We start from the raw sequence: 56,674 nt of genomic DNA on the forward strand, positions 1-56,674 counted from the left end.
ATCGCCAGGGTGAAAGAGACGGCATAGAAGAAGACCGTCACAAACAGGACGCCAAAAGCAATGTTCATTGCCCGGAGCGCCTTATGACGCGCCACCTCTACCGATTTTTCACGTGAACGGTACGAGATCACCATCGGGCTCAGGGTCTGAATAAAGAGAATGGAGGTTAAGGTAAAGGGCAGCGTAATGATGGCGTTTTTAATCAGCAGCCCCAGCGGCGGCAGCATGCCCACGTTGGCTAAATGCCAGAGGCCAATCATTGACAACCCCAGCGCCGCAACGACAAACAGCTTGGTAAGCACCATCAGGCTGGACACTTTAAACAGCAGCTTTTCACCGCGTGAAGAAATCGCGACCAGAATGCAAATCAGGAATAAACCGTACAACGGATTTTCCGAGAGCAAACCGTCGGTCACGCCGAAGGTGTGCAAATACGAGGCGCTGTCGTTGGTAATGGCCGTGGAATAGACAAACATCCAGATCACCAGCATCACGAAATAGAGCGCACCTAATAAAATCCCCCAGTTCTTACCCAAATACCCGCTAATTACGCTCGGGTAGTCTTTGCATTCCGGGGATTCTGCCAGCGTGTTAATAAACAACCGTTGGAATAAATACATGGCGGGATAACCAATAATGGACGAGAGCAAAAAGACCCACAGCCCCATTAATCCGACTTGTACCGGGAGAAAAACAATCCCCGCGCCGATAGCCATCCCAATACTCATGATGACCCAACCCGTGTCGGTGCTGTCGAATTTGATCGCCTCTCGCCACTCGCTTTCACTCATTCCCGCCCGCCTTGCCGCGGGGGAATCATTCACAATGACACTGCTGTTTGTTGCCGTATCCATGGGGCACTCGCTTATTTTGTAGGGTAAACAGTTGTTTTTATAAGGTTCCGATCGCCAGCGATGGCGATTCAGATGGCAGCAGGTGCTTGTTATTGGTGTGAAAAAATCTTAACCGGAGCGAGGGAGAAAAAAGTCACAACTTTTTTGAGGATTTTCGAATGATAGAGGAAAATTTGCTTTTTTAATGGGTGGATAGACGGTATTTTTCTAAAAGTGACGCCGATCAAGAAATAAAAACCCGCGCGGTGCGCGGGCAGGAAATCAGTTAGCCAGCGCGTTAGCCATATCCGTTCTAATCTGTTTGCGCTGTTCCGGCGTCAATACCTGACTGACGTCGAAGTAATATTTCACGCGGTAATAGCGGGTCTGCTCTTCAATTTTGCTGAATGCACTAAGCTGGCTTTTCACCGTGCTTTCGTCCCATTTGCCCGCCTGGAACATGTCGATCAGCGCACCGTCCTTCACGCCCGTCATCGGGATCTTGCTGACATTTTGTTCCAGCTGCTTATGCAGATCTTCAATCTTTTTCACCTGCTCATTGCTGAGCTTCAGGTGCTGTACCAGAGGATCCTGGGACGGTGACGGGGCAGCCTCAACGTTCGCGGCCTGCGCCGTAAAACTGCACACCACCAGTGAAGCAGCAGCCAAAGCAATGCGGGTCATTTTCATCATCTTACAGTCCTTACATGCTGTTATAGGAAAAAGCAGGAGCATTGTTTTTCAAGAGCGGATGAATATGTGTGAGTAATTATATAAACAATTTTGTATGTTTAGCGGGCAAAAAAATGCCCCCTGCAGTGAGGGGGCATGAGAGTAGGTTTTCGTCAAATCGCCTGCGTAAACGTCCTCGAAATCACGTCCTGCTGCTGCTCGCGCGTCAGCGCATTAAACCGCACCGCATAGCCCGACACGCGGATGGTCAGGTTCGGGTAATTCTCCGGATGCGCAATGGCATCGAGGAGCATCTCCCGGTTCATCACGTTAACGTTCAGGTGCTGCCCACCCTCAATAGACGCTTCGTGATGGAAGTACCCGTCCAGCAGCCCTACCAGGTTGGTTTTGCGCACCAGCTCGTCTTTGCCCAGCGCCTGCGGCACGATGGAGAAGGTGTAAGAGATCCCGTCTTTGGCATAGGTGAACGGCAGCTTGGCGACCGACGTTAGCGAGGCCACCGCCCCTTTTCTGTCGCGGCCGTGCATGGGGTTCGCGCCAGGGGCAAACGGCGTGCCGCCGCGTCGTCCGTCCGGCGTGTTCCCGGTCTTCTGCCCGTAAACCACGTTGGAGGTGATGGTCAGGATCGACTGAGTCGGTACCGCGTTGCGGTAGGTTGGCAGCGCCTGAATTTTCTTCATAAAGCGTTCCACCAGGTCGCAGGCGATGCAGTCCACGCGGTCATCGTTGTTGCCGTACTGCGGATAATCCCCTTCTATCACGAAATCGACCGCCAGACCGGTATGGTCGCGCACCGGCTTCACCGTGGCGTATTTAATGGCGGACAGGGAATCTGCCGCTACCGACAACCCGGCAATGCCGCAGGCCATAGTGCGGTAAACGTCCCGGTCGTGAAGCGCCATCAGCGAGGCTTCGTAGCTGTACTTATCATGCATGTAGTGTATGAGATTCAGCGCGCTGATGTACTGCACCGCCAGCCAGTCCATGAAGTGATCGAGGCTCGCCATTACGGTGTCGTAATCCAGTACCTCATCCAGCAGCGGATCGGTTTTCGGGCCGACCTGAATCTTCAGCTTCTCGTCCACCCCGCCGTTGATCGCGTACAGCAGCGTTTTGGCGAGGTTGGCGCGCGCGCCAAAGAACTGCATCTGCTTGCCGATCACCATCGGGCTGACGCAGCAGGCAATGGCGTAGTCGTCGCTGTTGAAGTCCGCACGCATCAGATCGTCGTTCTCATACTGCAGCGACGAGGTAACGATCGACACCTGCGCGGCGTATTTCTTGAACGCGATCGGCAGTTGTTCAGACCAGAGGATCGTCAGGTTCGGCTCCGGCGCGGGGCCCATGGTGTGCAGCGTGTGCAGATAGCGGAAGCTGTTTTTGGTCACCAGCGTGCGGCCGTCCAGCCCCATGCCGCCGATCACTTCCGTGGCCCAGATCGGATCGCCGGAGAAGAGCGTGTCGAATTCCGGCGTGCGCAGGAAGCGCACCATGCGGATCTTCATGATGAAGTGGTCGATCAGCTCCTGCGCCTGCACCTCGTTCAGCCGCCCCGCCTGCATGTCGCGTTCGATGTAGATATCGAGGAACGAGGCCGTGCGCCCCAGCGACATCGCTCCGCCGTTCTGGGATTTTACCGCTGCCAGGTAGGCGAAATAGAGCCACTGCACCGCTTCCTGGGCGTTCATCGCCGGGCGTGAGATATCAAAGCCATAGTTGGCCGCCATCTGCTGGATCTGCAGCAGCGCGCGCTTGTGCTCCGCCAGCTCTTCGCGCAGGCGGATCGTCGCCTCCAGATCTTCGCCGCGCTCCAGCCGGCCCTGCAGATCGGCGAACTGAAGCTCACGCTCGCGCACCAGATAGCGGATGCCGTAGAGCGCCACGCGGCGGTAATCGCCGATGATGCGCCCGCGCCCGTAGCCGTCCGGCAAACCGGTCAGCACGCCGGATTTGCGGCAGCGCATCATCTCCGGCGAATAGACGTCAAACACGCCCTGGTTGTGGGTTTTGCGCAGGTCGGTAAACAGGTATTCAAACTGCGGATCCATCTCCCGGCCATAGGCTTCGAACGAGCTGCGGATCATGTTGATCCCGCCGTACGGATGCAGGGCGCGCTTGAGCGGCTTGTCGGTTTGCAGGCCGACGATCGTCTCCAGATCCTGGTCGATGTAGCCCGGCCCGTGGGCCGTAATGGTGGTGGCAATGTTGGTGTCAAAATCCACCGGGGCGTGGGTGGCATTCTCCTGACGAATGCCGACCATCACCTTCTGCCACAGCGCCGTCGTTGCTGGCGTCGCCTGCGCGAGGAAAGCTTCATCGCCTTCATAAGGGGTGTAGTTATGCTGAATAAAATCGCGGACGTTGACGGCGTTTTTCCATTCTTCACCGCGAAACCCGGCCCATGCGTCGCTGTAGGGCGCGACGCCCGTTTCGATTGTTACTTTCATCAGATTCTCGCTTTATCAGGCGTAAGCCGCAGCCGGGGTAACCTTCCCAAGACGGAGGGCGTCCAGCGCGATCATTTTTTCTTCGTTGGTAGGGATCACCGCGCAGATCACGCGGGAGGTATCAGTGGAGATGACGCGCTCACCCGCGCTACCCGGCAGGGCATTTTTGGCGTCGTCGAGGCGGATGCCGAACACTTTCAGATGTTCCGCCACCAGCGCGCGGACAAGCGTTGAGTTTTCGCCGATGCCGCCGGTAAAGACCACCCCATCGAGGCGGTGCAGCGACGCCGCGTGCCCGGCGATATGTCGCGCTATACGGTGAACGAAGGTCTGGATCGCCAGCTGCGCCCGCTCATTGCCAGCGTGCCAGGCTTTCTCCAGCGCCCGTAAATCGGAGGAGATGCCGGAGATCCCCAGCAACCCGGACTCTTTGTTGACCATGCGCTCCAGATCTTCAAACGACTGGCCGGTCTGCTGGGCAATCCACGCCATCGCGCCAAAATCCACGTCGCCGCAGCGCGTGCCCATCACCAGCCCTTCCAGCGGCGTCATGCCCATGGACGTATCCACGCTCTCGCCGTTACGCACCGCGCAGATGGACGCCCCGTTGCCGAGGTGGGCAATCACCAGGCCGCTGTCATCGGGGGACAGCCCGAGAAGCGAATGTGCCTGCGCGGCCACGTAGCGGTGAGAGGTGCCGTGGAAACCGTAGCGGCGCACGCCCAGCGCTTCAAAATAGCGGTACGGCAAACCGTACAGGTACGCCTGCGGCGGCAGCGTCTGGTGGAAGCTGGTATCAAATACCGCGACCTGCTGCACGCCCGGAAACAGGCGCTCTGCGGCTTCCACGCCGCTCAGGTTGGCGTAGTTATGCAGCGGCGCCAGCGGGGAGACCTGGCGGATCTGCTCAATCACCTCTTCCGTAATCAGGGTCGACTCGCTGAAGAGGTCACCGCCGTGCGCAATGCGGTGGCCAATTAAGGCCACGCTGCTCATCAGGTCACGCTTCTCCAGCTCCAGGGCGATGGCAGCCAGAGCCCCTTCGTAGTCCTGGTGAGCCAGTCTGGCTGGCTCACCCCCGTTCACGGAAATAAAGGCTTTATCCGTGTTGATGCCGTCTGCAATGCCCGTCATCAGGGCGTCGCAGCTGCTGGCATCGAGCACCGAAAACTTAACAGAGGACGAACCGCAGTTAATTACCAGTACAACCGGAAACTCAATCATCATGTGACTCCGCTCTTCCTGAGCAATGGTTTAGAACAGTTTGTAAACGATATTCAGAATGGTCAGCAGGCCCACAACCGTGACGAAGATGTTCTCGGGTTTGCCCTTATATTTCGCCATGGCCGGCGCTTTACGGATGGCGTACATCGGCAGCAGGCACAGCAGAGAGGCGATGATTGGCGCGCCCATGGCTTCGATAAGGTCGAGAATGTTCGGGTTGGCGTACGCGACAACCCAGGTGGAGCCCATGATGAACACCATGCTGATGGTGTTCAGTTTGCCGACAGAGACCTTCTTCTTATCGCCTTTGTAGCCGAACTTGAGGATCAGGCCATTCAGCCCTTCCAGCGTGCCCAGGTAATGACCGAAGAAAGATTTGAAGATAGCGACCAGGGCAATAATGGAAGCGCCATATTCCAGTACCGTCGCGAACGTCGATTTAGTGCCGGACATGGAGGCAAAGTGGTTCGCCAGGTAAGAGAGCACCGGAATGTTCTGCGCTTTGGCGTCCGCCATGTTCTGCGGAGAGAGCGTAAACAGGCAGCTAAAGGCGAAGAACATCACCACGGCGACCATCAGCATGCTGGCGCGACCGATGATTTTGGAACATTTCTGCTCGGTGAATTCTTTACCGAACTCCGGCTCGTACTCTTCGCGCTTGGAGACCACAAACGAGGAGACGATAGGCGAGAAGTTGAAGGAGAAGACCATGATGGAGATCCCCAGCCACACCGTGACCAGAATGCCGTCATGGCCGGTGAAGGCGATATCGCTCAGGTTGACCTGGTCGATCACCGCGGAGTTCCAGTAAGGGATCAGCGACAAGGAAATCAGCACCAGACTGGCAATAAACGGGAACACCAGGAAACTCATCACCTTCACCATCAGGTCTTTACCAAACCAGATAACAAAAGCCATCAGCAGCAGCAGGAACAGCGCCACCACGCCGCGGTTTAGCGCAGGCAGCTGGAGCTGGTTTTCCCAGAAGGTCATGAAGGTGTTAGTAATAGTGACGCCGTAAATCCACAGCAGCGGGCAAATGGCAAAGAAGTAGAGGAACGTGATCACCACCCCACCGGTTTTACCGAAATGCTCTTCTACCGTTTCGGTGATGTTGCCGGAGACGTTGCTGCCGGACAGGCAGAGGCGCGCCAGCGCGCGGTGGCAGTAAAACGCAATCGGGAACGCGAGAACCAGCATCAGCAGGATAGGGATTAAGCCTCCAAAGCCTGCGCGAATGGGGAAGAACAGCACGCCTGCGCCAATGGCGGTACCAAACAGGCCAAGCGTCCAGGTGGTATCAGACTTACGCCAGGAGGACGTTTTTGTCTGGCCAACGATAATGCTTTCTGTGTTGCTCATAGGTCACCTTTATGCGTCAACGAAGCCGGTAATTTGGGAAACACGGGAGAGATCGATATTGCCGCCGGAAATAATGCAAACGGTTTTGCGGCCCTGAATATAGTGGTCAAACTTGCCGCTTAATAACGCGGCACAGGCCAGCGCGCCGGCGCCTTCCGTCACCACTTTATTTCGCTGAATAAGGGCAATCATGCTGTTGCGAATATCGTCTTCGCTCACCAGCACAATGTCATCGACCAGTTCACGAACGATTTCGAAGGTTAATTTACCCGGACGAGAGACGTCGCAGCCGTCGGCTAACGTGCCGGTAACGCGATGGTTGGTTATTTCTCCTGCCTGCCAGGAGGCCGCCATTCCGTGCACGTTTTCAGACTGTACGCCGATAATATTAATGGTCGGGTTGATGGATTTAATCGCCGTTGCAATCCCGGCAATTAATCCGCCGCCGCCGATAGGGACAATGACGTTATCCACGTCGTATAAATCTTCGAGAATTTCGAGGCCGATGGTGCCCTGCCCGGCGATCACTTTGGCGTCATCGTAAGGCGGAATAAAAATGCGCCCTTCCATCTCGACGATTTCGCTCACTTTAGCGATGGTGTCGTTGAAGTTCTCACCGTGGAGCACCACTTCCGCCGAGTAGTCGCGGGTCGCGGCCACTTTAGATTTTGGTGCGCCCATCGGCATCACCACTTTACCGTCGATGCCGAGCATGGCGCAGGAGAGCGACACTCCCTGCGCGTGGTTTCCCGCAGAGCAGGCGACCACGCCTTTGCGCTTTTCAGCATCGGTCAGCGAGCTTAATTTATTAAACGCGCCGCGAATTTTGAACGAACCGGTACGCTGCATGTTCTCAAACTTAAGGAATATTTCGCCCTTACACCGTTCGCTGAGATAATTCGAGCGCGGCATACCGGTTTTATATATCTTGCCTGCCAGTCGTTTTCTGGCGTCCTGAATATCTTCAATGGTTACCGGGAGATCGTAGGTAATATGCATAATATCCTCGTTATAATAATTCATTCTTTTCAGGCAAAGTCAGGGTATCAGAGCGTTAATATGTTAAGCTCTGGGTATTTTTAAAATTAAAACTTATTATTCATCGTCGTCTTTCGATATTCATCGACGAATATTGTTTAGCCAGCTCAACTAATACTGACGCCGATTTTTTAATCCTGTAATTTTTAGACCACACGGCAGCATAACGCGCCACGGGTAATTCGTCTTCCACGGGCAGCACAATAAATTGATCCGAACCGAATGGGGCAATCATGTCGCGGGGAATCACCGTCAGATAATCGGCATTCAGGACAAGGTTATAAATGGTGACGACGGAATCGGTCTGGACGATGTTTTCGATGCTGATGTGGTTGTCTTGCAGAGTGGTCAGAAGTTCTTTGTAGTAGCCCATATCGGTTTGCGGCATCACCCACTGCTCGTGCGTGAGCGATGCCAGTGTCGTCGGGCCGGTGCACGTTCGCGTTTTGCTCGCGACCAGCACAAACTCAGACTCAAACAGCGGTTCGACGTGCAGATCCTGCAGCAGCATTTCATCGCTCAGCGTGCCGATAGCGAAATCCAGACGACCATCGCGAATGGCCGGGAGGAAAGAGGAGAGCTGAGCTTCATACATTGAGACGCGCGCTTTCGGGAACACTTCCTTGAATTTTTTGATCATCTCAGACAGGAAGGTAAAACCAATCAGCGACGGATAGCCAAAGGAGACATCCATAACGGTGCTAAAACTGAGACTATTGATTTCGCTCACCATGTTTTTCATTTCACGCGTGATCGACTCGGAGTACGAGAGCAGAACCTGGCCTGCAGCCGTCAGTTTTACGCCCGTATTTTTACGTACCATCACTTCCACACCGAAGTAAGATTCGATATCGCTGATGATTTTGCTGACGGCGGGTTGCGTCAGGCCCAGTTGTCTTGCAGCAGAACCTATGGAGCCACTTTTAATGACTTCCTGAAATACCACGAGGTGCTGTGTTTTCGGTAGAATAATAGTGTTCATAATATTCTGCGCTTATTTCCCTATGACGGGGTGAATTCTACTCAATAATGTTTCAGGGGGTATGTGCTGTTACTCACAATTTGCTTTGAGCAACCCTTAACTCACGTTTTAAAAACCCATTAAAAACCTTATAAATCAATGCATTGAAGGCAATTAAATACGCTACAACGCTGATATTGATCAACAAAAATAGCGCTAATAAATTTATTTTATGGCGATAACCCGGATTTATTTCACCGTTCTTAAAAAAACAATAAAGACGATATTTCAGGCAATTAAAGGCTAATAAATAACCGTCATTTGTTTGAAACATACTTTCATTTAAGCCATTTTTTACGACGTAAATTTTCAAATTTCAGGAAAAGAGTGGAATACGTCACATATTCACGGAGGAAATGTATTTGATTTCAATAAGCGCACATCAAACGAGAAAAGATTTACGAACATTAGGCTAACAATCATAACAAATTATCAATACTACAGATCGCCGGTTTTTTAGATTTAAATTTTGTGATGGCGATCGTCTGCAGATGCCGAGGCGGAACCGGCGAGTGAAAAACAGTGAAATGTGCTTAATGTCGCAAATATGAGAATTGATGTCGTTTGTGTGGTGCCGGGTGGCGCTGCGCTTACCCGGCCTACAACAACCAGAAAGCAAAAACCCCGCCGAAGCGGGGTTCCCTAAGAAGTTGAAGCTGACCGATAAGCCGGGTTCTGTCGTGGACAGTCATTCATCTAGGCCAGCAATCGCTCACTGGCTCAAGCAGCCTACCCGGGTTCAGTACGGGCCGTACCATGTGAACCCCTATTTGGCCTTGCTCCGGGTGGAGTTTACCGTGCCACGGACTGTTACCAGCCGCGCGGTGCGCTCTTACCGCACCCTTTCACCCTTACCTGATCCCGCTTGCGCGGGCCATCGGCGGTTTGCTCTCTGTTGCACTGGTCGTGGGTTTCCCCCCCAGGCGTTACCTGGCACCCTGCCCTATGGAGCCCGGACTTTCCTCCCCTCCGCCCGTCTCCCCCGAAAGGGACGACGACGAAGCGGCGACTGTCTGGTCAGCTTCGGCGCGCAGTATAGAGGGTTTGCGCGCCGCTGTCACCCTCGGCTGTGGGTAAGCCGTGATTAACGCGCCACTTCTACCTTCGCCAGTTTTTCGTAGTAGCATGCAATTGCGCTGTGATCGGCCGTGCCCAGGCCATCGGCACGCAGCGCCTGCATCATCTCCATGACCGCCGCGGTCAGCGGCAGCTGTGCGCCCACGCCGTGGGAAGTGTCCAGCGCGTTCGCCAGATCTTTAATATGCAGGTCGATGCGGAAACCGGGTTTGAAATTGCGATCCATGACCATTGGCGCTTTGGCATCCAGCACGGTGCTGCCCGCCAGACCGCCGCGAATGGCCTGGTAGACCAGGTCCGGATTGACGCCCGCTTTGGTCGCCAGCGTCAGCGCTTCAGACATGGCGGCAATGTTGAGTGCCACAATCACCTGGTTTGCCAGCTTGGTCACGTTACCCGCCCCGATCTCCCCGGTGTGTACCACAGAGCCCGCCATGGCTTTCATCAGGTCGTAAAATTTATCGAAAATAGCTTTATCGCCGCCGACCATGACCGACAGCGTGCCGTCGATGGCTTTCGGCTCGCCGCCGCTGACCGGTGCATCCAGCATATCGACGCCCTTCGCCTTCAACGCCTCGCTGATTTCACGGCTCGCGAGCGGTGCGATAGAGCTCATATCGATCAGCACCAGGCCCGGTTTCGCGCCGTCGATAATGCCGTTTTCACCCAGCGCGACTTCTTTGACGTGCGGGGAGTTTGGCAGCATGGTGATGATGACATCGCACTGCTCGGCAATGGCTTTCGCGGTGGTGGCTGCTTCTGCGCCAGCCGCTATCACCTCAGCCACGGCCTGTGGATTATGATCGGAGACCACCAGCGAGTAACCTGCTTTGATGAGGTTCTTACTCATTGGTTTACCCATGATCCCCAGGCCAATAAAACCCACTTTCAGCGTCATAATCTGTTTCCTCAATGATGGTTATTTTTTTAAAAGCGTCCGCTAATTTCTGCGTAGCCGAGCGGAAAACGCCGAGGTCGCTGCCGACGGCAACAAACGTGGCTCCCCACTCCAGGTAGCGGCGGGCGTCAGCCTCAACCGGCGCCAGAATGCCGCACGGCTTGCCGTGTGCTTTGGCGCGGGCAAAGATGTGCTGGATCGCGCGCTGCACGTCAGGGTGGCTGGCGTTACCCAGATGGCCAAAGGCCGCAGCCAGATCGCTTGGGCCGACGAAGATCCCGTCCACGCCGCTTGTGGCAGCAATCGCGTCGACATTATCGACGCCCTGCTGGCTCTCGATCTGAACCAGAATGGTGATGTTGCTGTTGGACTGCGCGAAATAGTCCGGGACGGTGCCAAACATATTGGCGCGGTGCGAAACGGAAACGCCGCGGATCCCTTCGGGAGGATAGCGCGTTGACGCCACGGCCAGCGCCGCTTGCTCTTCCGTCTCCACAAACGGGATCAGGAAGTTGTAGAAGCCGATATCCAGCAGACGCTTAATAATCACCGGTTCGTTGGTGGGGACACGCACCACCGGGGCGCTGTTGCTGCCTTTCAGCGCCATCAGCTGCGGAATAAACGTGCTGATATCGTTTGGCGCATGTTCGCCGTCCAGCACCAGCCAGTCGAAACCGGCCAGGCCCAGCACTTCGGTGCTGATAGGGTTTGCCAGCGCGGACCAGCAGCCAATCTGAATCTGGTGCGCTGCGAGAGCCGCTTTAAATTTATTCGGGAAGATAGCGTTATTCATTGTATTTACCTTTTTAATTCCGCAGCCTTTTTCAGCATCATTTTATTTATTCAGACACCGCGCCATCATGATATTTATTATTCGGACATATTCTGGCGTAATAAAATCGTCATTCAGTATAAGATGCAATCCACGACCGCACATTGTTTTAATGCTCAGGTATTACGCTATTTTTTGATAAAAATTTTTGCATATGCACAAAGCACTGGGCGCTAATGCACAGAATCAAGGATTACGGGCTCGCGAGCGATCGGGATCACATTTTGATATTGAATCTGCTGACATGCTTTATTTCTGAAAGCCGCGTATTTATTTCTACCATCAGAAAAATGGCTGAACCTATTATCAGAATTTTGCTGGAGAATACTGACCAATGGCCGACATTGAAATTCGACAGGCACCGCCGACGGCGTTTTATATAAAAGTGCACGACGCCGATAACGTGGCGATTATCGTCAACGACAATGGCTTAAAAGCAGGAACCCGCTTCCCGGACGGGCTGGAACTGACTGAGCATGTTCCGCAGGGACATAAAGTCGCCCTGGTGGATATCCCTGCTGAAAGCGAAATTGTGCGTTACGGTGAAGTCATCGGCTATGCCGTTCGTTCGATACCGCAGGGAAGCTGGGTGGAGGAGTCGCTGGTGGCGCTGCCAGAAGCGCCGCCGCTGAACACGCTTCCGCTGGCAACCCGCGTGCCGGAACCGCTCCCCCCGCTGGAAGGCTATACCTTTGAAGGCTATCGCAATGCGGACGGCAGCGTCGGCACTAAAAATCTGCTCGGTATTACCACCAGCGTGCACTGCGTGGCGGGCGTCGTGGATTACGTGGTGAAAATCATCGAACGCGATCTGCTGCCAAAATACCCGAACGTCGACGGCGTGGTGGGCCTGAACCACCTCTACGGTTGCGGCGTGGCGATTAACGCGCCCGCTGCGGTGGTGCCTATCCGCACCATCCACAATATCGCCCTGAACCCCAACTTTGGCGGCGAGGTGATGGTCATTGGCCTCGGCTGTGAAAAATTGCAGCCAGAACGCCTGCTGCAGGGTACCGAGGATGTCAAAGCCATCCCGGCAGACGAGGCCAGCATCGTGCGCCTGCAGGACGAACGCCACGTCGGTTTCCGCTCAATGGTCGACGATATTTTGCAGGTAGCAGAACGCCATCTGGACAAGCTCAACCGCCGCCGGCGCGAAACGTGCCCGGCGTCGGAGCTGGTTGTGGGCACCCAGTGCGGCGGCAGCGATGCCTTCTCCGGCGTGACGGCCAACCCGGCGGTGGGCTATGCGTCCGATCTGCTTGTTCGCTGCGGCGCCACGGTGATGTTCTCCGAGGTGACTGAAGTGCGTGACGCCATCCATCTGCTGACGCCGCGCGCCGTTAATAAAGAGGTCGGCAGGCGACTGCTTGAGGAGATGGCCTGGTACGATAACTATCTCGATATGGGCAAAACCGACCGCAGCGCCAACCCGTCTCCGGGCAACAAGAAAGGCGGCCTGGCAAACGTGGTGGAAAAAGCCCTCGGCTCTATTGCCAAATCCGGGCAGAGCGCCATTGCAGAAGTGCTCTCTCCGGGCCAGCGCCCGACGAAACGCGGCCTGATCTACGCGGCAACGCCGGCCAGCGATTTTGTGTGCGGCACGCAGCAGGTAGCATCCGGCATTACGGTACAGGTCTTTACCACCGGGCGCGGCACGCCGTACGGCCTGATGGCGGTGCCGGTGATCAAGATGGCGACTCGCACCGAGCTGGCAAACCGCTGGTATGACTTAATGGACATCAACGCGGGAACCATCGCCACCGGGGAGGAGAGTATTGAAGAAGTGGGCTGGAAGCTGTTCTACTTCATTCTGGATGTCGCCAGCGGGCGAAAGAAAACCTTCTCGGACCAATGGGGATTGCATAATCAGCTGGCGGTGTTTAACCCGGCACCGGTGACGTGATTTTCCGTCCCACATCTATCCCGCATTTAGGTAACCCGTCGGACACGCCGCAAACCTTCCTGGTTGAGGCGATACCTGCTAGCTAAAAGACACATAACGATCCGTAGGCCGGATAAGGCGTAGCCGCCACCCGGCAAAAACCGGCAGGGGATGCCTTACTCCCCCTGCTGCTCCAGCGCATACTTATACAACGCATTTTTCTTCACGCCGTGAATTTCTGCCGCCAGCGCAGCGGCTTTCTTCAGCGGCAGTTCCGACTGCAGCAGCGCCAGCGTGCGCAGCGCGTCGGCAGGAAGGGCGTCTTCTTCCGCCTTGTGCCCTTCGACGATCAGCACCATTTCACCCTTGCGGCGGTTTTCGTCTTCCTTCACCCACGCCAGCAGCTCACCCACCGGCGCGCCGTGGATGGTTTCCCAGGTTTTGGTCAGCTCGCGCGCCAGCACCACGTAGCGGCCTTCCCCCCAGACGGTCACCATATCTTCCAGGCTCTCCAGCAGGCGGTGCGTGGATTCGTAGAAAATCAGGGTGCGCGGTTCCGCTTCCAGCTCTTTTAAGACGTCGCGGCGGCCTTTGGATTTAGCAGGCAGAAAGCCTTCATAGCAGAAACGGTCAGACGGCAGACCTGCGGCGCTTAACGCCGCAATCGCGGCACACGGGCCCGGCAGGGGCACAACGCGAATACCGGCTTCGCGACAGGTACGCACCAGGTGATAGCCCGGATCGTTGATCAGCGGCGTACCGGCATCGGAGACCAGGGCAATGTTCTGCCCCTCTTTCAGCTTCGCCACCAGCGTTTCGGCTTTTTGTTGCTCATTGTGATCGTGCAGCGCAAACAAACGGGCGTTAATCGCGAAATGTTGCAGCAGCAGGCCGGTGTGGCGGGTGTCTTCAGCAGCAATTAAATCAACAGCTTGCAGTACGGTGAGCGCACGTTGGGTAATATCAGACAAATTCCCGATAGGAGTAGGTACAATATAAAGCTGGCCTTGAGAATTATCTGCCGTTTCGTGTTGTTTCATTGTTTCGTCCGTATTGCCGATTTAATATTGAGCATTGCGTAAAAAAAATCACTGGATACAGTATGGTACCGTTAACGTTTCTTCGAAAAAAAGCCACGCGCAGCGTGCCGCTTCTGCTGGCAGCCCTGATCTTTGCAGGCTGTGGCACTCAGGCACCTGACCAGAGCACCGCCCATCTCCAGGGTTCTGCTCAGGCTGATTCTGGCTTTTATCTGCAACAAATGTCGCAGAGTTCAAATGATACCAAGACCAACTGGCAATTACTCGCCATTCGTGCACTGCTGAAAGAGGGTAAAACCCAGCGGGCAGCCGAACTGTTTAACCAGTTGCCAAAAGATCTTAACGACGCACAGCGTCGCGAGCAGAGCCTGCTCTCTGCCGAGCTGAAAGTCGCGCTGAAAGATTACGCCGCCGCGAAGAAGATCCTCGGTGATATCGACGTAAGCGCGCTGGATAAAAACCAGCAGGCGCGCTTCTGGCAGGCGGGTATTACCGCTGAGCAGGGACGCCCTTCCCTGACGCTGCTCCGCGCGCTCGTCGCGCAAGAGCCGCTGCTTGGCGGTGCTGATAAGCAGAAAAATATTGATGCCACCTGGCAAGCGCTGGCGTCGATGACGCAGGAACAGGCGCAGGCGCTGGTCATCAACGCCGATGAAAACGTCCTGCAGGGCTGGCTGGATCTGCAGCAGATGTGGTTTAACAACCGCAGCGATCCAAAAATGTTGAAAGCCGGCATTACGGACTGGCAGACGCGCTACCCGCAAAACCCGGGCGCGAAAATGCTGCCAACCCAGCTGGTGAACGTGCAGAACTTTAAGCCAGCTTCCACCAGCAAAATCGCCCTGCTTCTGCCGCTCAACGGCCAGGCGGCGGTGTTTGGACGTACCATTCAGCAGGGTTTTGAAGCGGCGAAAAACGGCACGACGTCGGTAGCCGGCAGCGCCGTTCCCGCACAGGCAGCCCAGGCGGCTAATGTGAATAATGATGTTGTCAGCCCATCCGCCGCAGAGACCAGCGACCTGACCACGGCGCAAGCGCCAGCGCAGGGCACGATGCAAAACCCTGTGACGGCCCCGACGACGCCTCCAGCTGAAGCTGCACCGGCTACAGCAGCACCTGCGGCCCAGGCTCCGGCCGAGACGCAAACGGCGCCAGCTCCTGCCACAACAGCAGAACAGCCTCAACAGCAGCCTGCACAACCCGCGGCTCAACCTGCCACGCAGCCGCAGGCCGTGGCAACCACCAGCGCCAACCCGGGCGCTGAATTGAAAATCTACGACACCAGCTCGCAGCCGCTTGACCAGGTGCTGGCGCAGGTACAGCAGGACGGGGCGAGCATCGTTGTCGGTCCGCTGCTGAAGAACAACGTGGAAGAGCTGATGAAGAGCAATACCACGCTGAACGTGCTGGCGCTCAACCAGCCAGAGCAGGTTCAGAACCGGGCCAATATCTGCTACTTCGCACTCTCTCCAGAAGATGAAGCCCGCGATGCGGCGCGTCATATTCATGAGCAGGGTAAGCAGGCTCCGCTGCTGCTCATCCCACGCAGCACGCTGGGCGATCGCGTGGCCAATGCCTTTGCCGATGAGTGGCAGAAGCTGGGCGGCGGCGTGGTGCTGCAGCAGAAATTCGGTTCCGTCTCTGAACTGCGCGCAGGCGTAAACGGCGGGGCGGGTATCGCCCTTAACGGTAGCCCGGTCACCGCGAGCCTGCCACAGCAGCAGGGCGTGACGATTGGCGGCCTGACGATCCCTGCGCCGCCAACCGACGCGCAGATTAGCGGTGGCGGTAAAGTGGATGCGGCCTATATCGTTGCCACACCGCAGGAGATCGCCTTTATCAAACCGATGATTGCAATGCGTAACGGCAGCCAGAGCGGCGCAACGCTCTACGCCAGCTCCCGCAGCGCACAGGGCACCGCAGGCCCGGATTTCCGTCTGGAAATGGACGGTCTGCAGTACAGCGAAATCCCGATGCTGGCCGGCAGCAATCCATCCCTGATGCAGCAGGCGCTGAGCGCGGTGCGTAACGATTACTCTCTGGCGCGTCTGTATGCGATGGGGGTTGATGCGTGGGCGCTGGCGAACCACTTTACCCAGATGCGTCAGGTGCCGGGCTTCGAGCTTAACGGCAACACCGGCGATCTGACCGCGACCCAGGATTGTGTGATTAACAGGAAGTTATCATGGCTCAAATACCAGCAGGGGCAGATCGTCCCGGCCAGTTAAGCCGCAAACAAACCGGCGATGCGTGGGAGTTAAAGGCGCGTCGCTGGCTTGAAGGCAAAGGACTGCGTTTTATCGCCGCCAACGTCCGCGGGCGTGGTGGCGAAATCGACCTGATCATGAAAGACGGTCAGGTCATTGTGTTTGTTGAAGTGCGCTTTCGACAGTCCTCCCGTTTTGGCGGTGCTGCCGCCAGCGTGACGCTCGCCAAACAACATAAATTATTACAGACTGCCCACTTGTGGCTTGCCCGCCATAATGGGAGTTTTGATACTGTGGATTGCCGGTTCGATGTGATAGCCTTCACCGGAAATGAGATCGAATGGCTTAAAAACGCTTTTGGCGAAGACGCATAATTAAGATTTAAAAGGGATAACGTGCTCGAAAGAATTAAAGTGTGCTTCACAGAAAGCATCCAGACTCAGATTGCCGCGGCGGAAGCCCTTCCGGATGCTATCTCGCGTGCCGCAATGACGCTGGTGCAATCCCTGCTAAACGGCAACAAAATCCTCTGTTGTGGCAACGGCACGTCAGCCGCCAACGCACAGCATTTTGCTGCCAGCATGATCAATCGTTTTGAAACAGAACGCCCCAGTTTACCTGCCATTGCACTTAATACCGATAATGTGGTCTTAACGGCGATTGCTAACGATCGTCTGCATGACGAAATTTACGCAAAGCAGGTGCGAGCCCTGGGTCATGCCGGAGATGTGCTGCTGGCCATCTCCACGCGCGGCAATAGCCGGGATATTGTCAAAGCTGTTGAAGCCGCCGTCACCCGCGATATGACCATCGTGGCCTTAACCGGCTATGACGGGGGTGAGCTGGCGGGTCTGCTTGGGCCGCAGGATGTGGAAATCCGCATTCCGTCTCACCGGAGCGCGCGTATTCAGGAAATGCATATGCTCACGGTGAACTGCTTATGTGACTTGATCGATAACACGCTTTTCCCTCACCAGGATGATTAAGGAGTTCTTATGAAGGCTTTATCGACCCTCGCAGTCCTTATGTCTGCATTACTGCTTCAGGGATGTATCGCTGCGGCCGTTGTGGGTACTGCCGCAGTAGGCACCAAAGCGGCAACCGATCCGCGCACTGTGGGAACACAGGTGGATGACGGTACGCTGGAGCTGCGCGTCAACAGTGCGTTGTCGAAAGACGAACAGATCAAGAAAGAGGCGCGTATCAACGTGACGGCTTACCAGGGCAAAGTGCTGCTGGCAGGCCAGGCGCCGAACATGGAGCTCGCCTCGCGTGCGAAACAGATTGCGATGGGCGTTGAAGGGACCACAGAGGTGTTTAACGAAGTGCGTCAGGGCAAGCCAATTGGTTTGGGTGATGCCTCTTCCGATACCTGGATTACCACCAAAGTGCGTTCCCAGCTGCTGGGTTCGGACCAGGTGAAATCTTCCAACGTGAAGGTGACAACGGAAAACGGTGAAGTGTTCCTGCTGGGTCTGGTGACCGAACGTGAAGGGAAAGCGGCGGCCGATATCGCCAGCCGGGTGAGCGGCGTGAAGCACGTCACCACCGCGTTTACTTACATTAAATAAAAAAATCCCCTCAAGTGAGGGGATTTTTTTGTAGGCCCGGTAAGCGTAGCGCCACCGGGCGTTTTTCACAGAAGCGCAATACTTCCCACCATCACCCCGCTCAACGCCACCAGCCCCGCGGTGAGCCACAGCGCTTTCGCCGGGAATGACTTACGCAGCATAATCAGCGACGGCAGGCTGATGGCTGGTAACGTGATGAGCAATGCCAGTGCCGGTGCGGTGCCCATGCCGGCCAGCATCATGGTCTGAACAATAGGAATTTCTGCGGCGGTAGGGATCACAAACAGGCAGCCTGCAACGGCCATTGCAATGACCCACAACAGCGTGTTGTCGATAGCGCCATCCGCATGCGGGAAGAGCCAGACGCGCGCCGCCCCGAGAACCACCACCGCCAGGATATAGACCGGAATGGTGCTCCAGAAAAGCTGCCATAGCGCCCTGCCCCAGCGCGCAAAGAACCCGCCCTGCGGCTCGCTGACGTCCAGCTCAACAGACGCGGACTCTGGCGCCTTATCCTTCACCAGATTCTGCACCAGCGTCGCCACCACCAGCACGGTCAGCAGTCCGGCCACCAGACGTATGAACGCGAAATGCCAGCCCAGGACAAAACCCATAAACACCAGCGTCGCCGGGTTGAGCAGCGGGTTGCCCATCCAGAACGCCAGCGCGCCGCCCATCGACACGCGCTGGCGGCGCATCCCTGCCGCCACGGGCGCAGCGCAGCAGGAGCACATCATGCCCGGCAGGGAGAAGAGCGTTCCCAGCAGCGTCCCCTGAAAGCGCGGCTGTCCGAGGGTTTTCATCAGCCAGTTGCGCGGGATCAGCACCTGAATCAGTGAGCCCAGGATCACGCCTAAGACGGCGGCCTTCCAGACGGCAAGGAAGTAGACCATGGCATAGTCCCACGCCGCCTGAAGCGGGCTGGCATCCGCCTGAGCGAGAATAGATTTACCGATGCTGTGCGTTTCGGCGGCGGTGAAGGCTTTGCCGTAGTACGGCTGCCATTTCACGTACCAAAGGCCAACGATGACCACGAGAAAGAAGAGTGCGGGCTTCCACCATTGAACAGGTGTTGCCGCCTGAGATGAAGACTGACCAGTCATAGCATTCCCCGGAGAGTATGAGTAATTAGCCGGGGGAGTTTACGCCTCGCCCTGCGCGATTTCACGCAGTTTTGCCGAAGGGATAATGTTTACGCCCGCTTTCGACGGAGCCAGTCCCTCTTTTAACATCGCACGCGCGACGTCCCGCGCCTCGATAGATTTCCAGTTGCCGGGCAGGATCCGAAACAGCGGGGCAAATATCGACTCGTTAAAGCGGCGCTCGTCCCGGTGGCCGATCAGCATTGAGGGGCGCACAATCGTCAGCTGCTCCCATTTCTGCGCAATCAGCGCATCCTCCATCTTGCCCTTCACCTTGTTGTAGAAGAAAGGCGATCCGGCACTGGCGCCCAGCGCGCTGACCACCAGAAAATGTCTGGCTCCCAGCTTTTTCGCCGTAAGCGCGGTGTCCACCACCAGCGTATAGTCGGCGTGGATAAATGCCTCTTTGCTCCCCGCCTCCCGCCGCGTGGTGCCCAGACAGCAAAAGGCGATATCAATCGGGTCCTGGACCTGCGCCAGCGCATCCGTCAGCTGGGGATCGTGCGGATTAAAGACCCCGGAGATGTCCACCAGCGGTCGACGCGTCGGGGCGGCGATGTAGTTCACGCGGCGATCCTGAATCAGCAGCCGCAGCAGATGATCGCCCACTAGCCCGGTAGCCCCGGTAATCAGTACCTGACTCATCGTATCCCCTTTACAGAATTGTCCGTTTGCGAACTCAGCGTCGTCGACCACACTTAGAAGTCTGTTACAGGTAAGTATTTACCACAAGCGGAGAAAAATCAGTCTGAAGCCAAAACAACGGAGGAAGCATGGGCAAGAAAATCGCAGTCTTGATTACCGACGAGTTTGAAGATTCAGAATTCACCTCTCCTGCAGAGGCGTTCCGCAAGGCGGGACATGAGGTCATCACCATCGAGAAAGAGGCGGGCAAAACGGTGAAAGGCCATAAGGGCGAGGCCAGCGTGACCATCGACGAGACTATCGATAACGTGAGCCCCTCAGATTTTGACGCCCTGCTTTTACCCGGCGGCCATTCACCGGATTCCCTGCGCGGAGACGAGCGCTTCGTGACCTTCACCCGGGACTTTGTCTCTACCGGCAAACCGGTCTTTGCCATCTGTCACGGGCCGCAGCTGCTCATCAGCGCGGAGGTTGTACGCGGGCGTAAGCTCACGGCGGTGAAACCGATCGTTATCGATCTGAAAAATGCGGGGGCCGAGTTTTACGATCAGGAGGTGGTCAACGACAAAGACCAGCTGATCACCAGCCGGACCCCGGACGATCTCCCGGCGTTTAACCGCGAAGCGCTACGCCTGCTCGGCGCGTAACCAGTGCAGCTTCTTGCCAAAGCCCAGGGTGTTGTCGGTAAATTTCAGCTCATCGAGGCGGATTTCCCACACCGGGGCTTTTAGCGCAGCGGCGACCGGAAAGCGGCGCGTGTAGTGCTTGCGACGCGCGTCGCTCTCTTCTCCGTCCAGGCGACGGATTTCCCCCTTAAACTGTACCCCACGGATCAGCGCGACTGTCTTCGGCTGGCCATTTACCGTGCCCGCGACTTTTGCCTGCTGACCGGTCATCTGCGCATGACGCGTTTTGTCTTCGCTCATGACGTAAAATGCGACGCGCTCCGGATCGTAGTAGTAAAACGCGTTTGCGCACCACATCTCACCCTCGCTGTAGACGCACCAGGTGACGACGTGCTGCTTCGCCAGCCAGCGGTTAATGGCGGCCAGTATTTCCATTTTCGTTCTCTCTCATGCTATGGTGCGTTCACCTTAACATACTGAATCTGTTTACCGTGTGCTGGTTTCTCTATCTTGTCCGAACCGCTGATAACGCACTCTACACCGGGATCACCACCGATGTGGCGCGGCGTTTTTTACAACATCAAACGGGGAAAGGGGCAAAAGCGCTGCGGGGGAAAGGAGAATTACAGCTCGCCTTTTCGGCGCCCGTCGGTGACCGATCGTTGGCGCTCAGGCTGGAATACCGCATCAAACAGCTGACGAAGCGCCAGAAAGAGCGCCTCGTGACCGGAGACGGCTCCTTTGAGGCGCTACGCGAGAGCCTGATTAAAAGCGATTGAAATGGTCGTGGTATTCGACCAGACCATTGACGCCGTTGAGCGCGTCGTCCGCCAGACGGTGCACCTGGAAAGCGGATTCCGTACCCGGCCAGCGGCAGCGCAGATCGTAATGCGCGGCCTGCTCGAAGCCCAAACGGCCATAGAATGCCGGATCGCCCAGCGTTACAACGGCCGCATAACCGAACTCATTGAGCGAATCCAGCCCTTCATAGACCAGCTGGCGCGCCAGCCCCTGCCCGCGATAGTTTTCATCCACCGCCAGCGGTGCCATACCGACCCACTGCAGCTCTTCACCCTGAACGATGACCGGACTGAAGGCAACATAGCCCACCACCTGACCTTCATCATCGGTGGCAACCAGCCCCAGCGTGATCAGGCCGTCTTCACGGAGATCGTGGACCAGTTGGGCTTCCGCATCGCTCTCAAAAGAGCGGCGTAATAACGCATCGATACCCGGTGCATCAATCCCAATTTCGACTCGAATCAGCATGGCTCACCTACTGAAGTGTGTTTACTGTCCGGCGGGGTTTTCAGCCCGGCCTCAACGAAATCTGCCATTTGCATTAACATCACGCGCAGCGCTTTCGGCATCTGCTCCAGCTCAATGGCATCCATTAAATTCTTAACGTACAGGCCCAGCTCCGTGTCGCCTTCAATCACCAGACGGCGCTGGAAGAAGAGCGTATCCGGGTCCTGCTTGCGCGCGGCGATCATCAGCAGATCGCTGGCGTTGGCGCTAAAGCTCACGTCCGCCTCGGCGGTTTCGCGGACGATCAGCTGGTCATTCTCAACGGAGGTAAACCAGCGCAGCCCGATGTCACGTACCTCAATGCTCAACCAGCGGCCTTCCAGGAATTCCAGCTCGCCATCCTGCAGCGCCTGGCGGAACTGCCAGCTCAGGACCTTCTCCAGCACCTGACGTTTAAGCGCGAACGGCGCCAGTTTTACCGGCACGCTCAGCATTGATGGGCCAAATTGTACGAGACGTGAACGCAGTTTATCCAGCACGAGCTTTACTCCCTGATATCTATAGTCCTGCTATTTTGCCATATCCGACGCATAACATAGCGGCGTAAATCAACAAACCGTCGTCCGGACAACCTCATTATTGGTGCCATCAATACGCCATTAGCTGCCTTAAATCAAAAATTGTCGCGTATGGGTTAATTAAAATCCCAGCTCGTTAACATTTTTGCGATCGACAACATCAGGATAAATTATGGAGCTGCTCTGCCCTGCCGGAAACCTTCCGGCGCTTAAGGCGGCCATCGAAAATGGGGCCGATGCGGTCTATATCGGGCTGAAAGATGACACCAATGCCCGCCATTTTGCTGGCCTCAACTTTACGGAGAAAAAGCTTCAGGAAGCCGTTAACTTCGTTCACCAGCACCGCCGCAAGCTGCATATCGCCATCAATACCTTTGCTCATCCTGACGGCTACGCCCGCTGGCAGCGCGCGGTGGATATGGCGGCACAGCTGGGCGCCGATGCGCTGATTCTGGCCGACCTCGCCATGCTTGAGTATGCGGCAGAACGCTATCCCCATATTGAGCGCCACGTCTCTGTTCAGGCATCTGCCACCAACGAAGAGGCCGTGCGTTTTTATCACCGAAACTTTGACGTGGCCCGCGTGGTGCTGCCGCGCGTACTCTCTATTCATCAGGTTAAGCAACTCGCACGCGTCACGCCAGTGCCACTGGAAGTTTTTGCCTTTGGTAGCCTGTGCATTATGGCCGAAGGCCGTTGCTATCTTTCCTCGTATTTAACCGGCGAGTCGCCAAATACCGTCGGGGCCTGCTCCCCTGCCCGCTTTGTCCGCTGGCAGCAAACGCCGCAGGGGCTGGAATCTCGCCTGAATGAGGTGCTGATTGACCGCTATCAGGACGGTGAAAACGCCGGTTATCCCACCCTGTGTAAAGGCCGCTATCTGGTGGACGGCGAGCGTTACCACGCGCTGGAAGAGCCCACCAGCCTTAACACGCTGGAGCTGCTGCCGGAACTGCTGGCGGCCAATATCGCCTCGGTGAAAATTGAAGGTCGCCAGCGCAGCCCGGCGTACGTGAGCCAGGTGGCGAAAGTGTGGCGTCAGGCTATCGACCGCTGCATGGCGGACCCGCAGAACTACGCGCCGCAGCTGGCCTGGATGGAGACGCTCGGATCGATGTCCGAAGGCACGCAAACCACGCTGGGCGCGTATCACCGTAAATGGCAGTGAGAAAATCATGAAATATTCATTAGGGCCGGTGCTTTACTACTGGCCAAAAGAGACGCTGGAAGATTTTTACCAACAGGCCGCCACCAGCAGCGCCGATGTGATTTACCTCGGCGAAGCGGTGTGCAGCAAACGTCGGGCGACGAAAGTGGGCGACTGGCTGGAGATGGCGAAAAGCCTGGCGGGAAGCGGTAAACAGGTGGTGCTTTCCACGCTCGCGCTGGTGCAGGCCTCTTCTGAACTGGGCGAGCTGAAACGCTACGTTGAGAACGGCGATTTCCTGCTGGAAGCGAGCGATCTCGGCGTGGTGAACATGTGTGCCGAGCGCAAGCTGCCGTTTGTCGCGGGTCATGCCCTGAACTGCTACAACGCGGTGACCCTGCGCCTGCTGCTCAAACAGGGGATGACGCGCTGGTGCATGCCGGTGGAACTCTCCCGCGACTGGCTGGCAAACCTGCTCACGCAGTGTGAAGAGCTGGGCATTCGCAACAAGTTTGAAGTGGAGGTGCTGAGCTACGGGCATCTGCCGCTGGCCTATTCCGCCCGCTGCTTTACCGCACGCTCGGAAGACCGTCCGAAAGACGAGTGCGAAACCTGCTGCATTAAGTATCCGAACGGGCGCAGCATGCTGTCCCAGGAGAATCAGCAGGTGTTTGTTCTCAACGGTATTCAGACCATGAGCGGCTATGTCTATAATCTGGGCAACGAGCTGGCGTCGATGGACGGGCTGGTCGATATGGTGCGCCTGTCCCCGCTGGATACCGGCGTGTTCGCGATGCTGGATGCCTTCCGCGCTAACGAAAATGGCGCTGCTCCGCTGCCGCTGACGGCAAACAGCGACTGTAACGGCTACTGGAAGCGTCTGGCCGGGCTGGAACTGCAGGCCTAAAAAAGGCTCACTTTGTTAACAACGGTTATCATTTTTTAATGCAGTATTAAAGATTCACCGTCGACAAAGTGAGCTGTTATGACTGACAAAACCCTTCCGTTTTCGGTGCTGGATCTGGCGCCGATCCCACAAGGCTCCTCGGCAAGAGAAGCCTTTTCGCACTCTCTGGATCTGGCTCAGCTGGCCGAAAAGCGTGGCTATCACCGCTACTGGCTGGCCGAACACCACAACATGGTGGGCATTGCCAGCGCCGCCACCTCGGTACTGATTGGTTATCTGGCGGCAAATACCACCACGCTGCACCTGGGCTCCGGCGGCGTGATGCTGCCGAACCACGCCCCGCTGGTGATCGCCGAGCAGTTCGGCACGCTGAATACCCTCTATCCGGGCCGTATTGATTTAGGGCTTGGCCGTGCGCCGGGCAGCGATCAGCCGACCATGCGCGCCCTGCGCCGCCATATGAGCGGCGATATCGACAACTTCCCGCGCGACGTGGCCGAACTGGTGGACTGGTTCGACGCGCGTGACCCGAACCCGCTCGTGCGCCCGGTACCGGGTTACGGCGAGAAGATCCCGGTCTGGCTGCTGGGCTCAAGCCTCTACAGCGCGCAGCTCGCAGCCCAGCTGGGGCTGCCGTTTGCGTTTGCCTCGCATTTCGCGCCGGATATGCTGCATCAGGCGCTGCATCTCTACCGCACGCACTTCAAACCGTCCGAGCGTCTTGAGAAACCGTACGCGATGGTCTGTATCAACATTATTGCCGCCGACAGCAATCGCGACGCGGAATTCCTGTTCACCTCCATGCAGCAGGCGTTTGTGAAGCTGCGTCGCGGTGAGACGGGCCAGCTTCCGCCGCCGGTGGAGAATATGCATCAGCTGTGGTCAGCTTCAGAGCAGTATGGCGTTCAGCAGGCGCTGAGCATGTCGCTGGTAGGCGATAAAGCGAAAGTGCGTCACGGGCTGGAGGCGGTGCTGCGCGAAACGCAGGCGGATGAAATTATGGTTAACGGTCAGATTTTCGATCACCAGGCACGTTTGCATTCGTTTGATTTGGCCATGCAGGTGAAAGAGGAGCTGGTGGGGTAGTTTTTTGCCAGGTGGCGCTTCGCTTACCTGGCCTACGGGGACGCGTAGGCCGGATAAGGCGTAGCCGCCATCCGGCACAAAATGTTTACTGGTACACCGGCAACAGATTAAAACTCGACAGCACGTGTACCAGGGCATTGCCCGCGCCAAACACCAGGATCAGCGCAATCATCGGCTTGCCGCCCCAGACGCGGAATTTCGGGCTGCCGAAGCGTTTACGTGATTTGCGGGCCAACAGCGCCGGCACAATCGCAGCCCAGATGGTCGCCGCCAGACCGGCATAGCCGATGGCGTAAAGGAAACCGTTCGGCCACAGCAGGCCGCCCACAATCGGCGGCAGGAAGGTCAGCAGCGCGGTTTTGAAGCGCCCCATCGCGGAATCATCAAAGCCAAACAGATCCGCCAGGTAGTCAAACAGGCCCAGCGTCACGCCGAGGAAAGAGCTCGCCACCGCGAAGTTAGAGAAGATCACCAGCAGCAAATCCAGGCTGCGGCTGTTCAGCACGCCGCTCAGGGCCTGCACCAGCACATCAATGTTACCGCCCTTCTGCGCAATACCGATAAACTCCGGGCGCGGGATATTGCCCATCGTCCCGAGCAGCCAGATGACGTACAGCGCCAGCGCCAGCAGCGTGCCGTAGACCAGACACTTCACAATGGTGCGCGGATCTTTGCCGTAGTACTTCATCAGGCTCGGCACGTTACCGTGGTAGCCAAACGACGCCAGGCAGAACGGCAGGGTCATCAGCAGATACGGCGTATAGGAGGTATTCACTTCGGCAACGTTAAACAGCGTGGCAGGCGTCACGTGCCCCAGCAGGCTGCCGAAGGTCAGGAAGAAGGTGATGACCTTCGCGCCCAGCACGATCGCCGTCATCCGGCTCACCGCTTTGGTACTCATCCAGACGATAAACGCCACGCCCAGGGCAAAGCACAGCCCGGCCAGACGCGCCGGTACGTTCAGCGACATCTCCGAGAAGGTGTGATGCAGAATCGAACCGCTTGCCGAGATATACGCGTAGGTCAGGATATAGAGCACAAACGCGATGGACAGCCCGTTCACCAGGTTCCAGCCTTTGCCCAGCAGGTCTTTGGTGATGGTGTCGAAGCTCGCGCCAATGCGGTAGTTCAGGTTGGCTTCGAGGATCATTAGCCCGGAATGGAGCATACAGAACCAGGTAAAGACCAGCGCGGCCAGCGACCAGAAGAACCACGCACCGGACATGACCACGGGCAGGGAGAACATCCCGGCACCTATAATGGTTCCGCCGATGATCACCACGCCGCCAAGCAGCGAAGGTGACGTTTGGGTGGTGGTTAGTGTCGCCATACAGCCTTTTCTCCAGTCAATCATGCGGTTCTGCATTTTAATGTGACGCACTGTACCAGTACAAGAGTACAAAGGGAATAAAAAAAGCCCCGATAGCATGTATCGGGGCTGTATATTTTACTTTACGTCAGAAGCGTAAGGCTTACGCGTCACCGAAACGACGACGGCTGGTGCCTTCTTCACGACGCGGGCCACGGCTTTCACGGCGCTCGCCGGAGAAACGACGACCTTCACCACCGCGACCTTCGCTGCGACCGCCTTCACGACGCTCGCCGCCGAAACCGCGACCACCGCCACGACGTTCGCCGCCACGGTCAGGGCGTGGCTGTGCATCGCCCAGCAGCTGCATGTTCATCGGCTTGTTCAGGATGCGGGTACGCGTAAAGTGCTGCAGTACTTCACCCGGCATGCCTTTCGGCAGCTCGATGGTAGAGTGGGAGGCGAACAGCTTGATGTTACCAATGTAACGGCTGCTGATGTCGCCTTCGTTAGCGATAGCGCCAACGATGTGACGAACTTCAACACCATCATCACGGCCCACTTCAATGCGGTACAGTTCCATATCGCCTGCGTCGCGACGTTCACGACGAGGACGGTCTTCACCACCACGCTCTGGACGGTCACCACGTGGGCCACGATCGTTACGGTCGCCACGACGTTCGAAACGGTCGTCACGGTCACGGAATTCACGCTTAGGACGCATCGGTGCATCTGGTGGCACGATCAGGCTACGTTCGCCCTGAGCCATTTTCAGCAGTGCTGCAGCCAGGGTTTCCATGTCCAGCTCTTCGCCTTCAGCAACAGGCTGAATCTGCGACAGCAGCGCACGGTACTGATCCAGATCGCTGCTTTCCAGCTGCTGCTGTACTTTGGCGGCGAATTTTTCCAGACGGCGTTTGCCCAGCAGCTCTGCGTTTGGCAGGTCCGCTTCTGGAATGGTCAGCTTCATGGTGCGTTCGATGTTACGCAGCAGACGACGCTCGCGGTTCTCAACGAACAGCAGCGCACGGCCAGCACGACCCGCACGACCGGTACGGCCGATACGGTGAACGTAAGACTCGGAATCCATCGGGATGTCGTAGTTAACAACCAGGCTGATACGCTCAACGTCCAGACCACGTGCTGCCACGTCGGTTGCAATCAGGATATCCAGACGACCGTCTTTCAGACGCTCCAGAGTCTGCTCACGCAGGGCCTGGTTCATGTCGCCGTTCAGCGCTGCGCTGTTGTAGCCGCTACGCTCCAGGGCTTCAGCCACTTCCAGGGTCGCATTTTTGGTACGAACGAAGATAATCGCCGCATCAAAATCTTCCGCTTCCAGGAAACGTACCAGCGCTTCGTTTTTACGCATGCCGTATACAGACCAGTAGCTCTGGCTGATGTCCGGGCGAGTGGTGACGCTGGACTGGATACGCACTTCCTGAGGTTCTTTCATGAAGCGTTTGGTGATACGACGAATCGCTTCCGGCATGGTGGCAGAGAATAGCGCGGTCTGATGACCGTCCGGGATCTGCGCCATGATGGTTTCAACGTCTTCGATGAAGCCCATACGCAGCATTTCATCTGCTTCATCCAGTACCAGACCGCTCAGTTTAGAGAGATCCAAGGTACCGCGCTTCAGGTGATCCAGCAGACGGCCCGGCGTACCGACAACAATCTGTGGGCCCTGGCGCAGGGCGCGTAACTGCACGTCATAACGCTGGCCGCCGTACAGGGCAACCACGTTTACGCCGCGCATATGTTTAGAGAATTCCGTCATGGCTTCTGCAACCTGAACAGCCAGTTCACGGGTTGGAGCCAGAACGAGGATCTGCGGTGCACGCAGGTCCGGATCAATGTTGTTCAGCAGCGGCAGCGAGAACGCTGCAGTTTTACCGCTACCAGTCTGGGCCATGCCCAGCACGTCACGACCAGAAAGCAGGTGTGGGATACACTCAGCCTGGATCGGAGATGGTTTTTCGTAACCCAGATCGTTAAGGGCTTCAAGGATAGGAGCCTTCAGGCCCAGATCTGCAAAAGTGGTTTCGAATTCAGCCATGTAGTACGAGTGCCTCAATGTCAATGGCGGCCAGTCTACTTAGCTCATCGTGAAAATGATTAGCAATTTTCATTGAAAAGTGTGAACCGGCTCAAAGTAGGTGTATTGACGAACAACAACGCCCTCACCAGTTAAGGTGATGGCAATCAAAAGATTACGGGCTGATGTTTATGTCGTCAGCTATTGCTGGTCCGATTCTGCCAGGTCGTCTTGCTCCTGGCCCAAGAGCGATAATTCCAACAATGCATAACGGTGCTCAACGAAGTTGTGTACGTTGTTAGCAACCGCTAATTTGAACAGTGCCGTAGCGCTGTCCTTATCCCCCAGACTTAGGTAGTACTTACCTAAATAGAAGTTGGTTTCACTGAGATGCTCAGCGAGCGAGGTGTTATCCGTTGCGTCCGCCTTGAGGCGTTCCATCAGCGTTGCTTCGCTAATGTTGCCCAGGTAGAACTCGACAATGTTCCATCCCCACTGTTCCTTGTCCGATTTATCGAAGCGCTGTTTCAGTGCCTCTTTTGCCTGCTTCTCATCGAGCTTCCGCTCAACGATGTAAAGCCACAGGCTACGGAAAGGATCATTAGGATCGTCTTGATAAAACGCCAGCAGATCATCTTGCGCTAACTTGTCACGACCGCCGTAATACAATGCGATACCGCGATTCAAGTGCGCGTAGTTGTAAGTTGGATCAAGCTCAAGTACAGAATCAAACGCTTCATAGGCAGCATCAAAATTGCCTGCCTGCGTTAAATAAATGCCTAAGTAATTGAATACTTCAGGCATATCAGGTCGGATAGCCAGCGCTTGTGAAAAATCATTTCGCGCCAATGCCCTCAGACCGAGACTATCATACAACACTCCGCGCTCATATAAAAGCTGTGCGCGTTCGTCATCGGTTAAAGCCCGACTGGCAAGTATTTGTTCCATGCGTGCCAGGATCACTTCCTGCTGCAAAGTCGGTTGCAATGGCACTGCGAGGACTTCGCTCTTACGCCAGGCAGAGTTGCTGCATCCTGCCAGCGTTAAAGCTGTCGCAACGAAACACCAGCGCAAAAAAGGCTTCATTTCCCACTCCCGAAGACAACTATTGGATGAACGTCCTGTCCCCCGGCGGCTTAACAAGGCGTCCTGCCTGATAATAGGCCCTCCGCAAAGCGGAGGGCAAATGGCAACTTACTCGCCTTGCTGTTCTGCTGCCTGTGCTTCTGGCGCAGCAGCTGGCTGAGACTGCTCGGTTGCTTCTTTAATGCTCAGACGGATACGGCCCTGGCGATCGACTTCCAGAACTTTAACCGGCACTTCCTGCCCCATCTGCAGGTAATCGGTCACTTTCTCAACGCGCTTGTCAGCGATCTGAGAGATGTGAACCAGACCTTCTTTACCGCCGCCGATGGCAACGAACGCGCCAAAGTCAACGATACGGGTCACTTTACCTGCGTACACGCGGCCCACTTCGATTTCTGCAGTGATTTCTTCGATGCGACGGATCGCGAATTTCGCTTTCTCGCCGTCGGTTGCTGCGATCTTCACGGTACCGTCATCTTCGATTTCGATGGTGGTGCCGGTCTCTTCGGTCAGCGCACGGATTACGGAACCGCCCTTACCGATAACATCTTTGATCTTGTCTGGATTGATCTTGATGGTGTGAATACGCGGTGCGAATTCAGAGATATCACCGCGTGGCGCGTTGATAGCCTGTTCCATCACACCCAGGATGTGCAGACGTGCACCTTTAGCCTGGTTCAGCGCAACCTGCATGATCTCTTTGGTGATACCTTCAATTTTGATATCCATCTGCAGCGCAGAGATACCGTCGCGGGAACCCGCCACTTTGAAGTCCATATCGCCGAGGTGATCTTCGTCGCCCAGAATGTCAGACAGAACAACATAGTTGTCGCCTTCTTTCACCAGGCCCATTGCGATACCCGCAACGGCGGCTTTGATTGGCACGCCTGCATCCATCAGCGCCAGAGAGGCACCGCACACGGAAGCCATGGAAGAAGAACCGTTGGATTCGGTGATTTCAGACACCACACGTACGGTGTACGGGAATTTGTCTGCTTCTGGCATGACTGCCAGCACGCCGCGCTTCGCCAGACGACCGTGACCAATTTCACGACGCTTCGGCGAGCCAACCATACCGGTTTCGCCTACGGAGTACGGAGGGAAGTTGTAGTGGAACAGGAAGCTGTCAGTGCGCTCGCCCATCAGTTCGTCGATGATCTGCGCGTCACGGGCTGTACCCAGGGTCGCGGTAACCAGCGCCTGCGTTTCACCACGGGTGAACAGCGCAGAACCGTGAGTACGTGGCAGCACGCCAGTACGCACGTCCAGACCACGGATCATGTCTTTTTCACGGCCATCGATACGCGGCTCGCCTGCCAGCACGCGGCTACGAACAACGTTTTTCTCGATAGCGTGCAGGATTTCGCCAATTTCGTTAGCGTCCAGCGTTTCGTCTTCGGCAACCAGGGTCGCGGTTACTTCAGATTTGATCACATCAACCTGAGCGTAACGCTCCTGTTTGTCGGTGATGCGGTATGCATCGCTCAGACGAGATTCTGCCAGAGCTGCAACGCGTGCATTCAGCGCATCGTTAGCTGCTTCAGGCTGCCAGTCCCAACGTGGTTTACCGGCTTCTTTCACCAGGTCGTTGATGTTCTGGATAACAACCTGCTGCTGGTCATGGCCGAAGACCACAGCACCCAGCATCTGATCTTCGCTCAGCAGTTCAGCTTCGGATTCAACCATCAGCACAGCGGCTTCAGTACCCGCAACCACCAGGTCCAGCTTACTTTCTTTCAGCTCTTCCTGAGTTGGGTTCAGCACGTACTGGTCGTTGATGTAACCGACGCGCGCGGCACCGATTGGGCCATTGAATGGAATACCAGACAGTGACAGGGCAGCGGACGCACCGATCATCGCCACGATGTCCGGGTTAACCTGTGGGTTAACGGAAACAACGGTCGCGATAACCTGCACTTCGTTGACGAAGCCTTCCGGGAACAGCGGGCGAACCGGGCGGTCAATCAGACGCGCGATCAGGGTTTCGCCTTCGCTTGGACGGCCTTCACGACGGAAGAAACCACCCGGGATTTTACCGGCAGCGTAGGTACGCTCCTGGTAGTTAACGGTCAGCGGGAAGAAGTCCTGACCTGGTTTAGCTTTTTTCTGGCCAACAACGGTAACGAATACCGCGGTGTCATCCATGCTTACCATAACGGCAGCAGTCGCCTGACGTGCCATCATGCCAGTTTCCAGCGTGACGGTATGTTGACCATACTGGAATTTACGAACGATCGGATTCAGCAAAGTTCTGTCCTTTCTTAAATGTTTGACAGCACACCACCGGTGTGCTGTCGATTTGACCCGACCTTCTTCGCATCCTCGCGACTAATGACAACCAACACCCCCCTGGGTGAAGCCTCTCATTAGCCGCGCGAACCTCTGCAATGAAGATCATTTATAGCAACAATACAATAGTTTCCAGTGAATTGCTGCCGTCTGCTTGAAAAAAGGGGCCATCAGGCCCCCTTTTCTGAAACTCGCAAGACTTAGCGACGCAGACCCAGACGCTCGATCAGCGCGGTGTAGCGTGCAACATCTTTACGTTTCAGGTAGTCGAGCAGTTTACGACGCTGAGAAACCATACGCAGCAGACCACGACGGCTGTGGTGATCTTTTTTGTGCTCTGCAAAGTGACCCTGCAGGTGGTTAATCTGTGCAGTCAGCAGTGCAACCTGAACTTCGGTAGAACCGCTGTCGTTAGTACCACGACCAAACTCAGAAACGATTTTAGCTTTAGCTTCAACGCTTAGAGACATTTTCAAACTCCAAAGTATAAAGAATGTAAGGATGCCGATCTCTAATTCAGCAATCCCATGTACGCCCCGCAGATTGTTAAACAATTTACCAGGCGTTAAGCGGCGATATTCTACTCGTCTCCCCTGCTTATCGCAAGGTGAGCCGTTATTACCGTCACGCGTCGACCGGATATTCGACGACCAGACGACGCGGCGCAACGCGCCCTTCGCCATCCATTTCGCCCATGCCGATGAATTTCCCTTCGTCACCTTCGGTCACGCGTACCAGGCCTTCCAGCGGCGCATCTGACGTACGAACCGGGTTGCCGTTCTTAAAGTAAACGGACGATGTTAAAGGAAGATTAACAACCGGGAAGTCCGCAGCCGGACTGTCCATCGGCATCAGCAACGGATCCAGCAAATCTGCCGGCGCGATCCCCTGCGCTTCAGCCTGTTCAACCAGCTCGCGCAGATGTTCCAGGGTCACCATTCGCTCCACCGGGTACTTGCTCACCGCAAGGCGACGCAGGTAAATCACATGCGCGCCGCAGCCCAGCTTTTCACCGAGGTCATCAATGATGGTGCGAATATAGGTCCCTTTCGAACAGTGCACTTCCAGCTCCAGCTCATCACCTTCGTGGCGAATAAAGAGCAGCTCATACACGGTAATCGGACGGGCTTCACGCGGGACGTCGATGCCCTGGCGCGCATATTCGTAGAGTTTTTTGCCCTGATACTTTAGCGCCGAATACATCGACGGCACCTGCATCGTCTCCCCACGGAAGCTCTCCAGCGCCGCATCAAGCTGCTCCGCACTGAAGGTCACCGGACGCTCTTCCACGACCTGACCATCCGCGTCGGAGGTATCCGTGCGCTGGCCCAGCTTAGCGATAACGCGGTAACGCTTATCGGAGTCGAGCAGATACTGGGAAAACTTTGTCGCCTCTCCCAGGCAGATCGGCAGCATGCCGGTTGCCAGCGGATCGAGCGCGCCGGTGTGGCCCGCTCGGTTGGCGTTAAAAATACGCTTCACTTTTTGCAGCACGTCGTTGCTGGAAGCGCCCTGGGGTTTATCCAGCAGCAGCACACCATGCACGTCGCGACCACGACGACGAGGACGACTCATCAGTCCTCCTTGCTGTCGTCCGCCGGGTTAACACGACGCTCATCGTCATGTTTAACCACGCTGGTCACCAGGTTGGACATACGCATACCTTCGACCAGCGAGTTGTCGTAGAAGAAGGTCAGTTCAGGCACGATACGCAGGCGCATCGCTTTGCCGAGCAGAGAGCGGATGAAACCAGAGGCTTCCTGCAGCGCTTTAATGCCGTTCTTCACTGCGGCTTCGTCCTGATCGTTCAGGAAGGTGACGAACACTTTTGCGTAGGCCAAATCGCGGGACATTTCCACACCGGAAACGGTGGTCATCATGCCGACGCGCGGGTCTTTGATTTCACGTTGCAGAATGAGTGCGATCTCTTTCTGCATTTCCTGCGCTACGCGCTGAGGGCGACCAAATTCTTTCGCCATAATAAATTCTCCAGACAAAAAAGGGGCTAAAGCCCCTTTTTGAAATTATTGCCGGGTGGCGCGAGGCGATCCCGGCTTACAATCGGAAATTAAGCGATGGTACGCTGAATTTCGATGATCTCGAACACTTCGATCATATCGCCAACGCGAACGTCGTTGTAGTTCTTCACGCCGATACCACATTCCATGCCGTTACGGACTTCGTTAACGTCATCTTTGAAGCGTCGCAGGGATTCCAGCTCGCCTTCGTAGATAACCACGTTGTCACGCAGTACGCGGATTGGGTTGTGACGCTTGATGTTACCTTCGGTAACCATACAGCCCGCGATCGCACCGAATTTCGGTGATTTGAACACGTCACGTACTTCAGCCAGACCGATGATCTGCTGTTTCAGCTCAGGAGACAGCATACCGCTCATCGCTGCTTTCACTTCGTCGATCAGGTTATAGATGACGGAGTAGTAACGCAGATCCAGGCTTTCAGATTCAATCACTTTACGCGCAGAGGCATCCGCACGAACGTTGAAGCCAACCAGGATAGCGTTGGAGGCAGCAGCCAGGGTCGCGTCGGTTTCGGTGATACCACCTACGCCAGAACCGATGATCTTCACTTTCACTTCGTCGGTAGACAGTTTCAGCAAGGAGTCGGAGATCGCTTCCACAGAACCCTGAACGTCGGCTTTCAGAACGATGTTCACTTCGTGAACTTCGCCATCGGTCATGTTGGCAAACATGTTCTCGAGTTTAGATTTCTGCTGACGAGCCAGTTTAACTTCACGGAATTTGCCCTGACGATACAGTGCCACTTCACGCGCTTTCTTCTCGTCACGCACAACGGTCACTTCGTCACCAGCAGCCGGAACGCCGGACAGACCCAGGATTTCCACTGGAATGGACGGACCTGCTTCCAGCACTTCCTGACCCAGTTCGTTACGCATCGCACGAACGCGACCGTATTCGAAACCGCACAGAACGATATCGCCTTTATGCAGCGTACCTTCACGAACCAGAACGGTAGCAACAGGGCCACGTCCTTTATCCAGGAAGGATTCGATAACCGCACCGCTCGCCATACCGTTACGGATGGCTTTCAGCTCCAGAACTTCGGCCTGCAGCAGGATCGCGTCCAGCAGTTCGTCGATACCGGTACCCGCTTTCGCAGACACGTGTACGAACTGGCTTTCGCCGCCCCACTCTTCCGGCAGGATACCGTACTGGGAAAGTTCGTTTTTAACACGATCGGGATCCGCTTCTGGCTTATCGATCTTGTTCACTGCAACCACAACCGGCACACCCGCTGCTTTCGCGTGCTGGATAGCTTCGATGGTCTGCGGCATGACGCCGTCGTCTGCAGCAACAACCAGAACAACGATATCCGTCGCCTGAGCACCACGAGCACGCATGGAGGTAAACGCGGCGTGGCCTGGGGTATCCAGGAAGGTGATCATACCGTTGTCAGTTTCTACGTGGTATGCACCGATGTGCTGAGTAATACCACCCGCTTCGCCAGAGGCAACCTTGGTAGAGCGAATGTAGTCAAGCAGAGAGGTTTTACCGTGGTCAACGTGACCCATGATGGTCACTACCGGTGCGCGCGGTTCTGCCGCAGCACCTGTGTCACGGTCGCTCATTACTGCTTCTTCCAGCTCGTTTTCACGACGCAGGATAACTTTGTGGCCCATCTCTTCCGCAACCAGCTGTGCGGTTTCCTGATCGATCACCTGGTTGATGGTTGCCATCGCGCCCAGCTTCATCATTGCTTTGATGACCTGAGAGCCTTTAACCGCCATCTTGTTCGCCAGTTCGCCAACGGTAATGGTTTCGCCGATCACAACGTCACGGTTAACGGCCTGAGCAGGCTTCTGGAAGCCCTGCTGCAGAGCGGAACCTTTACGCTTGCCGCCTTTACCACCGCGAACAGCCGCACGTGCTTCTTCACGGTCAGCTTTGGATTCCGCGTGCTTGTTACCTTTTTTCGCCGGACGCGCTGCTTTTGCATTACGACCACGGCCACGGCCGCCTTCTACTTCACGGTCGTTATCATCTTCAGCCTGACGTGCGTGCTGAGAAGTGGTCACGTGATAGTCGCTGGTGTCTTCAGACTGCTCAGCGGTATCAACACCGTTCTTCTCATTTTCTTCTGCCATGCGACGCGCTTCTTCGGCGACGCGGCGAGCTTCTTCTTCCAGCTTACGGCGGGCTTCTTCTTCCGCTTTACGCTTCAGCTCGGCAGCTTCATTTTCACGGCGGGCTTTTTCAGCCTGGGCGGTTTTGGTCATTTCGTCTGTCTGTTGATTGCTCACTTTGTCTTTTTCCGCAGCGTCACGCTTCACTTTATCACTTGCGTCGCGTTTCGCTTTTTCTGCGGCCTCACGTTCAGCTTTTAATTCTGCTTCACGTTTAGCGGCTGCTTCCGCCTCACGCTGAGCTTGTTCTTCCGCTTCACGCTGTGCCTGCTCTTCCGCGGCAAGGCGTTCTGCCTCTTGCGGATCACGTTTTACAAAGGTGCGCGTCTTGCGGACTTCAATTTGTACCGATTTGCTTTTGCCACCGGTACCAGGGATGTTTAACGTGCTACGCGTTTTGCGCTGCAGCGTTAACTTGTCAGGCGTAGAGCCGTGTTCACGGTTCAGGTGCGTTAACAAGGTTTGTTTTTCTTGCGCGGTCACCGAGTCATCAGCGGACTTCGGGATCCCTGCATCAGCAAATTGCTGTACCAGGCGGTCCACGGAGGTCTGAATCTCAGCAGCCAGCGATTTTACAGTTACATCAGTCATGCTGTTCCTTCCTGCTACAGTTTATTACGCTTCGTCGCCGAACCAGCAAATATTACGTGCGGCCATGATGAGCTCGCCGGCTTTCTCGTCGGTTAAACCTTCGATATCAGCCAGGTCATCAACGCCTTGTTCAGCGAGATCTTCCAGCGTACAAACACCACGGGCAGCCAGCTTGAACGCAATCGCACGATCAAGACCTTCCAGATTCAGCAGGTCATCAGCCGGCTTCTTATCGCCAAGGCTTTCTTCCTGAGCCAGTGCCAGGGTGGTCAGTGCGTTTTTAGCGCGTTCACGCAGGGCTTCAACGGTTGGTTCATCCAGACCGTCAATTTCCAGCAGCTCTTTCATTGGCACATAGGCCAGTTCTTCCAGCGTAGAGAAACCTTCTTCAACCAGAACAGTGGCGAAATCTTCGTCAATATCCAGGTATTTGGTGAAGGTATCGATCGCCGCATGGGCTTCAGCCTGATGCTTAGCCTGCAGGTCATCAACGGTCATGACGTTGAGTTCCCAGCCGCTCAGCTGTGACGCCAGGCGTACGTTCTGACCGTTACGGCCGATTGCCTGCGCCAGGTTGCCCGCTTCAACAGCGATATCCATGGTGTGTTTGTCTTCGTCAACAACGATAGACGCCACATCAGCCGGAGCCATTGCGTTGATCACGAACTGCGCCGGGTTGTCATCCCACAGAACGATATCAATACGTTCGCCGCCCAGCTCAGTAGAAACTGCCTGGACACGCGCACCGCGCATACCGACGCAAGCACCGACCGGGTCGATACGCTTGTCGTTGGTTTTCACCGCAATTTTCGCACGGGAGCCCGGATCGCGAGCCGCCGCTTTAATTTCGATAACTTCTTCACCGATTTCCGGTACTTCGATACGGAACAGTTCTACCAGCATTTCTGGTTTAGAACGGGTCACGAACAGCTGCGCACCGCGAGCTTCTGGACGCACAGCGTACAGAACACCACGAATACGGTCGCCCGGACGGAAGTTTTCACGCGGCAGCATATCTTCACGCAGGATCACGGCTTCAGCGTTACCCGGCAACCCTTCGGATTTGATCTCCAGAGAGATGTTGTCGCGGTTCACTTTCTTCACCACGCCAGTGATGATTTCGCCTTCCTGATCGCGGAACTGATCGACAACCAGCGCGCGCTCGGCTTCGCGCACTTTCTGCACGATAACCTGTTTAGCGGTCTGGGTAGTGATACGGTCGAAGGTCACAGACTCAATCTGATCTTCAACGTAGTCACCCACGTTCAGACTTTCGTCTTCAAAACGGGCGGCTTCCAGCGTGATCTCTTTAGTCGGCTGGGTCACTTCTTCAACGATTACCCAACGACGGAATGTATCGAAGTCACCGCTTTTACGATCGATTTCTACGCGAACATCGATCTCTTGTTCGTATTTTTTCTTGGTTGCTGTAGCCAGTGCACTTTCCAGCGCTTCAAAAATCTTCTCACGCGGCAGTGATTTCTCGTTGGAGACGGCTTCAACAACAGCCAAAATTTCTTTGTTCATCGCGGGCTTTTCACCTCAATCCAGACTGTTAAAAGTGGGGAACCAGGTTCGCCTTCTGGATATTACTCAGCGCGAACACTTCATCTTTGCCTTCGACTGTCACCGTGATCATTTCACCATCAACGGCTTTGATAATTCCCTGCCATTTACGGCGGTTCTGTACGGCCATACGCAGAACGAGAGCCACTTCTTCACCGGTAAAGCGCACATAGTGCTCGGCCGTGAACATCGGGCGATCGAGGCCAGGTGAGGAAACTTCCAGGTTGTACGCAACGGTAATTGGGTCTTCAACATCAAGAACCGCACTCACCTGGTGGCTGACATCAGCACAATCATCAACATTGATGCCATCTTCACTATCAATATAGATGCGCAGCGTCGATGTACGGCCGCGAACGAATTCGATGCCGACCAGTTCGTAGCCCAGTGCTTCGACCGGTGCAGTAATCATCTCTGTTAATTTTTGCTCTAATGTGGACAAGCCCACCCCCAAGACATAAAAAAAGGGCGTAAAGCCCAGTTATTCTGTAGTCAGATAACAAAAAACCCCGATAAATCGGGGCTTTAGATAACTGAACCCTATAGCCACAACTGTGGCCTGGAGCACTCTCCGAAAGAATTTTTTCAAATCCAGCTACGAAGGCTCTAAGTCTTCACAGTATATTTGAAAAAGAACTTTATGGGAAAGTGGTTGCGGGGGCCGGATTTGAACCGACGACCTTCGGGTTATGAGCCCGACGAGCTACCAGGCTGCTCCACCCCGCGCCTGAAACGTGGCAAATTCTACGCGTTTTGGACAGAATTTGCAAATAATGCTGGGATTTGGTACCGAAGACGGGACGTAAAATCGGCGTTTAGTATATTGATAGTTGACCCCACCTGTCAAGGCGACTTCCGCCAGATCGATCAGACCAAAATTTTTACAAAAAACGCACGAGTCTCTTCCGGTATTCGCCAAAAGATGATTAAATGAATACTCACTTATTTTGCATAAAAATGCACAAGAGAGCGAAAGCGGTCTCTAATCAGTCAATCAAGCAGGGTTTTATTCTATGACGACGATTCTCAAGCATCTTCCGGTAGGACAACGTATTGGCATCGCTTTCTCAGGTGGCCTGGATACCAGCGCTGCACTGCTGTGGATGCGCCAGAAGGGAGCGGTTCCGTATGCTTATACTGCGAACCTGGGTCAGCCGGATGAGGACGACTATGATGCCATTCCTCGTCGCGCGAAAGAGTATGGTGCAGAGAACGCGCGCCTGATTGACTGCCGTAAGCAACTGGTCGCGGAAGGTATCGCGGCGATTCAGTGTGGTGCATTCCATAACACCACCGGCGGCCTGACCTATTTCAACACCACCCCGCTGGGCCGTGCGGTCACCGGTACCATGCTGGTTGCCGCCATGAAAGAAGACGGCGTCAACATCTGGGGTGATGGCAGCACCTATAAAGGAAACGATATTGAACGTTTCTATCGTTATGGCCTGCTGACCAACGCCGAATTGCAGATCTACAAACCGTGGCTGGATACCGACTTCATCGACGAGCTGGGTGGTCGTCATGAGATGTCCGAGTTTATGATCGCCTGCGGCTTTGACTATAAGATGTCCGTCGAGAAAGCTTACTCCACCGACTCCAACATGCTGGGTGCGACGCACGAAGCGAAAGACCTGGAATTCCTGAACTCCAGCGTGAAGATCGTTAACCCAATCATGGGCGTGAAGTTCTGGGATGAGAACGTGAAGATCCCGGCAGAAGAAGTGACCGTGCGTTTCGAACGTGGTCATCCGGTTGCGCTGAACGGCAAAACCTTCTCTGATGACGTTGAGCTGATGCTGGAAGCAAACCGTATTGGTGGTCGTCACGGCCTGGGCATGAGCGATCAGATTGAAAACCGTATCATCGAAGCGAAAAGCCGTGGCATCTATGAAGCTCCGGGAATGGCGCTGCTGCATATTGCTTACGAGCGTCTGCTGACTGGTATTCACAACGAAGACACCATTGAGCAGTATCACTCTCATGGCCGTCAGCTGGGCAAACTGCTGTATCAGGGCCGCTGGTTCGATCCGCAGGCGCTGATGCTGCGTGATGCGCTGCAGCGTTGGGTGGCGAGTGCAATTACCGGTGAAGTGACCCTGGAACTACGTCGCGGTAACGACTACTCCATCCTGAACACCGTGTCTGATAACCTGACCTATAAAGCAGAGCGTCTGACCATGGAGAAAGGTGAGTCAGTGTTTTCACCGGACGATCGTATTGGTCAGCTGACCATGCGTAACCTGGACATCACCGATACCCGGGAGAAGCTGTTCAACTATGTTGAGAATGGCCTGCTCTCCGCCAGTTCCGGTAACGGTCTGCCGCAGGTTGAGAACCTGGAACACAGCGATAAGAAATAATCGATAATGAAACATGCAAAAGGCGCCCAATGGGCGCCTTTTTGTTCAGCTTTTGTAGGGCGGGTAAGCGCAGCGCCACCCGCCATTTTGCCCGGTGGCGCTGCGCTTACCGGGCCTACGAACGGCAAAAGCTACAGACGAAAAAAAAGACGTCTTTCGACGTCTTTCTTCTGGAATATTGGTACCGAGGATGGGACTCGAACCCACAAGCCCGTTAGGGCACTACCACCTCAAGGTAGCGTGTCTACCAATTCCACCACCTCGGTACGGAATACTTACTGCGGTATATCGCTGGTTGGCTTAGCCGGTGCAGCTGGCTGAGTTTGCTCAGTTTTTGCTGGCGCGCTCAGGTTTTCCCACTCGCTTCCTTTGCTGGTCTTGTTGCTGTTGATATTGCCAAGCACCAGACTGATGATGAAGAACAGCGTCGCCAGAATCGCCGTCGTGCGGGTCATGAAGTTCGCAGAACCACTTGAACCGAACAGCGTACCGGAAGCGCCTGCTCCGAAGGAGGCTCCCATATCAGCGCCTTTACCTTGCTGCAGCATAATCAGCGCTACGAGAGCGATGGCTACAATAAGGAAAACAACTAAAAGAGCTTCGTACATAATCAACCTGTTCCTTGCGGATTTGCCGCATACCAATGCTTCGACCAATTAGCAGGATTTCTGTTTCCCACTGAAGCGGGTGTGAATACTAACCAAAGCGAATCACCTTCGCAAGGGCATTTTCGACGCATTGTATCAACTGCGGAAAAAAACAGCAAAAAGCCATTAATTGCTTAAAACAAAGGCGGCAAACGCCGCCTTTTTAAACATTTAGCGTGCAAGATTATGCAGCTTTAACAGCATCCGCAATACGGTGCGCAAATTCGGTTACCTGCGCTTCGTCTTCGCCTTCCACCATCACGCGGATCAGCGGTTCAGTACCAGACTTACGCAGCAGCACGCGACCACGGCTGCCCAGGGCCGCTTCAACGTCAGCCATTACCGCTTTCACGTTCTCATTTTCCAGCGGATCGCCTTTGCCGGCAGTGAAACGTACGTTTACCAGGATCTGTGGGAACATTTTCATGCCGCTACACAGATCGTGCAGGCTCATATGGTTTCGCGCCATGGCGGCAACCACCTGCAACGCGGCCACAATACCGTCACCGGTGGTGGTTTTGTCGAGCAGGATCACGTGACCTGAATTCTCAGCGCCGATACGCCAGCCCTTCTCCTGCAATTTTTCCAACACATAGCGGTCACCCACTTTCGCGCGAACGAACGGAATACCGAGCTGTTTAAGCGCCAGTTCCAGGCCCATGTTACTCATCAGCGTCCCGACCGCACCGCCGCGCAGCTGACCCTGACGCAGACCTTCACGCGCAATAATGTAGAGGATCTGGTCGCCGTCGACCTTGTTACCTTCGTGATCAACCATGATCACGCGGTCACCGTCGCCGTCCAGCGCAATACCCAGATCGGCTTTTTCTGCCAGCACGCGCGCCTGCAGGGCACGAACGTCCGTCGCACCGACCTGCTCGTTGATGTTCAGACCATCCGGCTCGCAGCCAATGGTGATTACTTTCGCACCCAGCTCGCGGAAGACATTCGGGGCGATGTGATAGGTCGCGCCATTTGCGCAGTCCACCACAATTTTGAGGTGGGCCAGGCTCAGCTCATTCGGGAAGGTGCCTTTACAGAATTCGATATAGCGACCCGCCGCATCAACGATACGGTTCGCTTTACCCAGCTCGGCGGAATCAACACAGGTGATCTCTTTTTCCATTTCAGCTTCAATGGCTTCTTCCACCTCATCCGGCAGCTTGGTGCCATCAATAGAGAAGAACTTAATGCCGTTGTCGTAGAACGGGTTGTGAGAGGCCGAGATAACAATCCCCGCTTCCGCACGGAAGGTGCGCGTCAGGTACGCGACTGCAGGCGTTGGCATTGGGCCTGTAAAAGAGGCGGACAGTCCAGCCGCCGCAAGCCCCGCTTCCAGCGCGGATTCCAGCATATAGCCGGAAATACGGGTGTCTTTACCGATGATAATTTTACGTGAGCCATGACGCGCCAGAACCTTGCCGGCAGCCCAGCCGAGCTTCAGGACAAAATCAGGGGTGATGGGAGCATCGCCTACGCGCCCGCGGATACCGTCGGTACCAAAATATTTACGATTACTCATAGCGTTTGTTTTCCTTCGCTGCCAGTGTGGCTTCCACCACACGCATGGCTTCTACTGTTTCTTTGACGTCATGGACACGAATGATGTGCGCCCCCTGCATCGCCGCAATCACCGCGCAGGCCAGGCTGCCGCTCAGGCGTTCGCTCGGGCCTACATTCAGCAACTGGCCAATCATCGATTTCCTCGACATCCCCACCAGCAGCGGCAGGCCAAAGTGATGAAATTCCGATAAGCGCGCAAGCAGCGCATAGTTGTGTGAGAGATTTTTACCGAAACCGAACCCCGGGTCGAGCAGCAATTTCTCTTTTGGGATACCGGCACGTTCACAACGTTCGATATGCTCAATAAAGAAGCGATTTACGTCGGCAAAGACATCGTCATACTTCGGCGCGTCCTGCATGGTTTTCGGTTGCCCCTGCATATGCATCAGGCAAACCGGCAGCCCGGTTTCCGCAGCCGCCTCAATCGCTCCCGGCTCGGTAAGTGAACGAATATCATTGATAATGTGAGCGCCCACTTTCGCCACTTCTCGGATGACTTCCGGTTTGGAGGTATCTACTGAGATCCACACTTCAAACCGCTGCGCGATTGCTTCAACGACCGGCACCACGCGCGCCAGCTCTTCTTCCACAGACACGTCCGCCGCACCGGGGCGCGTCGATTCGCCGCCAACATCAATGATGGTGGCACCTGCATTAATCATTAAATTCGCATGCTTAACCGCCTCGATAAGCGTGTTATGCGTGCCGCCGTCAGAGAAGGAGTCAGGGGTAACATTCAGGATCCCCATCACATGGGGATGTGAAAGATCGAGATGCGAGTCCTGAGCGAATAATTTCATGGCGGAATCCCTGATATTTAAATGGTTAAACAGAAATGAAAAACCCCGGAGCAAGCTCCAGGGTTTGAGGTACAAACAAACGCTTCAACAGCAGTGACTTACTTATCGCCCAACTGTTCTGACATGGTATTGCCCGGGTTTGGCGTACGCGGTTCATCAACCGGACGCGGCGCACGCGGGGTGCCATTGTTGTCAGAGTTATTGGAAGCGCCTGGGTCTTCCCAGCCTGCTGGCGGACGCACTTCGCGGCGCGCCATCAGGTCGTCAATCTGCGGTGCATCGATGGTCTCATATTTCATGAGCGCATCTTTCATGGAATGCAGAATGTCCATGTTGTCATTCAGGATCTGACGCGCGCGACCGTAGTTACGTTCAATCAGCGCTTTCACTTCCTGGTCGATGATACGAGCCGTTTCATCGGACATATGTTTCGCTTTTGCCACGGAGCGGCCCAGGAACACTTCGCCCTCTTCCTCTGCATAGAGCAGCGGACCGAGTTTGTCGGAGAAGCCCCACTGCGTCACCATGTTACGCGCCAGGTTTGTCGCCACTTTAATGTCGTTCGACGCACCGGTAGAAACATGTTCCGGACCGTAAATAATCTCTTCCGCCAGACGACCGCCGTACAGGGTTGAGATCTGGCTTTCCAGCTTCTGACGGCTGGCGCTGATCGCGTCGCCTTCAGGCAGGAAGAAGGTCACACCCAGCGCACGACCGCGCGGAATAATCGTCACTTTATGCACCGGATCGTGTTCCGGCACCAGGCGACCGATAATCGCGTGACCCGCTTCGTGGTAAGCCGTGGACTCTTTCTGCGCTTCCGTCATCACCATGGAGCGACGTTCCGCACCCATCATGATCTTATCTTTCGCTTTCTCGAACTCCACCATCGACACGACGCGCTTGTTACCGCGAGCGGCAAACAGTGCAGCTTCGTTGACCAGGTTAGCGAGATCCGCACCGGAGAAGCCCGGAGTACCGCGCGCAATGATTGCCGCATCGATATCTGGCGCCAGCGGTACGCGACGCATGTGGACTTTCAGAATCTGTTCACGACCGCGAACATCCGGCAGACCGACAACAACCTGACGGTCGAAACGGCCTGGACGCAGCAGCGCCGGGTCAAGTACGTCCGGACGGTTAGTTGCCGCGATAACGATGATACCTTCGTTACCTTCGAAGCCGTCCATCTCAACCAGCATCTGGTTCAGCGTCTGTTCACGTTCATCGTGACCACCGCCCAGACCTGCGCCACGCTGGCGGCCTACGGCGTCGATTTCATCGATGAAGATAATGCACGGTGCTGCCTTCTTGGCCTGCTCGAACATGTCACGCACACGAGATGCACCAACACCCACGAACATTTCAACGAAGTCAGAACCAGAAATAGTAAAGAACGGCACCTTCGCTTCACCCGCGATGGCTTTCGCCAGCAGGGTTTTACCGGTACCCGGAGGGCCAACCATCAGCACGCCTTTCGGGATCTTACCGCCCAGTTTCTGGAAACGGCTCGGCTCGCGCAGGTATTCAACCAGTTCACCCACCTCTTCTTTCGCTTCGTCACACCCGGCGACGTCTGCAAACGTGGTTTTGATCTGATCTTCCGTCAACATACGCGCCTTGCTCTTACCGAACGACATGGCACCTTTGCCACCGCCGCCCTGCATCTGGCGCATAAAGAAGATCCAGACGCCGATAAGCAGCAGCATCGGGAACCAGGAAATGAAGATAGAAGCCAACAGGCTTGGTTCTTCTGGCGGCTCGCCTACCACCTTGACGTTTTTGGTCAGAAGGTTATCAAGCAGCTTAGGATCGTTCACCGGGATGTAAGTCGTGTAACGGTTACTATCTTTCTTGGTAACGTTGATCTCACGTCCGTTGATACGCGCTTCGCGAACCTGGTCCTGATTGACCTCCTGCAGGAAGGTAGAATAATCCACCTTGCGGCCATTCGACTCGCTGGGCCCAAAGCTCTGGAATACTGACATCAGCACAACGGCAATGACCAGCCAGAGTATTAGGTTTTTCGCCATGTCACTCAAGGGATTAACCTCATATTACAACTGTGTTAAAAACAGCGTCAGGATACTCTATATCCAGTTTCATTCAAACTTTCGTCTGAAATCTCCCGGTTATCATTTTCGCCCGGTCGCTACAATATACACTTCACGGGAACGGGCCCGGGAAGAGTCCGGCTTACGAACTTTGACCTTCGCAAACAGGGAGCGAATTTCCTTAAGATACTCCTCGAAACCTTCGCCCTGAAACACCTTCACAACAAAACTACCACCAGGCGCTAGTACATCACGACACATTTCTAACGCTAGCTCCACCAGATACATGGCGCGGGGGATATCCACCGCCGGTGTTCCGCACATATTTGGTGCCATATCTGACATGACAACCTGGACCTTACTGTCACCTACACGATCAAGTAACGCTTTCAGCACTAATTCATCACGAAAGTCGCCCTGAAGGAAGTCGACACCGACGATGGGATCCATTGGTAAAAGATCGCACGCGATGATTCGGCCCGTTCCGCCGATCTGCGTTACCGCATACTGGGACCATCCGCCAGGTGCCGCACCGAGGTCAACAACCGTCATCCCCGGCTTAAAAAGTTTGTCACTTTGCTGTATTTCATCAAGTTTAAACCAGGCACGGGAACGCAACCCCTTTTTCTGTGCCTGTTGAACATATTTATCGCTAAAGTGTTCCTGAAGCCAGCGGCTGGAGCTGGCAGAACGCTTTTTACCTGTCATTTAACATTTCCGTCCTGGTTCATCGTTACTTGCCTGTGACGTAAATTTCTACGCAGCTATTTGGCGATATTAGGGAGATGGCGGTAGAATGAACCGTTTTCAATCCCAACGTAAGCAAAAATATACGATGAATCTGAGTACTAAACAAAAACAGCACCTTAAAGGTCTGGCACATCCGCTCAAGCCTGTAGTGATGCTTGGCAACAATGGTTTGACCGAAGGGGTGCTTGCCGAGATTGAACAAGCGCTGGAACACCACGAGCTGATCAAGGTGAAAATCGCCTCTGAAGACAGAGACACTAAAAACCTGATCGTGGAAGCCATCGTACGCGAAACCGGCGCCTGTAATGTACAGGTCATCGGTAAAACGCTGGTGCTCTACCGCCCATCTAAAGAGCGTAAAATCTCGCTGCCACGTTAAGGATATCCTGAATTAAACACATTTTCTGTGTGAAACGAGGGATTTCTGTCAGCAGGCGAGCAAAATGCCATGCTCCTTGAGTTGATAAAAGGCCGCTACGCGGCCTTTTTCTTTTCTTTACAATGTATCAACATCTTAGTAGAGAAGCGAATTACAGGTATTCAACCTTAATAATTTCGTACTCCACTTCACCGCCAGGGGTGCGGATGGTGACAACATCGTCCTGCTCTTTGCCAATCAGGCCGCGAGCAATCGGTGAGTTCACCGAAATCAGGTTCTGTTTGAAGTCAGCTTCATCATCACCCACGATGCGATAGGTCTGCTCTTCGTCGCTGTCCACGTTCAGCACGGTAACGGTTGAACCAAAAATCACACGGCCATTATTCGGCATTTTGGTGATATCGATAACCTGTGCATTGGACAGTTTTGCTTCGATATCTTTTATACGCCCTTCACAGAAGCCCTGCTGCTCACGCGCGGCGTGGTATTCAGCGTTCTCTTTCAGGTCGCCATGCTCACGCGCTTCCGCGATAGCGGCGATGATTTCAGGGCGACGTACGGATTTCAGAAAATCCAGCTCTTCGCGCAGTTTTTCGGCACCACGTAAGGTCATCGGAATAGCTTGCATTTGTTATACCTCTTAAACATTCCTGTTGGGAGCAGTGTTCCCTGCTCCAGCCCACCTGAACAGGCCAGAAGCAAAAAGAAAACCGACCCGGGAGCAACGCCCCAGGTCAGCAGCAATTTTTCAATTTGATACGCATTTTACCGCGAAGTTCACTATGGGTCATCGTTTACTTTGCAGTGCCATGCACCGTAGTATGACGGTTTGTTTTCGGGTTGTTAGCGCGAGATTATGCGATTTTCCAGTTTTATCATCGGATTGACTACCAGTATAACGTTCACCGCCCAGGCCGCGAATGTTGATGAGTACATTAATCAGCTTCCCGCAGGCGCGAACCTTGCCCTGATGGTGCAGAAGGTTGGCGCACAGGCTCCCGAGATTGACTATCACAGTCAACAGATGGCGCTGCCTGCCAGTACCCAAAAGGTGATCACCGCCCTCGCCGCTCTGCTCCAGCTCGGGCCTGACTTCCGTTTTACGACCACCCTTGAAACCAAAGGTCACGTCGAGGGTGGCGAACTGAAAGGCGATCTTATCGCCCGTTTTGGCGGCGATCCGACCTTTAAACGCCAGGATATCCGCAATATGGTTGCGGTGCTAAAAAAAACCGGCGTGCAGAAAATTGATGGCAATGTGCTGATCGACACGTCCATCTTTGCCAGCCACGACAAAGCTCCGGGCTGGCCGTGGAACGACATGACGCAGTGCTTTAGCGCCCCGCCCGCCGCCGCGATTGTTGACCGCAACTGCTTCTCGGTTTCGCTTTACAGTGCGCCAAAGCCGGATGATTTAGCATTTATCCGCATCGCGTCCTACTACCCGGTCACCATGTTTAGCCAGGTTCGCACGCTGGCCAAGGGTTCCCCCGATGCCCAGTATTGCGAACTGGATGTGGTGCCAGGCGACCTTAACCGCTTCACGCTCACCGGCTGCCTGACGCAGCGCGCCGATCCGCTGCCGCTGGCCTTTGCAATACAGGATGGCGCAAGCTATGCAGGCGCCATCCTGAAAGATGAGCTGAAACAAGCGGGAATAACCTATTCCGGCACCCTGCTTCGTCAGACGCAGGTCAACCAGCCCGGCACGGTCATCGCCAGCAAACAGTCTGCGCCGCTGCACGATTTACTGCGAATTATGCTGAAAAAGTCGGACAACATGATTGCCGATACGGTGTTCCGCATGATTGGCCACGCCCGTTTCGGCGTGCCGGGAACCTGGCGCGCGGGCTCAGACGCGGTGCGTCAGATTCTGCGCCAGCAGGCGGGGATCGACCTGGGTAATACCATCGCCGTCGATGGCTCCGGCCTGTCGCGCCATAATTTGATCTCTCCGGCCACGATGATGCAGGTGCTTCAGTACATTGCACAGCATGACACTGAGCTAAACTTTATTTCAATGCTGCCGCTGGCCGGACATGACGGTTCACTGCAGTACCGCGCAGGGCTTCACGCTGCCGGCGTGGATGGCAAAGTCTCCGCGAAAACAGGCTCACTGCAGGGGGTTTACAACCTTGCAGGCTTCATCACTACCGCCAGCGGACAGCGTATGGCATTCGTGCAGTATCTTTCCGGCTATGCCGTCGAACCGACCGATCAGCGCAATCGTCGTATTCCGCTGGTTCGCTTCGAAAGCAGGCTTTATAAGGACATCTACCAGAATAACTAGCGATGAAACTACTTATAGTTGAAGACGATCTGTTATTGCAGGAAGGGCTGGCGCTGGGGCTGGCCAATGAAGGGTATGCTCTCGACTGTGCAGGCACCGCAGCAGAGGCGGATGCCCTGATCCAGAGCGGCGAATACAGCCTGGTGATCCTCGATTTGGGCTTGCCGGATAAAGACGGCGCCACGCTGCTCAGCCAGTGGCGACGTCGCGGCATCAACAATCCCGTCCTGATCCTGACGGCACGTGATGCCATTGAAGATCGTATCACCGGCCTCGATGCAGGCGCAGATGATTATCTGGTGAAGCCTTTCGCGCTCGCGGAGCTGCAGGCACGGGTGCGAGCGTTGATTCGCCGTTATCAGGGCCATAGTGATAACTTACTGACCGACGGCGACATTACGCTGAATTTGCAAACCCAGCAGGTGCTGCAACAGGATCAGGCCGTAGAGGTCACGCCAAAAGAGTTCGCCTTGCTTACGCGTCTGATCATGCGCAGCGGGCAAACGGTACACAGAGAAACGCTCCAGCAGGATATCTACTCCTGGCAGGACGATCCCGGGTCAAATACCCTTGAGGTCCACATCCATAATCTGCGGCGTAAGCTCGGCAAAGACAGGATCAAAACCGTTCGCGGCGTCGGCTATCGTCTGGAGAGCCAGAAATGAACAGCATGCGTCGGCGTCTGATGGTACTGCTGGCGGTCATTCTCCTGTTTTTCCAGCTGATAAGCGTCATCTGGCTATGGCATGAAAGCCGTGAACAGATTGGTTTTCTGGTCAACGAAACGCTGTCAGCGAAAGCGCGCAATAATCACGTTGAGAAAGAGATACGCGAAGCGATTGCCTCGCTGCTGGTCCCTTCTCTGGTGATGGTTGGCTTTACCCTGCTCTTCTCTTTCTGGGCGGTCACCTGGATAACCCGGCCGCTGAATAAACTCCGCGCCAGCCTCGCTAATCGTTCAGCCGATAACTTAACCCCGCTTCCCATGTATTCCGACATGGAAGAAATTGGCGCGGTGACGACCTCCCTGAACCAGCTGCTGGCCCGGCTGGATAGCACCATTAAGCAGGAACGTCTCTTCACTGCAGACGCCGCTCACGAGCTGAGAACGCCTCTTGCTGGCATCCGGCTCCATCTGGAGCTGATGTCGCAGTCAGGTGCGCCACAGGCCGCCACGCTGATTAGCCGTATCGATCAGCTCATGCATACCGTCGAACAGCTGCTGATGCTGGCCCGGGCCGGACAGGCCATGGCGAGCGGACACTACGAAACCGTGAACTGGACGGAAAATATCATTGAACCTCTCGGCCTGGGGCATGAAGCCAAAGAGCATACGGTGATTTGGCCCGCTAAAAGCGCGCTCACGGTTCAGGGAGACGCCGTTCTCCTGCGCCTCATGCTGCGCAACCTGCTGGAGAATGCCGGGCGCTACAGCCCGGCAGGGACAACGATTACAGTGACATTAACCGAGGTCGACGGCGGGACGCAGATTAGCGTTATCGATCAGGGTCCTGGAATTGATGAAGCGCACCGACAGTCAATTACCGAGCCGTTCCGCCGTCTTGACCAGCGCTACGGAGGCAGTGGGCTGGGCCTGAGCATCGTGCAGCGCATCCTCCAGCTCCATCACGGCAGGCTAACGCTTGAGAATGGCGCTGAAGGTGGCTTAATCGCCAGCTGCTGGCTGCCCGCAACGCTGGAATAAAAAAAGCCCCCATAACGGGGGCTTTGAACAGCGATTAGTGCTTGTAGATGAACTCGACGCCTTCTTCGTCGTCTTCATCCCAGTCATCATCCCAGTCTTCATCATCTTCTTCCGCTTCCAGCTCTTCGAGCTGCTGGCGGTGGTAGTCATCCCACATGAATTCGACTTTTTCAGGCTGTTTGACTTCTTCCGCCTGAACAATTGGGTTCTCAATGATGAAGGTCATCACATCCCAGCACAGATCTTTCACGCCAACCTGGCTTGCCGCAGAGATCAGGTAGTATTTATCTTCCCAACCCATCGCTTCAGCAATGGCTTTCGCTTTTGCTTCCGCTTCGGCTTTGTCCATCAGGTCGATCTTGTTGAAGACCAGCCAGCGTGGTTTGTTCGCCAGTTTCTCGCTGTATTTCTCCAGCTCGCCAACGATGATGCGGGCGTTTTCAACCGGATCGGAACCGTCGATAGGATCGATATCAATGAGGTGCAGCAGCACGCGGCAGCGCTCAAGGTGTTTCAGGAAGCGAATACCCAGACCCGCCCCTTCCGCGGCGCCTTCAATCAGGCCCGGAATATCGGCGACCACGAAGCTCTTCTCGTTATCCATACGGACAACGCCCAGGCTTGGTACCAGCGTGGTAAATGGATAATCAGCCACTTTTGGCTTCGCCGCAGAAACCGCGCGAATAAACGTCGATTTACCTGCGTTTGGCATACCCAGCATGCCCACGTCAGCCAGAAGCATCAGTTCCAGCTGCAGGTCGCGCTTATCGCCCGGTGTACCCATCGTTTTCTGACGCGGCGTACGGTTAACGGACGATTTGAAACGGCTGTTACCCAGACCGTGCCAGCCGCCTTTCGCCACCATCAGGCGCTGACCGTGTTTGGTCATGTCGCCCATGGTTTCACCCGTCCCCTGGTCAATCACACGCGTACCGACCGGAACTTTAATGGTGACGTCTTTACCGCGTTTCCCGGTACAGTCACGGCTCTGGCCGTTCTGGCCGCGTTCAGCGCGGAAGGATTTTTCGAAACGGTAGTCGATCAGCGTGTTGAGGTTCTCATCCGCCTCCAGCCACACGTCACCACCATCCCCACCGTCGCCGCCATCAGGACCGCCACGAGGGATATACTTTTCACGGCGGAAGCTCACGCAACCGTTGCCGCCATCACCAGCCACGACCAGGATCGTCGCTTCATCAACAAACTTCATTTTACTCTCCGTAACTCATTCGCCTGAGCGGGGGACTACTACAACCGCTTCATTTTTGCGCCAACGTCCCCAAAGACGATGACCAATGGCGGAATACATCGCGCCCGCAACCACGACAAACGCACCGAGATAACCCAACAGGTTGAGCATCGGTCTGACGAAGACATCGGGCCAGGCCATTGATAACAAATCTGAAAATAACAGCGTAAACAGCGGGGTAAGCGTGATCAACGCGCTCACCTGTGCTGCCTGCCAGCGCGCCATCGCTTCGGCCAGCGCGCCATAACCGACCAGCGTGTTCAGCCCACAAAAAATGAGGCACGCCAGTTGCCAGTCGCTAAGCTGGGTAATCACGCCCGGCTTCGCTAATGGCAGCAATGCTATTGTACACAAAGTGTACAGCAAAAAGAGGATCTGCTGTGAGGCAAGCCGACGCAATAACACCTTTTGCGCGACGCCATAGCTCACCCAGACCGTTGCTGCCCCCACACCGAAAATGACACCCCAGGTGTAATCCGTCAGGCGGGTAAAAATCTCGATCAGACTGGTGTTGAAGAACATCACCAGACCGCACAACAGCATGCTCGCCCCGATAATCTGCGTACCGCGCATCTTCTCCTTGAGGATAAAGACGCTGGCGACCATCATGCCCACCGGCGAAAGCTGACCAATCACCTGCGACGCCGTGGGGCTGAGATATTGCAGGGAAGAGCTGAACAGGATGAAGTTACCGAACAGACCGCCCGTCGCGATAGCCAGCAATACCAGCCAGCGCGGTTTACGGAAGAGCCGCAAGGGTGGAAGCTTACCTTTGATGGCCAGAATCGCCCCGAGGCCGATGCTTGCCATCAGAAAGCGATAAAAGACCACCGTAGGCGGCTCCATCACTTCCAGTACCTGCTTCATTGCAATTGGCAGCGCACCCCAGCACATTGCGGTTGTGAGCGCCAAAAGAATTCCTATGCCGGCCTGCTGCTTCATGCCCGTTTTCCCTACAGAAAAAATTACCGGGTTTCCAATGTAAAAAGCCCCGCAACAGGGTGCGGGGCTTTAATCCGTTACCGGACCGAGAAAACCTTACTCAGCAACGATGCTGATGTATTTACGGTTGTTCGGGCCTTTAACTTCAAATTTCACTTTACCGTCTGCTTTAGCAAACAGAGTGTGGTCACGACCGCAACCTACGTTGTTGCCAGCGTGGAATTTGGTACCACGTTGACGAACGATGATGCTACCCGCCAGAACGGATTCGCCACCGAAACGCTTAACGCCCAGGCGTTTAGCTTCTGAATCGCGACCGTTACGTGTGGAGCCGCCAGCCTTTTTATGTGCCATTTAAATCTCTCCTCAGGTCTTAGGCGCTGATGCCAGTAATTTTCACATCAGTGAACCACTGACGGTGGCCCTGCTGCTTACGGTAGTGCTTACGACGACGAAACTTAACGATTTTAACTTTCTCGCCACGACCGTGTGCAACAACTTCAGCTTTGATAACGCCGCCATCAACGAAAGGAACGCCGATTTTGACTTCTTCACCGTTTGCGATCATCAGAACTTCTGCGAACTCAACAGATTCGCCAGTTGCGATGTCCAGCTTTTCCAGGCGAACGGTCTGACCTTCGCTTACTCGGTGTTGTTTACCACCACTTTGGAAAACCGCGTACATATAAACTCCGCTTCCGCGCACGTCCTCGTATGAATCAGAGTGCGCTATAAATATTCACAATAGGGCGCGAATATTACGCAAAACGCGAGCCTTTGACAAGTGCTACCGTCAATACATGAAGAAAAAAAACACAACACGTACGGTAACGTTTATCTGAGCCGTTTTTTCAGTACAATCAGCACTAGTATTGATAAACCGAAACCCTTCGTTACCCCATTGAAGATGGGATCAACAGGATAAAAAGCCCGGCTTTTGCGATGAATTTAGAAAAAATCAACGAGTTAACCGCGCAAGATATGGCGGGTGTGAATGCAGCAATCCTGGAGCAACTCAACTCTGACGTTCAGCTGATCAATCAGTTGGGCTATTACATTGTCAGCGGCGGCGGTAAACGCATTCGTCCGATGATTGCCATTCTGGCTGCCAGAGCCGTTGGCTATCAGGGAAATGCCCACATCACTATCGCCGCGCTCATCGAATTTATCCACACGGCGACGCTTCTGCACGACGATGTGGTGGATGAATCGGATATGCGTCGTGGCAAAGCCACGGCAAACGCCGCGTTCGGGAACGCAGCCAGCGTCCTGGTGGGGGATTTTATTTATACCCGCGCCTTCCAGATGATGACCAGCCTGGGTTCCCTGAAAGTGCTGGAAGTGATGTCCGAAGCCGTTAACGTCATCGCTGAAGGCGAAGTGCTCCAGCTGATGAACGTCAACGACCCGGACATCACTGAAGAAAACTACATGCGCGTCATCTACAGCAAAACCGCGCGCCTGTTTGAAGCGGCGGCCCAGTGTTCCGGCATTTTGGCGGGCTGTACCGAAGCGCAGGAAAAAGGCCTGCAGGACTATGGCCGCTATCTGGGCACAGCCTTCCAGCTGATTGACGATCTGCTGGACTACAGTGCGGACGGCGAGACGCTCGGCAAAAACGTTGGCGATGACCTGAACGAAGGCAAACCGACCCTGCCGCTGCTCCACGCCATGCGTAACGGAACGGCCGACCAGGCGAAGATGATCCGTGAAGCGATTGAGCAGGGAAATGGCCGCCATCTTCTGGAACCTGTACTGGAAACCATGGCAATCTGCGGATCGCTCGAATGGACGCGTCAGCGTGCAGAAGAAGAAGCCGACAAGGCCATCGAGGCCCTTCAGGTCATTCCAGACAGCCCATGGCGCGAGGCACTGATTGGCCTTGCCCACATCGCCGTTCAGCGCGACCGTTAATCTCCCTTTTTCTCCCCGCGATCCTGGCGGGGAGATTCCAGTACACACCAGTAAATTCCGCGTTCATGTAAATTCATCGGTTTAGAGACCGCATGAATAAAGCCATGTCTTATTCTGAATATTCCTTCAAGTAACGCGAACTTTTTAGAACAAGAGTTCGAAATGGGTATAGTAAACCCGTCGTTTCAGAAGAAACGGCGTAGGTGAATCCGAACTTAAGGACGGCGTTATGGATACGAAATTTATTGACTGGCACACGGCTGATATTATTGCCGCACTGCGCAAAAAAGGCACTTCACTGGCAGCAGAGTCCCGCCGCCATGGACTGAGTTCTTCAACTCTGGCAAACGCCCTCACCCGCCCCTGGCCAAAAGGAGAATTAATTATCGCAACGGCGCTGGACACGCATCCGTGGGTGATTTGGCCTTCGCGCTACCACGATCCTGTCACCCATGAATTTATCGACAGATCGCGCATGATTCGCCAGAGAAAAGTAAAAAAAGAATCGCAGGAATAAGTTTTTTTTGACAGGAACAGCAACCCCCCGGTCATTTCTGGCAGGGGGCTGCCGGAACGATTACTCGCCCTTCACACGCTCGATATTGGCACCCAGCGCGCGCAGTTTATCTTCGATACGCTCATAGCCACGATCGATGTGATAAATACGATCCACGATCGTTGTGCCTTCCGCGATACAACCCGCCAATACCAGGCTGGCAGACGCACGCAGATCGGTTGCCATCACCTGAGCACCGGACAGTTTCTCAACGCCGTGGCAAATCACGGTATTACTTTCGATCTCGGCACGTGCCCCCATACGGATCAGTTCCGGTACGTGCATAAAGCGGTTCTCGAAAATGGTTTCCGTGATAAAGCCGGTCCCTTCGGCGACCAGGTTCAACAAGGTGAACTGTGCCTGCATGTCAGTTGGGAACGCCGGATGCGGTGCCGTACGCACATTGACCGCTTTTGGACGCTGTCCATGCATATCAAGGCTGATCCAGTCTTCACCGATTTCGATATCCGCGCCCGCATCGCGCAGTTTCGCCAGCACCGCATCCAGGGTATCTGGCTGCGCGTTGCGACAAACAATTTTCCCGCCAGAGATCGCAGCAGCGATCAGGAAGGTACCGGTTTCGATACGGTCCGGCAGTACGCGATAGACACCCCCGCCCAGACGCTCAACGCCTTCGATGGTGATGCGGTCGGTACCCTGACCGGAGATCTTCGCACCCAGCGCCACGAGGAAGTTGGCAGTATCCACAATCTCCGGTTCACGCGCGGCGTTTTCAATGATCGTGGTCCCTTCTGCCAGCGTTGCCGCAGACATAATGGTCACCGTTGCACCCACGCTCACTTTGTCCATAACAATGTGCGCGCCTTTCAGACGACCATTGACGGACGCTTTAACGTAGCCTTCTTCCAGCTTGATCTCTGCGCCCAGTTTTTCCAGGCCAAAGATGTGCAGGT

The 56,674-nt window shown here is 55.2% G+C and carries 54 protein-coding genes, 2 tRNA genes and 1 other RNA gene (2 of these 57 only partly in view); 17 read left to right on the top strand and 40 right to left on the bottom strand.

What is annotated here, in order from left to right:
• The 10 genes from ACHH0Z_RS13980 to garL form a co-directional block, all read right to left on the bottom strand.
• Positions 1 to 854, bottom strand: partial view of an amino acid permease gene (locus ACHH0Z_RS13980; protein WP_045407029.1) — the 5' portion only. The gene continues 478 nt to the left of window position 1, outside the view; the window shows 854 of its 1,332 coding nt (coding positions 1–854); the start codon lies at positions 852 to 854; its stop codon lies off the left edge, out of view.
• Positions 855 to 1,115: 261 nt separating this feature from the next.
• On the bottom strand, positions 1,116 to 1,526 hold the full coding sequence (locus ACHH0Z_RS13985; protein WP_008503131.1) for a Spy/CpxP family protein refolding chaperone: 411 nt from the start codon (positions 1,524 to 1,526) through the stop codon (positions 1,116 to 1,118).
• 152 nt (positions 1,527 to 1,678) lie between these two features.
• Positions 1,679 to 3,973, bottom strand: coding sequence for a formate C-acetyltransferase (gene pflB, locus ACHH0Z_RS13990; RefSeq protein ID WP_045407032.1), 2,295 nt, complete (start codon positions 3,971 to 3,973; stop codon positions 1,679 to 1,681).
• A gap of 15 nt (positions 3,974 to 3,988) precedes the next feature.
• Positions 3,989 to 5,197: a propionate kinase gene (gene tdcD / locus ACHH0Z_RS13995; protein WP_045407086.1), complete on the bottom strand. Its 1,209-nt coding sequence runs from the start codon at positions 5,195 to 5,197 to the stop codon at positions 3,989 to 3,991.
• Between the two features lie 30 nt (positions 5,198 to 5,227).
• Positions 5,228 to 6,559 carry a threonine/serine transporter TdcC gene (tdcC, locus tag ACHH0Z_RS14000; RefSeq protein WP_008501506.1) on the bottom strand — a complete coding sequence of 444 codons (1,332 nt, stop codon included), beginning with the start codon at positions 6,557 to 6,559 and terminating at the stop codon, positions 5,228 to 5,230.
• Positions 6,560 to 6,568: 9 nt separating this feature from the next.
• Positions 6,569 to 7,558: a bifunctional threonine ammonia-lyase/L-serine ammonia-lyase TdcB gene (gene tdcB / locus ACHH0Z_RS14005; protein ID WP_045407088.1), complete on the bottom strand. Its 990-nt coding sequence runs from the start codon at positions 7,556 to 7,558 to the stop codon at positions 6,569 to 6,571.
• 100 nt (positions 7,559 to 7,658) lie between these two features.
• Positions 7,659 to 8,579 (bottom strand): transcriptional regulator TdcA, encoded by a 921-nt coding sequence (tdcA, locus tag ACHH0Z_RS14010; RefSeq protein WP_008501504.1) that lies wholly within the window; start codon positions 8,577 to 8,579, stop codon positions 7,659 to 7,661.
• A 687-nt stretch (positions 8,580 to 9,266) separates the two neighbouring features.
• Positions 9,267 to 9,643: RNase P RNA component class A (rnpB, locus tag ACHH0Z_RS14015), an RNA gene on the bottom strand.
• Positions 9,644 to 9,702: 59 nt separating this feature from the next.
• Positions 9,703 to 10,593: a 2-hydroxy-3-oxopropionate reductase gene (garR, locus tag ACHH0Z_RS14020; protein WP_008501502.1), complete on the bottom strand. Its 891-nt coding sequence runs from the start codon at positions 10,591 to 10,593 to the stop codon at positions 9,703 to 9,705.
• The gene (garL, locus tag ACHH0Z_RS14025) at positions 10,550 to 11,386 is read right to left on the bottom strand and encodes a 2-dehydro-3-deoxyglucarate aldolase (RefSeq protein ID WP_084832232.1); all 837 of its coding nucleotides are present in this window, start codon (positions 11,384 to 11,386) and stop codon (positions 10,550 to 10,552) included. Before garL ends, garR begins: the two co-directional genes overlap by 44 nt.
• Before the next feature lie 373 nt (positions 11,387 to 11,759).
• On the opposite strand from garL, the gene garD reads away from it, so the two are divergent.
• Positions 11,760 to 13,331, top strand: coding sequence for a galactarate dehydratase (gene garD / locus ACHH0Z_RS14030; protein ID WP_045407035.1), 1,572 nt, complete (start codon positions 11,760 to 11,762; stop codon positions 13,329 to 13,331).
• 155 nt (positions 13,332 to 13,486) lie between these two features.
• Here the strand turns inward: garD and rsmI are convergent, their stop codons facing one another.
• Positions 13,487 to 14,350, bottom strand: coding sequence for a 16S rRNA (cytidine(1402)-2'-O)-methyltransferase (gene rsmI, locus ACHH0Z_RS14035; protein WP_023294650.1), 864 nt, complete (start codon positions 14,348 to 14,350; stop codon positions 13,487 to 13,489).
• A gap of 62 nt (positions 14,351 to 14,412) precedes the next feature.
• Between rsmI and ACHH0Z_RS14040 the strand changes: the two genes are divergently transcribed.
• The 4 genes from ACHH0Z_RS14040 to dolP are packed head-to-tail and all read left to right on the top strand — an operon-like array spanning position 14,413 to position 18,128.
• Entirely contained in the window at positions 14,413 to 16,578 is a 2,166-nt protein-coding gene (locus tag ACHH0Z_RS14040) for a penicillin-binding protein activator (RefSeq protein ID WP_045407037.1), read from the top strand.
• Positions 16,536 to 16,931, top strand: coding sequence for a YraN family protein (locus ACHH0Z_RS14045; RefSeq protein WP_021242244.1), 396 nt, complete (start codon positions 16,536 to 16,538; stop codon positions 16,929 to 16,931). The genes ACHH0Z_RS14040 and ACHH0Z_RS14045 overlap by 43 nt, the downstream gene beginning before the upstream one ends.
• A 21-nt stretch (positions 16,932 to 16,952) precedes the next feature.
• Positions 16,953 to 17,543 carry a DnaA initiator-associating protein DiaA gene (gene diaA / locus ACHH0Z_RS14050; protein ID WP_003861754.1) on the top strand — a complete coding sequence of 197 codons (591 nt, stop codon included), beginning with the start codon at positions 16,953 to 16,955 and terminating at the stop codon, positions 17,541 to 17,543.
• A 9-nt stretch (positions 17,544 to 17,552) separates the two neighbouring features.
• Complete coding sequence (dolP, locus tag ACHH0Z_RS14055; protein ID WP_008501489.1) at positions 17,553 to 18,128, top strand: division/outer membrane stress-associated lipid-binding lipoprotein; 576 nt, start codon at positions 17,553 to 17,555, stop codon at positions 18,126 to 18,128.
• A 65-nt stretch (positions 18,129 to 18,193) separates the two neighbouring features.
• Here the strand turns inward: dolP and ACHH0Z_RS14060 are convergent, their stop codons facing one another.
• Entirely contained in the window at positions 18,194 to 19,231 is a 1,038-nt protein-coding gene (locus ACHH0Z_RS14060; RefSeq protein WP_045407040.1) for a permease, read from the bottom strand.
• A gap of 39 nt (positions 19,232 to 19,270) precedes the next feature.
• On the bottom strand, positions 19,271 to 19,915 hold the full coding sequence (locus ACHH0Z_RS14065) for an NAD(P)H-binding protein (protein WP_023326160.1): 645 nt from the start codon (positions 19,913 to 19,915) through the stop codon (positions 19,271 to 19,273).
• A 128-nt stretch (positions 19,916 to 20,043) separates the two neighbouring features.
• Here ACHH0Z_RS14065 and ACHH0Z_RS14070 point away from each other — a divergent pair, with 128 nt between their 5' ends.
• Positions 20,044 to 20,562, top strand: a complete 519-nt coding sequence (locus ACHH0Z_RS14070) for a type 1 glutamine amidotransferase domain-containing protein (protein ID WP_008501486.1) — start codon at positions 20,044 to 20,046, stop codon at positions 20,560 to 20,562.
• Here ACHH0Z_RS14070 and ACHH0Z_RS14075 read toward each other — a convergent pair.
• Positions 20,542 to 20,976, bottom strand: a complete 435-nt coding sequence (locus tag ACHH0Z_RS14075) for a YhbP family protein (protein WP_045407044.1) — start codon at positions 20,974 to 20,976, stop codon at positions 20,542 to 20,544. The genes ACHH0Z_RS14070 and ACHH0Z_RS14075 overlap by 21 nt on opposite strands.
• A 14-nt stretch (positions 20,977 to 20,990) precedes the next feature.
• Between ACHH0Z_RS14075 and ACHH0Z_RS14080 the strand changes: the two genes are divergently transcribed.
• Entirely contained in the window at positions 20,991 to 21,320 is a 330-nt protein-coding gene (locus tag ACHH0Z_RS14080; RefSeq protein WP_008501484.1) for a GIY-YIG nuclease family protein, read from the top strand.
• Here ACHH0Z_RS14080 and ACHH0Z_RS14085 read toward each other — a convergent pair.
• The gene (locus tag ACHH0Z_RS14085) at positions 21,307 to 21,810 is read right to left on the bottom strand and encodes a GNAT family N-acetyltransferase (RefSeq protein ID WP_021242248.1); all 504 of its coding nucleotides are present in this window, start codon (positions 21,808 to 21,810) and stop codon (positions 21,307 to 21,309) included. The two genes, ACHH0Z_RS14080 and ACHH0Z_RS14085, sit on opposite strands and share 14 nt — an antisense overlap.
• Complete coding sequence (locus ACHH0Z_RS14090; RefSeq protein ID WP_045407047.1) at positions 21,804 to 22,328, bottom strand: SCP2 domain-containing protein; 525 nt, start codon at positions 22,326 to 22,328, stop codon at positions 21,804 to 21,806. Before ACHH0Z_RS14090 ends, ACHH0Z_RS14085 begins: the two co-directional genes overlap by 7 nt.
• 211 nt (positions 22,329 to 22,539) lie before the next feature.
• Here ACHH0Z_RS14090 and ACHH0Z_RS14095 point away from each other — a divergent pair, with 211 nt between their 5' ends.
• The 3 genes from ACHH0Z_RS14095 to ACHH0Z_RS14105 all read left to right on the top strand — a co-directional run bounded on the left by ACHH0Z_RS14095 (position 22,540) and on the right by ACHH0Z_RS14105 (position 25,507).
• A complete protein-coding gene (locus tag ACHH0Z_RS14095) occupies positions 22,540 to 23,535 on the top strand; it encodes a peptidase U32 family protein (protein WP_008501481.1) in 996 nt (331 codons plus the stop codon).
• A 7-nt stretch (positions 23,536 to 23,542) separates the two neighbouring features.
• Entirely contained in the window at positions 23,543 to 24,421 is an 879-nt protein-coding gene (locus ACHH0Z_RS14100; protein ID WP_025912548.1) for a U32 family peptidase, read from the top strand.
• 78 nt (positions 24,422 to 24,499) lie between these two features.
• Positions 24,500 to 25,507, top strand: a complete 1,008-nt coding sequence (locus tag ACHH0Z_RS14105) for an LLM class flavin-dependent oxidoreductase (RefSeq protein WP_045407050.1) — start codon at positions 24,500 to 24,502, stop codon at positions 25,505 to 25,507.
• An 85-nt stretch (positions 25,508 to 25,592) separates the two neighbouring features.
• Here the strand turns inward: ACHH0Z_RS14105 and mtr are convergent, their stop codons facing one another.
• The 12 genes from mtr to ACHH0Z_RS14165 all read right to left on the bottom strand — a co-directional run bounded on the left by mtr (position 25,593) and on the right by ACHH0Z_RS14165 (position 39,277).
• On the bottom strand, positions 25,593 to 26,837 hold the full coding sequence (gene mtr, locus ACHH0Z_RS14110) for a tryptophan permease (RefSeq protein WP_008501478.1): 1,245 nt from the start codon (positions 26,835 to 26,837) through the stop codon (positions 25,593 to 25,595).
• A gap of 142 nt (positions 26,838 to 26,979) precedes the next feature.
• On the bottom strand, positions 26,980 to 28,875 hold the full coding sequence (locus tag ACHH0Z_RS14115) for a DEAD/DEAH family ATP-dependent RNA helicase (protein ID WP_021242253.1): 1,896 nt from the start codon (positions 28,873 to 28,875) through the stop codon (positions 26,980 to 26,982).
• A complete protein-coding gene (yrbN, locus tag ACHH0Z_RS14120) occupies positions 28,868 to 28,948 on the bottom strand; it encodes a protein YrbN (protein ID WP_100122156.1) in 81 nt (26 codons plus the stop codon). The genes ACHH0Z_RS14115 and yrbN overlap by 8 nt, the downstream gene beginning before the upstream one ends.
• A 107-nt stretch (positions 28,949 to 29,055) precedes the next feature.
• Positions 29,056 to 29,940 (bottom strand): lipoprotein NlpI, encoded by an 885-nt coding sequence (gene nlpI / locus ACHH0Z_RS14125; RefSeq protein WP_008501476.1) that lies wholly within the window; start codon positions 29,938 to 29,940, stop codon positions 29,056 to 29,058.
• A 108-nt stretch (positions 29,941 to 30,048) separates the two neighbouring features.
• Complete coding sequence (pnp, locus tag ACHH0Z_RS14130) at positions 30,049 to 32,187, bottom strand: polyribonucleotide nucleotidyltransferase (protein ID WP_008501475.1); 2,139 nt, start codon at positions 32,185 to 32,187, stop codon at positions 30,049 to 30,051.
• Between the two features lie 242 nt (positions 32,188 to 32,429).
• Complete coding sequence (gene rpsO / locus ACHH0Z_RS14135; protein WP_003861789.1) at positions 32,430 to 32,699, bottom strand: 30S ribosomal protein S15; 270 nt, start codon at positions 32,697 to 32,699, stop codon at positions 32,430 to 32,432.
• A 154-nt stretch (positions 32,700 to 32,853) separates the two neighbouring features.
• Positions 32,854 to 33,804: a tRNA pseudouridine(55) synthase TruB gene (gene truB / locus ACHH0Z_RS14140; RefSeq protein WP_025912549.1), complete on the bottom strand. Its 951-nt coding sequence runs from the start codon at positions 33,802 to 33,804 to the stop codon at positions 32,854 to 32,856.
• Complete coding sequence (gene rbfA, locus ACHH0Z_RS14145; RefSeq protein WP_003024988.1) at positions 33,804 to 34,208, bottom strand: 30S ribosome-binding factor RbfA; 405 nt, start codon at positions 34,206 to 34,208, stop codon at positions 33,804 to 33,806. The genes truB and rbfA overlap by 1 nt, the downstream gene beginning before the upstream one ends.
• 89 nt (positions 34,209 to 34,297) lie before the next feature.
• Positions 34,298 to 36,985 carry a translation initiation factor IF-2 gene (infB, locus tag ACHH0Z_RS14150; RefSeq protein WP_008501472.1) on the bottom strand — a complete coding sequence of 896 codons (2,688 nt, stop codon included), beginning with the start codon at positions 36,983 to 36,985 and terminating at the stop codon, positions 34,298 to 34,300.
• Between the two features lie 24 nt (positions 36,986 to 37,009).
• Positions 37,010 to 38,512 (bottom strand): transcription termination factor NusA, encoded by a 1,503-nt coding sequence (nusA, locus tag ACHH0Z_RS14155; protein WP_003861798.1) that lies wholly within the window; start codon positions 38,510 to 38,512, stop codon positions 37,010 to 37,012.
• A gap of 28 nt (positions 38,513 to 38,540) precedes the next feature.
• Positions 38,541 to 38,993 (bottom strand): ribosome maturation factor RimP, encoded by a 453-nt coding sequence (rimP, locus tag ACHH0Z_RS14160; protein WP_014833432.1) that lies wholly within the window; start codon positions 38,991 to 38,993, stop codon positions 38,541 to 38,543.
• 207 nt (positions 38,994 to 39,200) lie between these two features.
• Positions 39,201 to 39,277 (bottom strand) — tRNA-Met (locus ACHH0Z_RS14165).
• Between the two features lie 287 nt (positions 39,278 to 39,564).
• Between ACHH0Z_RS14165 and argG the strand changes: the two genes are divergently transcribed.
• Positions 39,565 to 40,911, top strand: a complete 1,347-nt coding sequence (gene argG / locus ACHH0Z_RS14170) for an argininosuccinate synthase (protein WP_014833433.1) — start codon at positions 39,565 to 39,567, stop codon at positions 40,909 to 40,911.
• A 179-nt stretch (positions 40,912 to 41,090) separates the two neighbouring features.
• Here the strand turns inward: argG and ACHH0Z_RS14175 are convergent.
• From ACHH0Z_RS14175 to rlmE, 6 genes are all read right to left on the bottom strand, one after another.
• Positions 41,091 to 41,177 (bottom strand) — tRNA-Leu (locus ACHH0Z_RS14175).
• 9 nt (positions 41,178 to 41,186) lie between these two features.
• Positions 41,187 to 41,519, bottom strand: a complete 333-nt coding sequence (secG, locus tag ACHH0Z_RS14180; protein WP_021242256.1) for a preprotein translocase subunit SecG — start codon at positions 41,517 to 41,519, stop codon at positions 41,187 to 41,189.
• A 223-nt stretch (positions 41,520 to 41,742) separates the two neighbouring features.
• Positions 41,743 to 43,080, bottom strand: a complete 1,338-nt coding sequence (gene glmM, locus ACHH0Z_RS14185; RefSeq protein WP_008501469.1) for a phosphoglucosamine mutase — start codon at positions 43,078 to 43,080, stop codon at positions 41,743 to 41,745.
• Positions 43,073 to 43,921 (bottom strand): dihydropteroate synthase, encoded by an 849-nt coding sequence (folP, locus tag ACHH0Z_RS14190; protein WP_008501468.1) that lies wholly within the window; start codon positions 43,919 to 43,921, stop codon positions 43,073 to 43,075. Before folP ends, glmM begins: the two co-directional genes overlap by 8 nt.
• 98 nt (positions 43,922 to 44,019) lie before the next feature.
• A complete protein-coding gene (gene ftsH, locus ACHH0Z_RS14195; protein ID WP_013098921.1) occupies positions 44,020 to 45,954 on the bottom strand; it encodes an ATP-dependent zinc metalloprotease FtsH in 1,935 nt (644 codons plus the stop codon).
• A gap of 102 nt (positions 45,955 to 46,056) precedes the next feature.
• Positions 46,057 to 46,683: a 23S rRNA (uridine(2552)-2'-O)-methyltransferase RlmE gene (gene rlmE, locus ACHH0Z_RS14200; protein WP_003861812.1), complete on the bottom strand. Its 627-nt coding sequence runs from the start codon at positions 46,681 to 46,683 to the stop codon at positions 46,057 to 46,059.
• 127 nt (positions 46,684 to 46,810) lie between these two features.
• Here rlmE and yhbY point away from each other — a divergent pair, with 127 nt between their 5' ends.
• Positions 46,811 to 47,104, top strand: coding sequence for a ribosome assembly RNA-binding protein YhbY (yhbY, locus tag ACHH0Z_RS14205; protein ID WP_003861814.1), 294 nt, complete (start codon positions 46,811 to 46,813; stop codon positions 47,102 to 47,104).
• Positions 47,105 to 47,255: 151 nt separating this feature from the next.
• Here the strand turns inward: yhbY and greA are convergent, their stop codons facing one another.
• Positions 47,256 to 47,732 (bottom strand): transcription elongation factor GreA, encoded by a 477-nt coding sequence (gene greA, locus ACHH0Z_RS14210; RefSeq protein WP_045407055.1) that lies wholly within the window; start codon positions 47,730 to 47,732, stop codon positions 47,256 to 47,258.
• Between the two features lie 228 nt (positions 47,733 to 47,960).
• On the opposite strand from greA, the gene dacB reads away from it, so the two are divergent.
• From dacB to pmrB, 3 genes are read left to right on the top strand one after another with little or no spacing between them, the layout of a single operon-like run.
• The gene (dacB, locus tag ACHH0Z_RS14215; protein WP_045407059.1) at positions 47,961 to 49,394 is read left to right on the top strand and encodes a serine-type D-Ala-D-Ala carboxypeptidase; all 1,434 of its coding nucleotides are present in this window, start codon (positions 47,961 to 47,963) and stop codon (positions 49,392 to 49,394) included.
• A gap of 2 nt (positions 49,395 to 49,396) precedes the next feature.
• A complete protein-coding gene (pmrA, locus tag ACHH0Z_RS14220) occupies positions 49,397 to 50,059 on the top strand; it encodes a two-component system response regulator PmrA (RefSeq protein WP_008501465.1) in 663 nt (220 codons plus the stop codon).
• Positions 50,056 to 51,099 (top strand): two-component system sensor histidine kinase PmrB, encoded by a 1,044-nt coding sequence (gene pmrB / locus ACHH0Z_RS14225; RefSeq protein WP_045407062.1) that lies wholly within the window; start codon positions 50,056 to 50,058, stop codon positions 51,097 to 51,099. Before pmrA ends, pmrB begins: the two co-directional genes overlap by 4 nt.
• A 34-nt stretch (positions 51,100 to 51,133) precedes the next feature.
• Here the strand turns inward: pmrB and cgtA are convergent, their stop codons facing one another.
• From cgtA to rplU, 4 genes are all read right to left on the bottom strand, one after another.
• On the bottom strand, positions 51,134 to 52,309 hold the full coding sequence (cgtA, locus tag ACHH0Z_RS14230) for an Obg family GTPase CgtA (RefSeq protein ID WP_021242261.1): 1,176 nt from the start codon (positions 52,307 to 52,309) through the stop codon (positions 51,134 to 51,136).
• A 15-nt stretch (positions 52,310 to 52,324) separates the two neighbouring features.
• Entirely contained in the window at positions 52,325 to 53,290 is a 966-nt protein-coding gene (locus tag ACHH0Z_RS14235) for a DMT family transporter (protein ID WP_008501462.1), read from the bottom strand.
• A gap of 96 nt (positions 53,291 to 53,386) precedes the next feature.
• Positions 53,387 to 53,644: a 50S ribosomal protein L27 gene (gene rpmA / locus ACHH0Z_RS14240; protein ID WP_004385076.1), complete on the bottom strand. Its 258-nt coding sequence runs from the start codon at positions 53,642 to 53,644 to the stop codon at positions 53,387 to 53,389.
• Positions 53,645 to 53,663: 19 nt separating this feature from the next.
• Positions 53,664 to 53,975 (bottom strand): 50S ribosomal protein L21, encoded by a 312-nt coding sequence (gene rplU / locus ACHH0Z_RS14245; RefSeq protein ID WP_003025032.1) that lies wholly within the window; start codon positions 53,973 to 53,975, stop codon positions 53,664 to 53,666.
• A 257-nt stretch (positions 53,976 to 54,232) separates the two neighbouring features.
• Here rplU and ispB point away from each other — a divergent pair, with 257 nt between their 5' ends.
• Together ispB and sfsB are read left to right on the top strand one after the other, a co-directional pair.
• On the top strand, positions 54,233 to 55,204 hold the full coding sequence (gene ispB, locus ACHH0Z_RS14250) for an octaprenyl diphosphate synthase (protein WP_008501461.1): 972 nt from the start codon (positions 54,233 to 54,235) through the stop codon (positions 55,202 to 55,204).
• A gap of 229 nt (positions 55,205 to 55,433) precedes the next feature.
• Positions 55,434 to 55,721 (top strand): DNA-binding transcriptional regulator SfsB, encoded by a 288-nt coding sequence (gene sfsB, locus ACHH0Z_RS14255; RefSeq protein WP_008501460.1) that lies wholly within the window; start codon positions 55,434 to 55,436, stop codon positions 55,719 to 55,721.
• Between the two features lie 60 nt (positions 55,722 to 55,781).
• On the opposite strand, the gene murA is transcribed toward sfsB, so the two are convergent.
• Positions 55,782 to 56,674, bottom strand: the 3' portion of a protein-coding gene (gene murA / locus ACHH0Z_RS14260) for a UDP-N-acetylglucosamine 1-carboxyvinyltransferase (protein ID WP_008501459.1). Its footprint extends 367 nt past the window's final position; only the last 893 of its 1,260 coding nucleotides appear in the window; the start codon falls outside the window, past its right edge — the gene reads right to left on this strand; the stop codon is at positions 55,782 to 55,784.

This window comes from Enterobacter cloacae complex sp. 2024EL-00227 (assembly GCF_043945315.1).
GTDB classification, from domain to species: Bacteria; Pseudomonadota; Gammaproteobacteria; order Enterobacterales; family Enterobacteriaceae; genus Enterobacter; species Enterobacter roggenkampii.

Excerpts from the sequence above, each read along its gene's own strand:
- ACHH0Z_RS13985 (WP_008503131.1), bottom strand. The coding sequence starts at position 1,526 with ATGATGAAAATGACCCGCATTGCTTTGGCTGCTGCTTCACTGGTGGTG.
- pflB (WP_045407032.1), bottom strand. The coding sequence starts at position 3,973 with ATGAAAGTAACAATCGAAACGGGCGTCGCGCCCTACAGCGACGCATGG.
- tdcD (WP_045407086.1), bottom strand. The coding sequence starts at position 5,197 with ATGATTGAGTTTCCGGTTGTACTGGTAATTAACTGCGGTTCGTCCTCT.
- tdcC (WP_008501506.1), bottom strand. The coding sequence starts at position 6,559 with ATGAGCAACACAGAAAGCATTATCGTTGGCCAGACAAAAACGTCCTCC.
- tdcB (WP_045407088.1), bottom strand. The coding sequence starts at position 7,558 with ATGCATATTACCTACGATCTCCCGGTAACCATTGAAGATATTCAGGAC.
- tdcA (WP_008501504.1), bottom strand. The coding sequence starts at position 8,579 with ATGAACACTATTATTCTACCGAAAACACAGCACCTCGTGGTATTTCAG.
- garR (WP_008501502.1), bottom strand. The coding sequence starts at position 10,593 with ATGACGCTGAAAGTGGGTTTTATTGGCCTGGGGATCATGGGTAAACCA.
- garL (WP_084832232.1), bottom strand. The coding sequence starts at position 11,386 with ATGAATAACGCTATCTTCCCGAATAAATTTAAAGCGGCTCTCGCAGCG.
- garD (WP_045407035.1), top strand. The coding sequence starts at position 11,760 with ATGGCCGACATTGAAATTCGACAGGCACCGCCGACGGCGTTTTATATA.
- rsmI (WP_023294650.1), bottom strand. The coding sequence starts at position 14,350 with ATGAAACAACACGAAACGGCAGATAATTCTCAAGGCCAGCTTTATATT.
- ACHH0Z_RS14040 (WP_045407037.1), top strand. The coding sequence starts at position 14,413 with ATGGTACCGTTAACGTTTCTTCGAAAAAAAGCCACGCGCAGCGTGCCG.
- ACHH0Z_RS14045 (WP_021242244.1), top strand. The coding sequence starts at position 16,536 with ATGGCTCAAATACCAGCAGGGGCAGATCGTCCCGGCCAGTTAAGCCGC.
- dolP (WP_008501489.1), top strand. The coding sequence starts at position 17,553 with ATGAAGGCTTTATCGACCCTCGCAGTCCTTATGTCTGCATTACTGCTT.
- ACHH0Z_RS14060 (WP_045407040.1), bottom strand. The coding sequence starts at position 19,231 with ATGACTGGTCAGTCTTCATCTCAGGCGGCAACACCTGTTCAATGGTGG.
- ACHH0Z_RS14065 (WP_023326160.1), bottom strand. The coding sequence starts at position 19,915 with ATGAGTCAGGTACTGATTACCGGGGCTACCGGGCTAGTGGGCGATCAT.
- ACHH0Z_RS14070 (WP_008501486.1), top strand. The coding sequence starts at position 20,044 with ATGGGCAAGAAAATCGCAGTCTTGATTACCGACGAGTTTGAAGATTCA.
- ACHH0Z_RS14075 (WP_045407044.1), bottom strand. The coding sequence starts at position 20,976 with ATGGAAATACTGGCCGCCATTAACCGCTGGCTGGCGAAGCAGCACGTC.
- ACHH0Z_RS14080 (WP_008501484.1), top strand. The coding sequence starts at position 20,991 with ATGCTATGGTGCGTTCACCTTAACATACTGAATCTGTTTACCGTGTGC.
- ACHH0Z_RS14085 (WP_021242248.1), bottom strand. The coding sequence starts at position 21,810 with ATGCTGATTCGAGTCGAAATTGGGATTGATGCACCGGGTATCGATGCG.
- ACHH0Z_RS14095 (WP_008501481.1), top strand. The coding sequence starts at position 22,540 with ATGGAGCTGCTCTGCCCTGCCGGAAACCTTCCGGCGCTTAAGGCGGCC.
- ACHH0Z_RS14100 (WP_025912548.1), top strand. The coding sequence starts at position 23,543 with ATGAAATATTCATTAGGGCCGGTGCTTTACTACTGGCCAAAAGAGACG.
- ACHH0Z_RS14105 (WP_045407050.1), top strand. The coding sequence starts at position 24,500 with ATGACTGACAAAACCCTTCCGTTTTCGGTGCTGGATCTGGCGCCGATC.
- mtr (WP_008501478.1), bottom strand. The coding sequence starts at position 26,837 with ATGGCGACACTAACCACCACCCAAACGTCACCTTCGCTGCTTGGCGGC.
- ACHH0Z_RS14115 (WP_021242253.1), bottom strand. The coding sequence starts at position 28,875 with ATGGCTGAATTCGAAACCACTTTTGCAGATCTGGGCCTGAAGGCTCCT.
- yrbN (WP_100122156.1), bottom strand. The coding sequence starts at position 28,948 with ATGAAAATTGCTAATCATTTTCACGATGAGCTAAGTAGACTGGCCGCC.
- nlpI (WP_008501476.1), bottom strand. The coding sequence starts at position 29,940 with ATGAAGCCTTTTTTGCGCTGGTGTTTCGTTGCGACAGCTTTAACGCTG.
- rpsO (WP_003861789.1), bottom strand. The coding sequence starts at position 32,699 with ATGTCTCTAAGCGTTGAAGCTAAAGCTAAAATCGTTTCTGAGTTTGGT.
- truB (WP_025912549.1), bottom strand. The coding sequence starts at position 33,804 with ATGAGTCGTCCTCGTCGTCGTGGTCGCGACGTGCATGGTGTGCTGCTG.
- rbfA (WP_003024988.1), bottom strand. The coding sequence starts at position 34,208 with ATGGCGAAAGAATTTGGTCGCCCTCAGCGCGTAGCGCAGGAAATGCAG.
- infB (WP_008501472.1), bottom strand. The coding sequence starts at position 36,985 with ATGACTGATGTAACTGTAAAATCGCTGGCTGCTGAGATTCAGACCTCC.
- nusA (WP_003861798.1), bottom strand. The coding sequence starts at position 38,512 with ATGAACAAAGAAATTTTGGCTGTTGTTGAAGCCGTCTCCAACGAGAAA.
- argG (WP_014833433.1), top strand. The coding sequence starts at position 39,565 with ATGACGACGATTCTCAAGCATCTTCCGGTAGGACAACGTATTGGCATC.
- secG (WP_021242256.1), bottom strand. The coding sequence starts at position 41,519 with ATGTACGAAGCTCTTTTAGTTGTTTTCCTTATTGTAGCCATCGCTCTC.
- glmM (WP_008501469.1), bottom strand. The coding sequence starts at position 43,080 with ATGAGTAATCGTAAATATTTTGGTACCGACGGTATCCGCGGGCGCGTA.
- folP (WP_008501468.1), bottom strand. The coding sequence starts at position 43,921 with ATGAAATTATTCGCTCAGGACTCGCATCTCGATCTTTCACATCCCCAT.
- ftsH (WP_013098921.1), bottom strand. The coding sequence starts at position 45,954 with ATGGCGAAAAACCTAATACTCTGGCTGGTCATTGCCGTTGTGCTGATG.
- rlmE (WP_003861812.1), bottom strand. The coding sequence starts at position 46,683 with ATGACAGGTAAAAAGCGTTCTGCCAGCTCCAGCCGCTGGCTTCAGGAA.
- yhbY (WP_003861814.1), top strand. The coding sequence starts at position 46,811 with ATGAATCTGAGTACTAAACAAAAACAGCACCTTAAAGGTCTGGCACAT.
- greA (WP_045407055.1), bottom strand. The coding sequence starts at position 47,732 with ATGCAAGCTATTCCGATGACCTTACGTGGTGCCGAAAAACTGCGCGAA.
- dacB (WP_045407059.1), top strand. The coding sequence starts at position 47,961 with ATGCGATTTTCCAGTTTTATCATCGGATTGACTACCAGTATAACGTTC.
- pmrA (WP_008501465.1), top strand. The coding sequence starts at position 49,397 with ATGAAACTACTTATAGTTGAAGACGATCTGTTATTGCAGGAAGGGCTG.
- pmrB (WP_045407062.1), top strand. The coding sequence starts at position 50,056 with ATGAACAGCATGCGTCGGCGTCTGATGGTACTGCTGGCGGTCATTCTC.
- cgtA (WP_021242261.1), bottom strand. The coding sequence starts at position 52,309 with ATGAAGTTTGTTGATGAAGCGACGATCCTGGTCGTGGCTGGTGATGGC.
- ACHH0Z_RS14235 (WP_008501462.1), bottom strand. The coding sequence starts at position 53,290 with ATGAAGCAGCAGGCCGGCATAGGAATTCTTTTGGCGCTCACAACCGCA.
- rpmA (WP_004385076.1), bottom strand. The coding sequence starts at position 53,644 with ATGGCACATAAAAAGGCTGGCGGCTCCACACGTAACGGTCGCGATTCA.
- rplU (WP_003025032.1), bottom strand. The coding sequence starts at position 53,975 with ATGTACGCGGTTTTCCAAAGTGGTGGTAAACAACACCGAGTAAGCGAA.
- ispB (WP_008501461.1), top strand. The coding sequence starts at position 54,233 with ATGAATTTAGAAAAAATCAACGAGTTAACCGCGCAAGATATGGCGGGT.
- sfsB (WP_008501460.1), top strand. The coding sequence starts at position 55,434 with ATGGATACGAAATTTATTGACTGGCACACGGCTGATATTATTGCCGCA.